The sequence below is a fragment of the Paraglaciecola sp. 25GB23A genome, from assembly GCF_040012495.1.
GTDB lineage: Bacteria > Pseudomonadota > Gammaproteobacteria > Enterobacterales > Alteromonadaceae > Paraglaciecola.
Map to the genome: position 1 here is coordinate 57,672 of NZ_JBDYKM010000013.1, position 56,332 is coordinate 114,003.

Sequence of the window (56,332 nt, forward strand, 5' to 3'; positions counted from 1 at the left end):
GTTCACAAAAATACCAACTGCGCAGTGTTACGGGTTTATGGAACGTAATGGCAGCAATAGCATTTAATAAAATCTGGGTCATCTCGGCAGCCCCCACATTTAAATGACTGGCCTCTAATTGCTCTGCCAACTGCATATAACGCTCTGAGTCGAGCATAGAAAAAAATTGTTTGTCGGCAGGCACATTTAACAAACGGCCAATATTGTAAGCCGTTTGAAACTGCAAGTTATGCTTGAGGGATAACATTAAATACTGCTTGTCGCAGTACCAATGCCAATCTGTCGTAGGCTGTAACATAGGCTGAGCGCTCTCTAATTAACCTTCCAATACTGAGCAAGCTACCATAGCTGTGAGCGTAAAATAACATCCATGTTAATAATAATTTGATCTATTTTACTTTGATCATGCCCTGATCATTATAAGCCATTGACGATCTGTTTGATCACTTTAGGGCCTTGATAGATCAGTGAAGTGTAGAGTTGGATCAGTGAGGATCCAGCGTCGAGCCTAGCCTTCGCAGATACTGCATCATGAATCCCACCCACGCCAATCATCGGTATTGCGCCATCTAATGCGGCTGCAAGTTTAGTGGCGACGTATTGACTTTTTTCACACAGAACCTCTCCACTTAAGCCCCCTGCCTGCTCAGCATTTAATTGACCAATAACCGCTTGGCGATCTAGGGTCGTATTGGTGGCAATTACCCCATCGATCCCATTGGCGATCAATGCACTTGCCATTTTTTCAATTTCTGACTCACTAAGATCTGGCGCGATCTTAACTAGAATTGGCGTATACTTTTTATGCTTATCTGCCAGTTTAGCTTGTTCGGTTTTTAAGCCCGTCAACAGACTATTTAAAGCATTGCCGTGCTGCAAATTACGTAAACCAGGGGTATTTGGCGACGAAATATTAATCGTCACATAACTAGCCAGTTCATAGACTTTTTGCAAGCAATATACATAATCACTCAAGGCCGCTTCTTCTGGGGTATCTTTGTTTTTGCCGATATTAATGCCCAAGACACCTTTATAGCGTGCTCGTTTTACATTCGCGACCAAGTTATCAACGCCTTTATTGTTAAAACCCATGCGATTAATAATGGCCTGCCCTTGCGGCAGACGAAACATCCGAGGTTTATCGTTACCCGACTGCGCTCTGGGTGTCACCGTACCAATCTCAATATAACCAAAACCCATTGCGGCAAACGCATCAATACATTCGCCATTTTTATCTAGCCCGGCAGCAAGTCCAAGTGGATTTTTAAAATGTAAGCCAAATAACTTGACAGGTTTATCGTTAACTTTTTGACGATAGGCCATGTCTAACAGGGTGTTTTGCGTACATCTCAACGATTTTATAGTGAAATCATGACTCCACTCCGGATCTTGACTAAATAAGGCTTTTTGAAATATTGAATACATCGTTTTCTCTTTATATAAAAAAGCCCCGGTATGACCAGGGCTTTAGCTTGCTATGTTTACGTTAACTATTGGCGTTAATACTGAGTAACATCAGTTCACGCAATGCCACCGAAAATTTCGCAAATTCATGGGTGCTACTGGTTTTAAATTCAGACATCATATGATACCAACGATCTAACAATGTTTGATTATTTTCCATCCATTTTTCTAGAATTTCTTCGGCATTAACACTTTTTGGTGAAGAATTAAGCAATACCGTCGTTAAGGCTCGTTGTTGCCAATCAAGTTCTTCACGATATGAGGCTCTAGCTAAGGCTTGCCAATGGTTATTCACGGGTTGATTATTAATTTGCTCCAAGAACCAATGTACTTCTAGTTTAGAGCCCAATTTGAAATACAAGTTAGCGACTAGTTTAATATCGCGTTTCTCAACCTCAGCAACCTGCGCAAGGTCTAAGCTAGGGAACATATTACTTAGACTAGCGACACGATAAGCAATTTTATCTGGTACGCCTGCATTGATATAATTTTGTAAAGTAGTTTCCAGTTGCTTGTATTCATCCACAACCAGATAGTTTTGAATATTTACAAACAAATCTTGGTAGGTCGTTTTATAACAATTAATCGCCTCTTGGATGCTGAGCGATTTATTGCCATGACGCAAATACCAGCGTGCCGCGCGTCTTAGAGTGCGTCGCATGCCCTCTAACATAGACAGTTGTACTTGAGCGCTGATACTAGCGTCGAGCGTTTCAATCTGCTCCCACAAACTCTCTAAGCCAAATATGCCTTTGACTATCACATAAGCATTGGCAATTTCATCTACGCCAGCGCCTGTCTCTTCTTGAATTCTAAAAACGAAATTCATGCCCATGTCATTGATAATGTTATTGGTCAATTTAGTAGCAATGATTTCACTGCGTAATGGATGCTGCTCCATTTGAGCGGCAAACTTTTCCTGTAATACTTTAGGAAATGCCTCAATCAATAGCTTACCGTGATAAGGGTTTTGAGTAATTGAAGGAATATTGAATTTTTCTTTCAATACCATTTTGCCATAAGCTAACATAACCGAGAGTTCAGGACGGGTTAAGCCCATGGATTTTGCCAAGCGGTCGGAAATTTCATCATCAGAAGGGATGAACTCAAGCTCTCTGTTTAAATACCCTTCTCTTTCTAAGCCATGGATAAAACGTAACTGCTCTTTGAGTTGAGTTACGCCGCCAAGATGCGAAATAGAGATAGATTGTGTTTGACGATAGCAATCTTGGATAACCAGTTCGCCCACATCATCCGTCATCGAATACAGCAGGTTATTACGTTGCTTTTGGGTCAAATCACCCGCATTAACTAAGGCGTTTAATAAGATTTTGATGTTAACTTCATTGTCAGAGCAATCCACTCCACCCACGTTGTCAATAAAGTCAGTATTAACTCGGCCACCATGCATGGCGTATTCAATACGACCCAACTGAGTCATACCTAAGTTACCACCTTCACCAATTATTTTAGCTTTTACATCTTTACCATTAACCCGAGTATCGTCGTTAGCGCGATCGCCTACGTCTGAATTCGTTTCTTTGGTACTCTTCACATACGTACCGATTCCGCCGTTCCAGATAAGGTCAACTGGCATTTTTAAGACGTTGTGGATCAATTCGTTAGGTGTCATGGTGAGTTGCTTAGTCCCCAACCATTTACGCATTTCTGCGGTCAATTTAATTGACTTCGCTGAGCGGTAAAATATATCGCCACCTTTTGAAATCAAAGAACGATCATAATCGTCCCAACTCAACGATGGATTTTCAAATAAACGTTGACGCTCTTGATAGGTAGCAGCCGCATCTGGCTCTGGATCAAAGAAAATATGTAAGTGGTTAAAGGCACAAATAAGTTTTGTATGTTTGGATAACAACATACCATTACCAAATACATCACCAGCCATATCACCAATACCCACTACCGAGAATTCAGTGGTTTGACAATCAATTCCTGTTTCTCGGAAATGGCGCTTAACAGATTCCCATGCGCCTTTGGCAGTGATACCCATTTTTTTATGGTCGTAGCCAATACTGCCACCTGAGGCAAAGGCATCACCTAACCAAAAACCAAACTCTTGTGAAATACCATTAGCAATATCAGAGAAGGTAGCCGTTCCTTTATCGGCAGCCACAACTAAATATGGGTCATCTTCGTCTAAGCGCACCACATCTTTTGGATGTATTACTTTGCCATCAATGATGTTGTCGGTAATATCCAATAAACTGCGAATAAATATTTTATAACAGGCTTGTCCTTCAGCAATATAGGCCGCTCTGCCTTGATTAACGGGTAAACTTTTACAAACAAATCCACCCTTTGCTCCCACTGGAACAATAACCGTATTTTTAACCTGTTGGGCCTTAACTAAACCGAGGATCTCAGTACGGAAATCTTCTTGTCGGTCTGACCAACGTAAACCGCCTCTAGCTACTTTGCCACCACGTAAATGCACACCTTCTACTCGCGGCGAATAAACAAAAATCTCAAATTTGGGTTTAGGCAGCGGCATTTCTGGAATTAAATCTGGCAGCATCTTGATAGAAACATAAGACTTTTCTTTACCTTCCTCATCCAGCTGATAAAAATTGGTTCTTAAGGTTGCCATTATCAAGTCTAAATAACGGCGTATTATTCTGTCGTCATCTAGATTGGAAACGGTATCCATTTGTTCTTTGATCACCAGCAAAAGTGCTTCGACTTTTTTAGCCGCCTGCTTAATTTTGGGGTTATAACGTAAATCAAATAATTTCACTAATTGCTTAGCGATTTCAGGGTAATTAGCCAAAGTATTGGCGATATAATCCCGACTGAAAGAACTACCAATCTGCCGCATATACTTTGCGTAAGCTCGTAAGATAGTGACTTTTCTACCGGTCAAACCTGCACCCAAAACAAGACGGTTAAAAGGATCATCTTCTAATTTTGCATACCATACTTGAGAAAAGGCATCTTGGAATAAGCTTTGCGCTTGTTCAAGTTCCATATCATTACTGGTGTTGTGCAACATGGAGAAATCCATGATCCAATTAATTTCACCATTACCGCAATCAACTTTAAATGGACTCTCATCTATGACCCGTAGACCAAAGTTTTCCAACATGGGCAACACCGCTGAAAGGTGAATGGGTTCATTTTTATGGAATAATTTTAACTTAACAATTTTACTATCGGGCCCTTCTTCTTGTGGGCGATAAAACAACATATCCAAGGTTTGCTCAGCATTTAACTGCTCTAACTTATCCATATCAACCAATGCAGCACTGGGTAAGTTATATTCTTTGTAACTTCTGGAGAAGGCATTGACGTACTTTTTCTCCAGCGCCTTACCAACCGCTTCACCGTGTTTATTGCGGATCGTTGTTAGCAGGCGGTCTTCCCAGCTTTTGGTAAGTTCAATGATATTTTTTTCAATCTCTCTCACATTAAACTCCGAGTTATTGTTTTTAACACGCGCAATATAGTGGGTCCGAGCATAAACTGATTCTGAGAAGTAAGTGGTAAACTCCACCTCTTCATGGCTACCAAAAGATTTTTTTAGCAGCTCTTGAGTATCTTTACGCAATTGTGTGTTGTAACGTTCTCGAGGCACATAAACCATGCAAGAAACAAAACGTCCGAACTGATCTTTGCGCACAAATAAACGGGATATACCACGCTCCTGCATTTGAAAAATGCCTAAAGCAATTTGTGCTAACTCTTCAACCGTACCTTGCACTAACTCATCTCTTGGATAAGTTTCAATAATATTCAAAAACGCTTTTTGCCCGTGTGAACCCAATTCAAAACCTGACAGAGTACAAATGGCATCAATCTTTTCCTGTAATACTGGTAGTTGTGTTGCGCTGCTATTATAAAATGCGGCCGAGTACAGCCCAATAAAACGATCTTCGCCAACCACATTTCCCTGTTCATCAAATTGCTTAATTCCCACATAATCCATATAGGCAGGTCTATGCACTCTTGAACGAGAGTTAGTTTTGGTTAGCATTAATGGGTTTTTACTTAATGCTTCGGTCCGCGCAGAATCTGGGATATTAGATAATACTCTGTCCCGCTCACTTTTGGAGTTTTTCATTAAACCTAAGCTAGAGTCGTTATCGGCCACCCAACGGTGGTCACCTCTAATAGGTTTTGCATTGTAATGACGGTAGCCCATCAAGGTAAAATTATGATCGTATAACCAATTTAAGAACTTAATTGTTTGATTTTTTTCTTTACCATCTTGCGGAAATGGGCGACTCGGAAATTCTTTAATTATCACGGCTAGGCGGTCACGCATAGCTTGCCAATCATTAACGGCTAGAGACACTTCACTGACTACTGACAGCAACTCAGAGCTTAATGCTTCAAGTTCTTTTTTACTGGTTTGACGATCAACTTCAATTAAAAAGACCGTTTGTTTAACCACCCCTTCTTTATCACTATCTGCGCTATCAAAAGCGACAAATTTGTGCAGCTTGTCACGTTTAACTTTAATAGGACTGTGCAGCAGTAAATGGGCGGTGATACCCATACGATTTAAAGCCATGCGCACTGAGTCAACTAAAAATGGACTATCAGGAACAATTATTTCAATGATGGTATGAGTCGACTGCCAACCATGTTTGGCTATTTCAGGATTAAAAACGCGAATAAAGGGTTTATTGCCTGAATAATCGTAAAATTCATTCCACAAACTCAAGGTTGCACCATACATATCGCTATCACTGCGATTCTCAAGATCGTCTTTGGATATATTCTTAAACAGTATTTTGGAAAACTGGACTACGCGATCAACTTGAGACTCATCAAGTTTCTTTTGAATAAGTTTGTAAACATTTTCGAGTAAAACGGAATGCTGGTTATTAGTAACCGTCATGTGCTTACCTTTTAATTAGCTGGCTATTCATGTTGTAGGGTAAATGTGTCACATTTGTTAAAATAATAAAAACATATTTGACCCATTCAGATTAGTCAAAAGACTGAGAAATATACAGTTTTTTGATTTAATGAATCTATTTTCGCTAAATTACTCGAGTATTAAAAGCATTAAATTTACGCAAAATTAACATTCATCATAAGCATGCAAATAACACTCATAAAAAAAGGCCTAAAGGCCTTTTTTAAATCAATATATTTAATAACTATGCAAAAATATTTTTAGTGCTGTTTACGCCAGAACAAGGCAGCCAACGCAGGAAGTACAATTATTGCCCCCATCATGTTTACGATAAACATAAATGTCAGCAGAATACCCATATCCATTTGAAACTTCAGTGACGAAAATACCCAAGTACTTACGCCAACTGCCAAGGTCGCTCCAGTAAATAACACTGCACTGCCGCGCTCTTTTAATGCTTCAAAATAAGCCTGTCTAACCGCCATTCCAGCTTTGAGTTTAGCACTCATTATCGACAAGATATAAATGCCATAATCAACCCCAATACCTACCCCTAGCGCAATGACCGGCAAGGTAGAAACAGTAAGTCCAATTTGCAAATATGTCATCAAAGCCTGCGCTAATACTGATACAACATAAAGCGGTATTACCACCGCTAGCGTCGCACGCAGTGACTTAAAGCTGAGTAAACACAATATAATAACCGCACCAAATACGTAGGCCATCATCGGATTCTGTGCCGCACTTACAGCTTCATTTTGCGCAGCCATAACACCTACAGGTCCAGAAGCCAGTTGAAATTTTAACGTATCCGTTTCGTATTCTTGCCGTACTTCTTTTATTGCGTCAACCACAGCCGTGATCGTTTCAGCTTTGTGATCCTGCATAAACAGGATAATCGGCATCACTGAGCAATCACCATTTAATAGGCCAGAAGAGGTCGGTACTAAAGATATATCTTGTACCAGTGTAGCTTGATTTCTAGGTAAGACTCGCCATTTAGGATTACCTTCGTTGTATCCTGCATTTACGATTTTAGCGACTGAAGCCAAACTAACCGCTGATTGCACACCTGGCACATTAGAAATCTTCCACTGTAACGTGTCAATGGCAGTCATAACTTCGTAAGACGAACAGGAATTAGGGTCGGTTTCAACCAGAATGGATAGATAATCCACACTAATAGCAAATTTGTCGGTGATCAAAAATGTATCTTGGTTGTAACGAGAATTTTCATGCAGTGCAGGCGCACCAGCATGCAAATCACCAATCTTCATTTTAAGTGACTGAACCCAACCAAAGCCAAATAGTGCCAAGGTAACCACTAAAATAACCACGGCCACTTTGGGACTTGAGCATGCAGCTATAGTGTCCCAAAATTTATCTGAACGTGATTCTTTACCAGCAAATTTTTGCTTATATTTATCATCCAACTTTAAATAAGACATTAAAACGGGCAATAAAACTAAGTTGGTCAAAATAATAACAGCAACACCCATACTAGCAGTGATGGCAAGTTCTCGAATAATACCGATATCAATGACTAACAAAGTCATAAATCCGATAGTATCAGACAACAAGGCAACGCCACCGGGGATCAATAATGTCCTAAAGGCACTTTGTGCAGCCATTTTTACGCTGGAACCCGCGATGACTTCTTTACCTAAGGAGTTGATCATCTGCACACCGTGACTAATACCAATAGCAAAAACTAAAAATGGCACTAATATCGACATCGGATCTAAACCAAAACCTAGTAAGGTTAATAATCCAAGTTGCCAGATAACCGCAATCACTGAACATAGCAACGGTATAAACGTCAGCATCAATGATTTACAAAAGAAAAAGACTAATATCCCAGTGATGGCCATGGCGATTGCAAAAAAGATAACGACATCTTTGGCACCATCAGCCACATCACCGATCATCTTAGCGAAACCAATGATATGAATAGTGACTTGCTCATTTTCGAATGGCTTACGGATTTGTTCCTCTAAGTCTTCCGCAAAGGCTAAGGTACTTAACTTTTCACCGGTGTTAGGATCTAAATCAAGCAATTGCCCTGAGACCATGGCGCACTTAAAATCGTCAGACACTAATCGGCCAACAATGCCGGCTTTTTCTATGTTACTGGCAACTTTGTCTAATGCATCAGGGTGAGAAGAATTAAAATCGGCTGGAATCACCGGCCCACCGGCAAAGCCGCCTTCTACAATTTCGGTAAAGCGGGTTGACGAAGAATAGATTGATTTGACCAGTGAACGATCGATACCATTTATAAAAAAGAATTGGTCATGGACATTTTTTAAAGTATCAAAAAAGCTTTTATTGTAGATAGTTTGCTGTGTATCACAAACAGCAACCAATACACTGTTCGCCCCACCAAAATCTTTACTATGCTTCATATAGTTTTGCATATATTCATGATTAAGGGGGATGTTTTTAGTAAAGCCAGCGTCTAATTTAAGCTGTGACGCCTGAAAACCGAGAAATAAGGTGGTTAATAAAAAAACCAGAATAACCGCTAAACGGTAGCGAAAAACAAAAGCTTCAATGGATTTAATAATATTATTCATGTGCACTTGTCCCTATTACCACATTTTTAATACCTACTTCAGACACTGCGAGTAATTTGTCACCCAGCATTTCAGCATTAATAAGGGACTTGCCTTCGTCAGTTTGTACAAATTTAACTTTATCGTCTGTAATCTTCACTATCGCCCCGTTATTGCCAAGGACTATCGATGTATTTAAATCAACTGAAACGATGGAATTTAAAGTGAAAGTAGAGCCTGACTCTAGTGCTTGCCATTTATCTAGTTGCCACTCATACAAGTTACCTCTTAGTCCAGCAGCAAAAAGACGACCTGACTTAGTTCGTTGAATATCAAAAAATGACCCAGAATAATCAATATCCATACGTTGCCAGCTAACTCCTGAGTCGATACTCGTTGCCAACAAGCCGGATTCACCCGCCATATATAAGGTATCTCCGTCAGCACTAACACGATTAATGTTAGGCAGAATAGACAGTAACTCTTGTTGATAGAAGGCTTCATCTTCTTGTTTGAGTTCATCCATATATTCTTTATCGTCAGGATTCAACAATTCTGCATGCAATTCTGACTGCCAACTCTCACCCCCATCTTGGGTACGTAAAAAGAGTCCGTAAGCACCAACAGCAATTCCATGATTGTTGTCGAAAAACAGGACGTCTAACAGCGGCTTCTCTAACTCAATATTGCGATTTTGTAAACGCCACGTTGCGCCACTATCAGTGCTTTTTAGTATGGTCGCATCATGACCAACAACCCACACATTCTGCCCCAAAGTGGTAACCGCAGTTAAAGTTGACAAAGTAGGCACATCAATTTGCTGCCAGTCGATACCATTAACTGAACGCAATACGTGACCTCTTTCGCCCACCACAATAAAATTGTCTGTATTGCGGGTGATATCTAACAATAGGGATTCTGAGGCTAATGGCGCCATATAGGAATGGTCATTGGATTGGCCAAAAACCAAAAGAGGTAACAGACACAGCAGGGATAAACTTTTTATTTTAAACAACATAGAGTACTCATTGTTAAGTTAAAAAAATGGCTGGCAACGCCAACCATTTTTCTTCCTAATTTAGCGTTTTCCTTTCCGACGCAGGGCGTTGGGCGTAAAATCACCATCATCCATCTCTTTATCAAACTCGTACATATATTCTTGGTTATCTAAGCCCAAAGCTAAATAACGTCGAGAGTTTAGATCATAGTACACTTCAAGAGTGGACCATTGGGTAGGTACTTCATAATAGTTTAAGCCATGCGCAACAGCAACCCGATATAGCTCGTTACGATTGTCGTACATATCGGCTACTTGAACTTGCCAGCTGTCTTCATCAATAAAAAATACGCGTTTTTGATAAACGTGACGATATTCTGGTTTTAGATTAGCTTCAACCACCCAAACCCTATGTTTTTCAAAACGGGTTAAGTCAGGATTTATGTGACCCGGTTTGAGTATATCTTCATATTTGACTTTATCACTGTGTAATTTGTAGCTGTTATAAGCAACATACATTTCTTTACGTCCCTTGAGCTCCCAGTTATACCGATCTGGAGCACCATTAAACATATCGAAGTCATCTGTTGTACGCAAACCATCTGCTGCTGTACCAGGCGCATCATAAGCAATGTTTGGAGCAGCAAGTACTTTTCTTTGACCTGTATTGTAAGTCCAGGCTTTGCGCGGCTCTCTTACTTGATCCATGGTTTCGTGCACTAACAATACAGTTCCGGCTAAACGCGCTGGTGACGTAACTTCTTGCATAAATTTAGAAATAACGTTTTCTTCAAGTAGCTTTTCACGGGTAGCATCTTTAGCTGAATATTTTTGCAATAACAAATCATCAAAACCGATAATGGTATAATCACCAGATGCGGTCGGCGCCGCCTGACCACCAAAACGATGCACTGATTGACCGCGATAACGCAGTATGTGATTCCAGATTGCCTCAACACCAGATTGTGGGATCGGGAAAGGAATACCGATAGCGGCATTCTTAACACCATTACCACCTTGAATTAACTCAGCCATTTGTGCGTTCTTTTTCGTTTCATCATAGACAAACTGAGGAGACGATGCCGAACGATGCGTCTGATAAACTGGCATACGGAAAGTAGTAGGATAGGTTTCAAACATCTTTTGCTGACCATCACTTAAGAATTCAGCGTACTGCTTGTAATTTGACGCCGTAATTTCAAACAAAACTTTATCGTCTTTAAAGGGGTCTGGATGAAAGTCACCTTGCTTGTAACCAGAAGGTGGAGCCGTTATTCCACCCGTCCATTCAGGAATACTGCCGTCTTTATTACCGGCTTTCAGGCCACCTAGTGGCGTTAGTTCGTTGCCTAGCTTATTCGCTTCGGCATCTGAAACCTTAGCATTGACCATGCTAGTCGCTAGCGTCAATGAGATTACAGAACTAATTAATACGAGTTTTTTAAACATAATTGGACTCTCTAAATTGAATACTTAACATTAAAAGACACGAAATCGCGATCAGACAAGGCATTCGTCGTGCCTACCCCGCCCCAGAAACTGTTATAACCTAAAGAAGCTGACAATTTACTTAAATAATCAAAGGTTAAAGTAGCACTAGCTGATTTTCGTTCTTCGATAAATAGGAACATAGGATCAGGGGTTATACCATTAACATCGTGTGCAAAGGTGAATCTAGCCTGTAGGTTTACCCCAGCAAATACGTCGTTATAAGAAGCATTAGCCAATAATCGATAACCCCATGCGGTTTTAGTTGGGAATGGATTTAACTCAGGCCCATCTGACAAACCAATATGCAAACCTGTTCTTGGATTACCATCTGCAGTCGGCTCTAACGACGGTGTTCTAACCGAGCCAGGACCATTCAAACGAATGACATTGGGATCAGGAAAGTCCATGATATTGACAAAACCCACTTCGCCCAAAACCACAAGATTGTCGGTACCTAACATCGGCCCAAAAATATGGGTTGCGGTTGCTTGAATCTGCATAGTATCTGAATTCAAATAACCCTGTGCAGTCTCGCCCGGTCCAATAGCCCCTCCTAGATAACCATCTAGTTGTGAGATGCCAGCAAAATCTGGTCTGATACCTGCAATTGCTAATTGTTGTGGCATGGCAGCATAAAGCAACTCAACATCATCAATTTGCAGTGGCTCATCCACACGGTAAGATATCTCACCAGCCAATGCAGTTTCACCCACATTGGTATTGAAACTAAAACCATAAAGTTTCAGATCTTCTGGGTATTCAAATTCTATTTTAGTAAACGCTTGCAGGTCTGTAATATTGTCTCGAGTCATGACATTTTGGGCTAAATAAGCTAAATCAGCTCCAATAGCGCCTTGAGTGAAATTCGAGGTCACCCCAGTAATCAAAGGAAGTTTGCTGTGGTAATTTATCAAATAGAAACTCAATTCAGAGTAATTCAATTCAGAAGCAAAATAGGTCGCTTTAATCCCGTATTGACCACTATCACTGGCATCATGATGCGCAGCATCACCGAAGCCTCTGATAGCCACTTTAGTTGGGTATGCCAAATAAGCACTACCAATTTGGCTAGAACTAGCACCTGCTTGCAGAGCACCACCAAGTTGATTTAGACCTGCTAACAAAAATTCTAAATCTATATCTGGGTTACCACTGAAACCAAGTTGAATATTTTGTGCCTGACCACCTTCACCAGCAAAGTCATTAGTCGCAAAATAACTGCCTGCTTGTGGCAAGCGGCTGCGTTGCCATTCGTATTGATAGTACATAGAAAGACTGAATGATTCGGTTAAATCTATTGAACCAAAAAGCGTTCCAACCGGGATAAATACTTCTTTTAGCTCGGCACCGGGTGCCTGCGCACGGGTGACATCAACAGGACTGATAGTATTAATACCATGCTGAATAAATGTACCCTCACCCCAAGTGATAACTTGTTGACCCACACGCAAGCTGACAGGTTTGTCAGCAATGCTAAAATCAGCATAAACAAAAGCATCTAATAAACGAATGTCTGAACAAAGCTCTTCACTTGCGGTGCTTGAAGCACAAGGATCCTGTTTATTGCCAGTAATGGGATTAGTCCAAGCACGAGAGCGGTCTTTCATTTCAAAGTCATAGAAATACATACCACGCATAAAGAGACCAACATCTTTATAGTTGACTTCTAATTCATGCACACCTTTAAACAAGGTTGAAAATGATTTATTTTTATCAAAATTTAAATCACCCAAATCACCGTTGGTCGAATAAGCTGCATCAGTCAAACCCCATACATCGGCCGAACTATAAATAGGATTGGTTGCAGGGTTATAACCCGACCAGTCTAAATTTAACTGGTTACTGTTTCCGACTCTTGAAAAATCAATGTCTTCGACTCGCACGCTAGTGCCTATGGAAAAATTGGAGTAGAAACTAGCCGACCAATCACCACTATTCCACTCTGCTGCATTTGCATTAATTGAACAAACACCGAATACGCTGGCAATACCTAACGCGATTGTTGTTTTCTTGAATATGGAAGTCCCATAAATCATCTTTTATACTCCCCAATAAACCGTGTAAAAAACACGAGCAATTGCCATAGTTTAACGAACTTAATATTAACAAAATGATTACATCATTTTGCATTGATAGCAAGAACTAATCGTACCAGTTGAAAATCTATGATGTACTTACATATCAATCACTTGTGTTCATTATTTAACCGAGCACGTGAAATAACTAACTCATCTTTTCGAAACTAAGCAGCTGATTCGTATTATCAACTTGCAATCTAAACCTGCCCCTAATGCCATTCTGGCCAACAAAGGGACGTAAATTTTTCGTGGGTATCTGAACTTTCTTACCTTTTTCGTCAATTATAACGACAGCATATATGCCTGGTTCGTATAGTCTCAGGCAATATTCATAGCTGGCTGACAAGGTAAAAAAATACGTTTGCATCGTTAATATTATTTAAAATTTGAACTCTTGCTTATTTTTTCAAACAAATCTTTACTTAAGTTCGGAATGCCGCTTATACGCATTAACTGATGTTGCATTAATGCTTGGCGTTTTTTATCTACTTTCTGCCATTGTGTTAAAGGCGTAATTAACCTCGCAGCAATTTGTGGATTTACGGTATTCAATTTAATCAGATAATCTGCTAAAAAAGCGTAACCACTGCCGTCAATAGCATGAAACCCGGGAACATTATAATAAGCAAAACTACCCACTAGAGAACGCACCCTGTTGGGATTAGAAATACTGTATTGAGCATGGCCCGCGAGTATCTCAAGTCGCGCAAGGATATCAGGACGCGGTGTGTTGGCATGCAAGGAAAACCACTTATCCAAAACCAGCGGTTCAGCTTGCCAACGTTGCTCAAATTGAGACATCAAGTCGTCAAATAAACTCAGCTCACCTAACTGAGCAGCCGCTAAGGCACCCAGAGTATCAGTCATATTATTCGATTCAGCAAATTGTTGACGGATAAGTCCTTCCGCATCTTGTTCGCCACTTAATTGTAAGTATTCTAAACTGAGGTTATTTAGCTTACGCTGCTCAACTTGGCCTTGTTCATATTGATAAGGCTGACGCGTTGTTGTTTGATACATAGCACGCCACTGAGGTAAAAATGCCTTTGCCATTATAAGCATCAAAGATTTTCTAGCGTTGTATAGTTTATCGATATTAACCTTTCCACGTTGCTGAAGCAGCGTTTCAAAAGAAGGCAAACTTAACATTTCAGCTTTAAAGGCCAAGGGTAAATCTGGATTTTCAGCAATAGGCTTCAGTGCCAGCAATAAATTGTCTACTAGGGTATTGGCCACTACCTGATCATTATTGCTTAACTGATGAATACAATCACTGTAGATCTTTTGACTCGCATCCCAACGAGCAAAATCATCAGGACTGTGCAGCAACACATGTGCAAGTTGTTCGTTGCTATAGTCAAATTCTAAACGCACAGGAGCGCTAAAATTATGCAGCAAAGATGGCGTTGGTTTTTCTGTATAACCAAAAAAGTTAAATTGTTGATTGTCTTCTTTTAACTCAGCTACTAGTTCGGTACTGCCCTTATCGTCAAGGCTAAGTGTTTTTCCTTGTTTGTCTAACAAACTAAAGGTTAAGGGAATGTGCAGTGACATTTTATCTTTCTGGCCAGCGGTGGCCTTTGTATTCTGGCTAATATTTAACCTATAGGTACCCGTTTGACGATCGTAAAAATCTGTGACATTTACACTGGGTGTGCCGGATTGACTATACCAACGTTTAAATATGGTCAAATCCTTGCCCGTTGCATCTTGTAGGGCTTGCACAAAATCATCACAGGTTACCGCTTGTCCATCAAAGCGTTCAAAATACAAATCCATGCCCTGCCTGAAACCCTGCGCCCCTAACAAAGTGTGCATCATACGGATCACCTCTGCCCCTTTGTCATACACAGTAACCGTATAGAAATTATTCATTTCTATGACTTCATCTGGACGGATCGGATGCGACATGGCACTGGCATCTTCGGCAAACTGATTTTCGCGTATCACTTTTACGTTTTTAATACGATTAACTAAAGGCGAAGCCATATCAGCACTAAACTGCTGATCGCGAAAAACAGTCAAACCTTCTTTTAAACTAAGCTGAAACCAATCTCTGCACGTGACTCGGTTACCAGTCCAATTGTGGAAATATTCGTGGGCAATAACGGCTTCAATATTAAAAAAATCGTCGTCTGTGGCTGATTCAGGGTCAGCCAAGACAAACTTGCTATTAAATACATTTAAACCTTTATTTTCCATCGCGCCCATGTTGAAAAAATCGACGGCAACGATCATGTAGATATCTAAGTCGTACTCTAAACCAAATACTTCTTCATCCCACTGCATAGCTTTTTTAAGTGAATCCAGTGCATGCTGCCCTTTAGACAACTTACCTTTGTCAACAAATAACTCCAACGCGACTTCACGCCCAGTCATGGTGGTATAACTATCGACTAATAAATCGAAATCGCCCGCCACCAAGGCAAATAAATAACAGGGTTTTTTGAACGGGTCAGACCAACTCACCCAATGACGTCCATCGTCTAGTGAGCCACTGTCGATTTTATTGCCATTTGATAATAAAAAAGGAAAAGCCGCTTGTTCCGCTCGTATCGTTACATCATAGGTTGCCAATACATCAGGCCTATCTAAAAAGTAGGTGATCTTACGAAAGCCTTCCGCTTCACACTGAGTACAGTAAGCACCTGCTGCAAAATACAAACCTTCCAGGCTAGTATTTAAATGTGGATAAACAGTCGTGGTGATATCTAATTCAAACTCTGCCAAGGCAATGTTCAAAGTCATTGAACTTGCTTCGACTTGATAGTCAGTCCATGCCTGCCCGTTGACAGCTATAGATTTTAATTCTAACTCTTCACCGTCAAGCACTAAGGGAAGCTGATGTTGGCCATTACGTATTACGCGGGAAACACAACGAACAGTGCTTGATTCAGATGTAAGATCGAAAGTCAAAGAAACGTGTTCAATCAAAAATGCTGAAGGCAAATAATCTGACCTTTTTTTTATATTAGGCTCAGTCACTTGTATCGAATTTGTCGTCATATCACTCTCTAAAAATTTACAAAATTAAGGGTGAGTATTGCTTTCAATACTCACTTCGTTAGAACTAGCTTTGGGTTGTTGCAGTCGTTTTGGGGATAGGAATACGCAGGATTTTTATACCCAAATAAGCATAAATTATTGATAAGACCGGATTAATCAAATTAAAGAAGGCATAGAAAATATAATCAAGAGGACTTACTGCCAATACCCCTTGCATATAAACTCCACAAGTATTCCAAGGAATAAGTGGGGAGGTCAATGTTCCACCATCTTCTAAACTACGGGACAAGTTTAATTGGTTTAAACCACGTTTTTCAAATTCTTCTTTATACATTCTACCGGGCATGACGATGGCCATATATTGATCCGCGGTGATAATATTAGTACCAATACAGGTTAATATTGTGCGTGTTACCATATCACCCGCTGACGTAGCCCCTTTAAGAAAAGCACTAACTGCACGTTTGAGCAAGCCAACTTTCTCAAGTACGGCGCCAAAGGTCATCGCACACATGATCAACCAAATCGTATTAAGCATGCTAGACATACCGCCTCGACTTAACAAATCATTTAAGGTCTCGCTACTTGTAGCAAATTTTACTCCATCAAAAAGAGCAGTCCAAATAACAACTGCAGTTGCTTCTATGCCTGACGTTCCCTCTTGTGCAAGCTTAACAATGACATCAGGTTGAAAAATAGCCGCCCACACGCCACCTAATATTGCGCCCAAAGCAACAGCAGGAAAAGCTGGGACTTTGCGAATTGCCATGGCCAATAATACAAATAGCGGAATCAACATATGAAAACCAAGGTTAAATTCTTGATTTAGTAATTGTTGCATTTCTTCGATACGGCTTGTTGACTCGGGTACTTCTGCTCCAAAACCAATCACGGTGAATAGAATAAGGGCAATGATAAAACTAGGCACAGTCGTCCATAACATATATTGAATATGTTCGAATAAATTGGTCCCTGCTATCGCTGGTGCTAAATTAGTTGTTTCAGATAACGGCGATATTTTATCGCCAAAGTAAGCACCAGAGATAATTGCTCCGGCTGTAATGGGCGCTGACATTTCCATGCCAATCGAGACCCCCATTAAAGCAACCCCGACAGTCGCCGCGGTTGTCCAAGAACTGCCAATACTCAGAGCAACAATGCCACAAATCAAACACGAGGCAGCATAAAACATTGAAGGGTTTAATAAATCTAAACCATAATATATTAATGTCGGTACGGTGCCGGATAGCATCCAAGTACCTATTAAAGAACCCACTGCCAACAGAATAAGAATTGCACCCAATGAGCGAGAGATCCCTTTAACAATACCCTTTTCAATATCATCCCATTTATAACCATTCTTAATACCAACAATGGCAGCAATACCCATGGCGAGAAGAAGCGCTATCTGATTCGGACCAAAAGATGAGTTATCGCCAAAAAGGTAAACTGATGAACCCAGCAGACAAACTAATATCAGAATGGGGACTAATGCATCAAGTAAGGAAGCCTCTTTAACCTGTTTATTATTATTATTTTCCATGGAAACTAATTACCTTTTTATTAACCTAAAACTGAGCGATAAAACATCACGACAATGACCACCGGACAAACAAAACGGATGTACCAAGGCCAGATTTTCCAAAACAAGCCTTGTTCAACAAATTCATCACCTTGTTTTAACTCTTTCAGTATTAGATCTCGCTTCCATACCCAACCAACGAAGATACATAAAACTAAGCCTAACAAAGGTTGGCTATATTCGGTTGTCACTGCAATGACAAGTCCAAATAAAGCATTAAAATTAGTTGCTATAACAGTGCTTAATATGAAGATAACTGAGGCTATTATCCAAACTGAACGTTTACGACCTAGGCCCTTACTCTCTACAACATAAGCCACAGGGACTTCTAACATCGAAATAGATGAGGTCACAGCAGCAATAACCATAAGCGCAAAAAAAGCAAAAGCAACTACATTACCAATCATGCCCATGGTGTCAAAAAATGCGGGTAAGACAGCAAAAATAAGCCCAGGACCGGCAATGTATTCACCATTTTCACCAAAAATCTGCACACCATTATGCAAGGCTACGTACATTGCGGGGATAATAAGTAAACCCGCAAGTACCGCTACACCAATATCAACCAAAGCAACAGCGGCACCTAAATTAGGTAATTTTTCATTTTTAGAAATATATGAACCGTATACCAACATGGTACCTACACCTAATGACATAGAGAAAAAAGCTTGTCCCATGGCACTAATGAGTAGATCAGGGTTTAAAATTTTGGAGAAATCAGGCAATACATAATGACGTAAACCTTCCATTGCACCGTCTAAAGACAATACATAAAAAATTAACAGGGAAATAATAACAAAAAGTGCAGGCATTAAACGAACTGACCAACGTTCAATACCATCTTTGACTCCCCCAGATACGATACTGGCAGTCAAGATCATAAACAAACCGCAAAAAATAATATTACGGCTAACTGCTTGTTCCGACGACAAATCCGCCGTTAACCAAGCACTTGCGCTGGTAAAGCCCAATAATTCTGCAAGAGGAGCTGCACAGAAAGAAATCATGACACCTGCAACCAAGGCATAAAAAGCTAAAATAAGCGAAACGGTTATAAAGCCCCAAATACCTGTGGCTCGACCAATATTACTGCCGGTAATTTGGCCTAGCGCATCAACCATATTAGCTCGTGTTGCACGACCAATTATAAGCTCAGCCATTAATACCGGATAAGCTAAAGCGAAGGCCAAAATAATATAAACCAAAACAAAAGCAGCACCGCCATTGCTGGCAACTTGCGTGGGGAAGCCCCAGATGTTACCTAAACCTACTGCAGAACCCGCCGCAGCCAAAATAAATCCAATCCTGGATGAAAATTCACCTCGTGCACTCATTCGTCACCTATTTTTATTATTTTTAGTTGTGTTAAATAAAGTAAAAAAGGGCTATTGGAAATAGCCCTTTTGTTGCTTGGTATAATTATTTTTGATTAATAGCGTACTTCCCAGTTGAGAGAAGGTCGTAAGTAATGCTGGCAGCTTCATCAAGGAAGGGATCAATTTCAGGAAGATCTTCAGGTAAATCTTCAATTGACTTTACTACTTCCAAACCTTGACGTTTTAAACGTTCATTGGCTCGAGTCAAATTGCGCTCTTCAGCCTCATTCTTCTCTTTAAGCCTTTCAGTCTCAACCAAGGAGATCGTTTTGTCTGCTTTTTTGATTTTATAACGCTCAATATCCTCAAAGATGTAGGCAAACTCAGGATCTTGACTAACGCGTTTGTTATGCTCTAAGACTAACTGTTGCGCTACGGGTTTTGTTTCAGCAAAAGTGGTATAATTAGCTCGAGCTATACTATCCCAAGGTAAGGCCGTTTCTTCTTGGCTTTCGCCCCACTCTTTAGGATCTATAGGCGATGGAAATAATACATCAGGAATAACGCCCATATGCTGCGTACTGCCACCGTCAATACGATAGAATTTTGCAATAGTAAACTGCACACTACCTAAAGGGTTTTCGTACAAATCATAGATACGGCCTAAACCACGATGTTGCTGCACAGTACCTTTACCATAGGTTTGTTCACCAAGAATGAGTGCGCGTTTATAATCTTGTAAGGCTGCAGCAAATATTTCAGAAGCTGAAGCACTGTACCTGTCGACCAATACGGTTAATGGGCCGTCATAAAACACCTTACCATCTACATCTTGTTCAACTCTGATGCGCCCTGCGCCATCACGGATCTGCACAACAGGTCCTTTGTCGATAAACAAGCCAGTCAATAGAGTTGCTTCAGTTAACGAACCCCCACCATTACCACGTAAATCAACAATTATTCCTTGCACCTGTTCTTTATTTAATTTCTCAATTTCTACTTCAACATCAGCATGCAAATTATTATAAAAAGAAGGAATGGTGATTACGCCTAATTTTTCATCTTTATGTGGCCCAGTTTTAGGCACATACACCTCAGATTTAGCGGCTTTGTCTTCTAATTTAATTTTATCGCGTGTCAAAGCAACTATCTCAGGCGTATTGTTTTCGCCGGAGCCTTTTACTACTTGTAAGCGCACAACACTGCCCTTAGGCCCTTTAATTAATTCAACCACTTCGTCTAAGCGCCAGCCAATAACATCCACAAACTCGTCATCGTCTTGGGCAACACCCACAATTTTATCTTCGGGTTTGATTTTTTGCGATTTATCCGCAGGACCGCCAGGAACGACACTGCGAATCACGGTGTAATCATCTTCACTCAATAAAACCGCACCAATTCCTTCAAAAGAAAGGTTCATTTCCATTTGGAACCGTTCAGCATTTCTTGGCGACAAATAACTAGTATGCGCTTCAATAGCGCGAGCAAAAGAATTCATTACCACTTGGAAAACGTCTTCACTACTAGTTTGCGTTAATCGTTTGATTGCTCTTTCATAACGCTTGGTCAGTAATTCTTGTATTTTTGGCCAATCTTTACCGGCTAATTTTAAATTTAAGGCGTCATACTTAACCCGTTGACGCCATAGTTCATCTAATTCGGCCTCGTCTTTTGGCCAAGGTGCATCTTCACGATCAAAAACAAATTCATCATTTGCCACTGTGAAATCGAATTCTTTACTCAGTAAGGTCAGGGCATATTCAAAACGTTTCTCACGTTTTTCCATATTGCTCTGATAGATTTCATAGGCGATAGCCAAGTCACCTACTTCTATCGCATCATCAAATTGAGTTGCATATTTCTCAAATTTTTTGATATCAGCCTGAGTAAAAACATTCCGATTAAAATCGATAGAACGAAGAAAACGGGCATAGATAACTTTCGACAAGTCATCATCTAATTCGATCTGTTTGTAATGCGCTCTTAAAAACTGCGAGGAAATGCGCTTAGCAGAAACAGAATGCTGAGATTCTTGCTCTAAATGCGGCAAACCTTTAACACTTTCACTGTTTTCTATAGCAACTGCATTTGTCCCCATTAGTACTAATGCGGAAATTACAGACAAACGAATCGACTTCATCATACTTACTACCTCTTGGCGCGAGCCAACCTAAGATTATCAACTTGGACTTTGACCACCATTCCGGAATCAAGTTGCACATGCACACCATCTTTATTAACGTCAGTGATCGATGCTGGCATGGGGGTTTTTCCAATTTTTACCGTTACTTGCGTTCCAACAACCAAGTTCTCAGCCGTTAGTTTCTCAGCAGGCGGCAACTTAACCGCAGCTTCAGGCTTTTTAACGGGTTTATCTACTGGTTTGGGTTTTGTTTGTTCTTTATTTTTGTAACTTTTCTTTACAGCTGGTTTTTTAGCTTGCAATTCTTTGCGCTTTTCAGCAACCAAAGCCCGACTTTCATCTAATTGCTTTTTAGCATGTTCAGCATGGTCTTTTTCAATTAGAGCCACGTCGTTGCCATCTAAGTCAACCCGCTGTTGCCCTTCTTTTATAGACTGCAAATAACGCCAGCTATTTGTGTAATGGCGTAGGGAAGAACGGAGTAAGGTTTTACTTACCTTTTCTTCATTTTCTAGTCTTTCGGCTAAATCTTGAAAAATACCAATTTTTAGGGGTTTCGCCGCACCTTGAATAGTAAAACAGGCAGGGAATGATTCAGCTAAAAATGCCAGCACTTCTTTGCTATTTGAAAATTTCTGTGGAGTATCCATTTATTCTTCTAGTGTGTAAGTTATCGAGGTTCTTGAAGCTCATCATCCCAAGTTGCCAATAGTTGGTCAACCCAGTCATGCAAATCATCTTCATCTATGTCGAGTAAATGGCTATCTCTTCGCCAATTTTCCCAAATATATTGGATCATATTCTCTAAAGACTCTACATCTATGTCCTCATCGGCATGATCATACAGCAAATGTAACATAGAATTAAGTTTGTCTGCTGCTTCTTCAGCTTGCTCATCCCAAAAGTCCATGTCATCAATCGTTGCTAATGCGACATGAATATCAATCAGGTGCTTCATGCAAAGCTCGCTTGCAAACTATCAACAATGACTTGCAAACCATCAACATCAGTTTGATCAAAGCGATCGACCAAAGGACTATCTAAATCTAATACAGCAATAATATGACCTGATTTGAACACAGGTAGCACGACTTCTGAGTTTGAAGCGGCATCACAAGCAATGTGCCCAGCAAATTCATGTACATCGCTAACTAATTGCACTGTTTTTTGAGAAACGGCGGTACCACATACCCCTTTACCAAGAGGTATGCGAATACAAGCTGGTTTACCATGAAAGGGACCTAACACTAATTGCTCGTCTTTTAATAAATAAAAGCCTGCCCAATTAACATCCTTCAAGGCCCAATAAAGCAACGAACTAATATTGGCCATATTGGCAATCATATCTGGCTCATCTGCGACTAAAGATGCTGCTTGCTGGGCAAGTTCAGCATAGTGTTGTTGTTTACTTTGACTCATTTATGTTCTCTGTCGATCTAAAAAGACTTAATCAATTAATTCAAATACCACTGATACCTGAGCGCTAGTACTCATTTCTCCTGGCATTGAACCACTTTCACCTCTGGATCTCAATGCCATAAATTTACCTTCTGGCACAACTTGTCCTTGAGACAATTCAGACACCGATAGGGCTTTACCTAATTCCAAGTCTAATACGTCTGCCATATGGTCAGCCCTGCGTTTTGCATCCAACAAGGCTTGTTTTACCGCACTTTGATAGTGTTCATGAGAATGGCTATTTGCATAGCTAAAGCCTTCAATTCGATTGATTTTTAACTTCAATACTCCATCAATCGATTTATCATACATATCTAAGTCGTCCAAGGTAATGTCTATTCTTCGACTTAAAACAAAGCCTTTTTGCTCTGGGGTTTGACCATTATATTCAACCCAAGGGCTAAACTGAACTTGCAGACTCCGAATATTTTTATCCTTTACTTTGAGTTTTTGTAACTGCTCAATTACTTGTGCGGTTTTCTCTGCAACCAATGCATTGAGTTCACTGGCCGAGGGGCCTCGCTCTTCTATTATGACAGTAAAGCTAAATCTATCGGGCACACTGACAACACTTCCTAGACCAGTTACAGTAATTTGACGCTGTTGCCCCTGTTGAATCGGCGGTTTTGGACCGCAGGCACTGAGCAATAATAAGCTTAATATTATTAACTTTTTCATTTATACCTCTTCTGAGCTTCTTATTAGCCTTCATAAAAATAAAAGGCCTGTTTCTATTGTCAGGATTTTACTAGATAACTACGCTAGAGGCTAAACCTAAGTCGTATCAATTTGACTTTAAATAACCAAGTTTCATTTTAAAGGCAATAAATCCACCTCTATTTAAAAAAGCACATAACAAAAAGGACGTTTGCTTAAATACGCAACCGTCCTCATGGTAATTATGTCTGCCGAATTAAATAATAGGTTGGCATCAACAGCGGCTAATCTTCTCCTACAAATTATCAGGTACTCGAACACAACCTTCCATCAATACTCTTGCACTGCGGCTCATAATGGCTTTTGTCACTTGCCATTGCCCATTAATAAGTTCAGCTGCTGCACCTACAGTTAAGGTACCGGATGGATGACCAAAACAGACTGTGCTGCGCTGCCCTCCTCCAGCGGCTAAATTAACCAATGTACCCGGTATGGCGCCAGCCGTTCCAATTGCTACAGCGGCGGTGCCCATCATAGCATGATGGAGTTTACCCATTGACATTGCGCGGACTAATACATCAACATTTTTAGCTAAAATGACCTTACCACTTGATGCTAGATAATCCTGTGGAGCCGCGACGATAGCTATCTTTGGAGTATGTTGACGATTAAGCGCTTCGCTTACATCTTTGATTAAACCCATCTTTACTGCCCCGAACGCTCTTAACGCTTCGAAACGCGCTAAAGCCTTTTCATCTGAGTTAATCGCGTCTTGCAATTCCGTGCCTTGATATCCCAGACTTTGTGCATTAATAAAAATAGTTGGAATACCTGCGTTGATTAGCGTCGCTTGTAGTTTGCCCCCTGGCACTAACTCTTCAGGAACCGTTAAAGTGTCAACCACATTGCCGGTTGGGAAAAGACCGCTGTTATCATCACCTGCATCATCCGCCGGATCGATAAATTCAAGTTGTATTTCAGCCGCAGGAAAAGTCACACCATCGAGTTCAAAATCACCCATTTCTTGCACTTGGCCATCAACAATAGGGACATGGGCAATGATGGTTTTTTGAATATTAGCCTGCCAAATTTTAATACTAACTAGGCCATTTTTTGGTATTTTGTCTACTTCAATAAATCCATTACTAATAGCAAAAGGCCCTACTGCTGCAGATAAATTGCCACAATTACCGCTCCAATCAACAAAATCTTTATCAATAGCAATTTGCCCAAACAAATAGTCAACATCATGATCCGTTTTACTACTCTTGGAAATGATCACCACTTTACTGGTGCTCGATGTTGCCCCGCCCATGCCGTCTGTATGCTTAGAATATGGATCTGGGCTACCAATAATGCGCTGCAATAAACGGTCTCTAAATACACCTGCATGTTGCGCCGCTGCTGGCAAATCTTGCAGCTTAAAAAACACACCCTTGCTAGTACCGCCACGTAAATAGGTTGCGGGGATTTTTATCTGTGGTTTAAAACTCATCATTTTTTCTCGGTTAATAGAAATGGGGTTTCGAGCAAGGCAATTAAACAAACGCTCTCATGCTTTTGCCCGAAACTCATAGCTCGAGGAAACCCGCTCTATAATGTCGCTTCTAAAAAATCTTGCGCAAAACGCTGTAATACGCCCCCTGCTTGATAAATAGACAACTCTTCAGCAGTATCTAAGCGACACTTAACCAACAACTCAAGTACCTCGCCTGTACTGCGCGTCATCATTACCTTTAAGAGTGAACCAGGTGCGATATCACCCACCACATCGAAAGTTTCAGAACCATCAATGGCGAAGGAATGACGATTTTCACCTAGCATAAATTCAAGAGGTAATACCCCCATGCCAACTAAATTAGTGCGGTGAATACGTTCAAAGCCCTCGGCCACAATTACCTCAACACCAGCCAAACGAACCCCTTTAGCAGCCCAATCACGTGACGAGCCCTGACCATAATCAGCCCCAGCAATAATAATCAATGGCTGTTTACGCTGCATATAGGTTTCAATTGCTTCCCACATGCGCATCACCTTACCTTCAGGTTCTACCCGCGTTAAAGAGCCTTGTATTACCTTACCTCCCTCATCTCGTGCCATTTCATTCAATAGTTTGGGGTTAGCAAAGGTGGCGCGTTGCGCCGTTAAGTGATCGCCTCTATGTGTGGCATAAGAGTTAAAGTCGACTTCCGGCAAGCCCATTTTGTGCAAATATTCACCCGCCGCACTGTCTAAGGAAATAGCATTCGATGGTGATAAATGGTCGGTAGTAATGTTGTCACCTAATACGGCCAGTGCGCGCATGTTTTGCATACTGCGTTCACCCGCTAAGGCACCTTCCCAATAGGGAGGACGACGTATATAAGTGCTCTGTTCCCGCCATGCGTACTGCGGATCAATATGCTCGCCATATTCCACTTTTAAATCGAACATAGGTTCATATACTTTACGAAATTGCTCCGGTTTTACACTGCTTTTTACTACCGCATCAATTTCTTCATCACTGGGCCATAAATCAATTAAACGTATCGCCTTACCTTGAGCATCGTAACCAAGAATATCTTTTTCAATATCAAAGCGTATGGTCCCGGCAATCGCATAGGCAACAACGAGCGGAGGCGAAGCCAAAAATGCTTGATCTGCATTGGGATGAATACGACCATCAAAATTACGGTTACCCGATAACACCGCCGTGGCATACAATTTTCTTGCCGTGATTTCTTCAGCAATTTTTGGATCGAGGGCCCCACTCATGCCATTACATGAGGTACAAGCAAAAGCCACAATACCAAAACCCAGTTGCTCTAGTTCGGGTAATAACTGCGCTTCTTCAAGATACAATTGTACTGCTTTAGATCCTGGGGCGAGTGAGGTTTTGACCCAAGGTTTGCGCTGTAAACCAAGTTTGTTGGCATTACGCGCCAACAGTCCAGCAGCAATCATATTGCGAGGATTACTGGTATTGGTACAACTGGTAATAGCCGCAATAATTACTGCGCCGTCTGGCATCAAATCTTTATCATGCTCAACGACGCCACTAATTTTACGCTGGGCCAATTCACTCACGGGCACACAAGCATGTGGATTCGAAGGACCAGCTATATTTCGCACCACTGCTGAAAGATCAAAGTGCAATACTCGCTCGTATTTGGCCTGCGTCATTTCATCAGCCCACAAACCAGTGTGTTTTGCATAAGTTTCAACTAGCTTGACTTGCGCATCTTCACGCCCAGTTAGCGTGAGATAGTCAATAGTTTGCTGATCGATATAGAACATGGCAGCTGTGGCGCCGTATTCTGGGGTCATATTAGAAATCGTTGCCCTATCACCTAAGGTCAGGTGTTTACTGCCCTCACCATAGAATTCTAAATAAGACGATACTACTTTTTGTTCACGTAAAAATTGCGTTAAGGCCAAGACGATATCGGTAGCCGTAATGCCTTCTTTGGGTTTGCCACTTAGCTCAACGCCAATGATATCCGGTAAACGCATGTAAGAAGCCCGGCCTAACATGACACTTTCAGCTTCAAGACCACCAACACCAATGGCGATAACACCCAGAGCATCTACCATGGGTGTATGACTATCCGTCCCGACTAAAGTATCAGGAAAGGCCACCCCATTGCGGCTTTGAATCACTGGCGACATGCGCTCAAGATTAATTTGATGCAATATGCCATTGCCCTGCGGGATCACATCCACATTTTTAAAGGCAGTTTTAGTCCAGTTAATAAAGTGAAAACGGTCTTCGTTGCGTCTGTCTTCAATGGCTCTATTTTTAGCAAAGGCATCTTTATCGAAACCACCAAATTCAACGGCCAAAGAATGGTCAACTACCAATTGAGTCGGCACCACAGGATTAACTTTCGCAGGATCGCCACCTTTGGCCGCAATTGCATCCCGCAGTCCAGCTAAGTCCACTAAAGCGGTCTGACCCAATATATCGTGACATACCACTCGGGCCGGAAACCACGGAAAGTCGAGATCCCGTTTGCGTTCAATCAGTTGTTTTAGCGCATCAACTAATTGAGCGGGTTCACATCTACGGACCAAATTTTCAGCCAGTACTTTTGAGGTATAAGGCAGACCTGCGTAAGCGCCAGGTTGAATGGCATCAACCGCCGCTTGTGTATCGAAATAATCGACAGTAGTGCCGGGTAAGGCACGTCTATATTGGGTATTCATAATGTCCTTTCTTTTAACGAATTAGTGAGTTTCACAGCTTCAATTAACGTTGGGCAATCGGCACCACTTTACGTGGTTGTTCACCAATATAATCGGCGCTGGGTCGAATAATGCGGTTATTTGAGCGTTGCTCCATAACATGAGCAGCCCACCCCGTTAAACGCGAACAAACAAAAATAGGGGTAAACAACTTAGTGGGTATACCCATAAAGTGATAAGCCGATGCATGGAAGAAGTCAGCATTACAAAATAACTTTTTGCTATCCCACATAAATTCTTCACAAGCCACTGAAATGTCATAAAGTGAAGTATCACCAAATTCGTCAGCAAGCTTCTCTGACCAGGCCTTGATAATCACATTACGTGGATCAGTCTCGCGGTAGATGGCGTGTCCAAACCCCATAATTTTCTCTTTACGCTCTAACATACCAGCCATTTGTACTTTTGCATCTTGTGGTGAGGCAAACTTTTGGATCATATCCATGGCCGCCTCGTTAGCGCCGCCGTGCAATGGTCCACGCAATGAGCCAATTGCACCGGTGATACAGGAATACATATCAGACAGGGTTGAGGCACACACCCGAGCGGTAAAAGTCGAGGCATTAAATTCATGCTCAGCGTAGAGGATAAGCGATACATCCATGACCTTTCTATGCAAAGTTGAGGGTGTTTTGCCGAGTAACAAAGCTAAAAAGTGTCCAGAAGTAGAATCTTCTTCAGTAGTGCAGTCAATTTCTACCCCATCGTGACTGTAACGATACCAATAACACATGATGGCAGGGAAAGCGGCTAACAAGCGATTGGCCGCTTGATGTTGCTGGCTAAAATCATTCTCTGGCTCTAAATTGCCCAAGAATGAACAACCGGTGCGCATAACATCCATCGGGTGAGCACTAGCCGGAATAAGTTTTAATACTTCTTTAAGTGCTTGAGGTAAGTCCCTTAGGGATTTAAGTTCTTGTTTGTAACTGTCTAATTGAGTTTGTGTGGGTAAGGCTCCCTCAAACAATAAATAAGCGACTTCTTCAAACGTGGCATTATCAGCTAAATCAGATACATCATATCCACGATAAGTTAAACCAGAGCCTGATTTACCTACGGTACATAAGGCGGTTTGACCGGCACTTTGGCCACGTAAACCGGCACCACTTAATTTTTTATCAACCATTGTATTGTCCTTCTTATCTTGTTTTATTCGGTAATTAATGTCTTTTTGACTGCACTTAGTTATCTTTGTTCGCAGAAAACAAACTATCTAGTTTTTGTTCAAAGTCGTGATAACCCAAATAGTCGTAGAGCTCCATACGTGTTTGCATCAGCTCAATGACCTGCTTTTGGTCACCTTGTTGTAAGATATTTTGGTATACAGTTTCAGCCGCTTTATTCATTGCTCTAAAGGCGCTTAAGGGATAAAGCACCATCGCCGCCCCCCATTCACCTAATTGATCTTTGTTCCACAATTCTGTTTGGCCAAATTCAGTTATGTTAGCCAAAATAGGTACCTTGATAGCTTTTGAAAACGCGCGATAATGTGCTTCTGTTTTAATTGCTTCAGCAAAAATACCATCGGCTCCTGCTTCAACGCAGGCCTGGGCGCGCTCAATGGCTGCTTCTAAGCCTTCTTGGGCGAAGGCATCAGTGCGAGCCATAATAAAAAAGTTATCATCGGTACGCGCATCCACTGCAGCTTTTATGCGGTCAACCATTTCTTCCTTAGAAACAATCGCTTTATTAGGTCTGTGTCCACAGCGCTTTTGGGCCACTTGATCTTCAATATGAACCGCTGCAGCACCCGCCTTGATCATTTCTTTAACGGTGCGTGCAATATTAAATGCTCCGCCCCACCCTGTATCTATGTCCACCAGCAAAGGTAAGTCACTGGCGCTGGTAATACGATTAACATCGATAAGTACATCATTCAGCGAGGTCATGCCTAAGTCCGGTAAACCGTAAGAGGCATTGGCCACCCCAGCTCCTGATAAATAAATGGCTTGATGTCCTGCTTGCTGGGCCATCATGGCGCAATACGCATTAACAGCACCAACAATTTGCAAAGGTTTATTGTCGCTCAAGGCCTGACGGAAACGTGCGCCTGGACTGGATATTTTCGAACTATTCATAGGGTATTCATCCGTTTTTCTACATTAAGGCGAGAAGCTGAAATATGCCTACGCATAAGTATTTCAGCGAGTTCACCATCTTTATCTTCGATGGCTTGAATTATGTTGTGATGTTCTCTAAACGCTTTTTTGGCGCGTGGACTAGCCATTCCAAATTGATAACGATACATGCGTACTAAATAATATAGTTCTTCACATAAAAGCCGGATCAATAATTGATTACCACTGCCAAAAACAATTTTGAAATGAAAGTCTAAATCACCTTCTTTTTGAAAATACGCTTCACCTTGTTGCAAGGCTTCGTGTTGCTCGTGTTCAATAAGAAGTAATTTGAGCTCTGCAATTTGCTCACTACTCATATTTTGCGCCGCAAGATGACAGGCCATGCCTTCTAACGATTCGCGTACACGAAAAATCTCTAATAGCTTTTCTGTCGACAATGTAACCACGCGATAGCCGATATTGGCTTTGCGTTCTAACAGACCACAACCTTCTAAACGGGATAAGGCATCCCGCAAGGTGCTGCGACTAATATCATAATAACGGGCGAGTTCAGGTTCACTGATTTTACTGCCCATAGGCACCAAGCCTTCAACAATGCGCTGACGTAGGTCGCCGAACACCGACTCAGCCCTAGTCGTGACTGTTTTAGTTGTGCTTGAGCTTAATAGGGTTTCTTGCATTATGATTGTCGACAATTTAATTAATGTTAAGCAGTTTAGTCATTTAAAACTAAAGATCAAGATAAATTGTCGACAATATATGAATACTGAAATAATTTGTTTACATTAATACCTGACGTAATGAGTTAACACAGTAATCCACATTCTTTTGTGACGCCCCATAACCCATCAAGCCAATACGCCATACTTTACCAGCCAAGGCTCCCAACCCAGCGCCAATTTCCAAGTTAAACTCATTAAGTAAACGCCCACGAATTGCAGCATCATCAATACCACTGGGGATACGCACCATATTTAATTGTGGCAGGCGGTCTTGTTCTTTCACTACAAATTCCAAGCCTAAGTGTTCAAGGCCTGCACGCAATTTTAGATGCATCGCAGCATGCCTATCCCATGCCCCTTGCAAACCTTCTTCATGTAAAATAAGTAAGGACTCATGCAGAGCATAGATACTATTGACCGGAGCCGTATGATGATAAGCCCGCTTGGTACCCTGCCCCCAATAACCCATCACAAGATCCATATCAAGAAACCAACTTTGCACTGGACTGCGCCGTTGTTTAATCACATCAATTGCCTGTTGACTAAACGAAACGGGTGACAAACCTGGGACACACGATAAACATTTCTGAGTACCTGAATAAATAGCATCTATTTGCCAATCATCTACGGCCAGTTCAATCCCGCCCAAAGAAGTAACGGCATCGACTATGGTTAAACATTCGTACTGCTTAGCTAGGGCACACAGGGCTTTGGCATCATTGCGCACACCGGTAGATGTTTCAGCATGCACAAAGGCCACTGCTTTGGCATCTGGATGCATTTTCAAGGTTTGTTCTAATTTATTAATATCTGTTGCTGTGCCCCATTCATCTTGCACCATAACGGCTTGTCCACCACAACGCTGCACATTTTGCTGCATACGGCCCCCGAATACACCGTTTTGACAAACAATAACCTTATCGCCAGGCTCTACCAAATTAACAAATACAGCTTCCATACCCGCCGAACCTGGGGCTGATACGGGCATAGTTAAGGCATTTTGGGTTTGAAAAGCAAATTGTAATAACTGTTTGGTCTGATCCATTAGATCAACAAATAAGGGATCAAGATGACCTATTGTAGGACGTGATAAAGCATCTAATATGCGAGGATTTACATCTGAAGGACCCGGTCCCATTAAGGTTCTATGGGGTGGAAAAAAACTTTGAAATTTCTGATTCATATTAACAACATCATCTAGCTTAACTTGTCACGATGATTGCAGTTCAACACCAAGTTAACAAGAGGCCATAGTGGTCATAAATAAGATGAATATTATAAGCAATCATCTTGGTTCAATCATTATGGTTTTTATTGATTTTTATTGATTTTTATGTGGAGTAACTATTGAAAAGCTGTGCACAAACTGTGAATAAACATAAAACCCCTTAGTAAAGAGACTAATAAATTATGATATCTATCTGATAATTATAAGAAATAAAAAAACGATCAACAATTGTTTATTTTTTAAGCAGGTATGTTCTACAATTTAAGGCCGGACTGTGATCCAATGCCTTTAATTAAACGTTACTAGATGTATGAAATCCCAGTTAGCGCACGGCTCTGTAAAAGAGTCATTCCCTAAGCCCGAACTATTAATAGTTTCGGGCCTTTTTTTGTGCCGTCGTTTTTGCATTGCTAAACCACAACAAAGGCTAAATAAGCCCTTGAATACTATACCGTTGATGAGGAAGTCATTAAATCCGTAGCGAAACGTTTCGCATTATTCACGTAATACTCTGCTGATTTCTCTAACATTGCTTTTTGATTGTCAGAAATAATTTTAACAATTTTACCCGGTGAGCCCATGACCACTGAACCATCTGGGATGTGCATATTTTCGGTAATCAATGCGTTGGCACCAATCACGCAATGTTTACCTATTTTAGCCCCATTCAAAATAACGCTATTGATGCCAATTAAACTGTAATCGCCTATTTCACAGCCATGTAACATCACTTTATGCCCAACAGTGACTCCTTTGCCAATGACTAATGGCACGCCATGATCAGTATGCAATACCGAGCCATCCTGCACATTGCTGCACTCGCCAACAGTTATCAAGTCGCAATCACCGCGAATAACCACATTAAACCAAACACTACTGTCTTTTTCCAAACAGACTTGGCCGATGATATGGCTACCAGGTGCTATAAAGGCCGGTTGATTAAGCTTAACTTTGTGCTCACCTATAGAATAAATCATATGCTCTCCTCGATATTGCGCATTAAACCTTCTTGCATGGTTGAGGCGACCAACTTACCTTGGCGATTAAAAAATTGGCCCCTAACCAAACCCCTTGCCCCACCGGTAAATGGGCTTTCAGCGCAATATAATAACCAGTCATCAAAATCAAAGGGGTGATGAAACCACATTGCATGATCGATAGTCGCCATGCGTAAGGTTTTATTTCTAGCTGAAATGCCATGAGGTTGCAGACAAGTGCCTAAAAAATGATAGTCAGACGCATAGGCCAACATCGTCTGATTAATATTGATATTACCACCCAGTACTTCTTGCGCTTTCATCCAAATATAACGCTTTGGCTCTTGCACTTGGGGTTTGTAAGGATCAATGGCTTGCACCGTACGAGTATCAATCGGTTTGTGATAACTCAAGGTTTCACGCACACGCAGGGACATATCACTCAGTGATTTTTCATAAAACTTAATGTCTGGTTCAATATCTTCTGGCGCAGGTACATCTGGCATTTCGGCATATTGATGTTCTAAACCCACCTCTGGCAATTGAAAAGACGCCGTCATATAAAAGATATTTCGCCCATTTTGCACAGCTTTAACCCGTCTGGTGGAAAAACTACGCCCATCTCGCACGTTCTCTACGTCAAAGACCACTGGCTGATTAGCATCTCCGGGCAGTAAAAAATAACTATGAAAAGAATGCGTAACTCGGCCCTCAGGCATAGTGAGTTGGGCTGCCGCTAGTGCTTGGCCCATAACTTGACCACCAAATAAGGCGCGAAAACCTAAATCCCAACTTTGCCCACGAAATAAGCCCTGCTCAATTTTTTCAAGGGTCAGTAATTCGACTAATTTAATGTCTGGCATGACTATCTACTCTTCATAATAATGGACTACACTCGTTCTGCTTGTCGAGGATCACGTGGATAAAACTTATCAGGTAATTGCGCTTGAGTCTGGAAAAATCGTGTATCTTTATAGGGTAGTTTCATAAACCCAGAAATTCCTAAGCCCTTAATTTGCGGGATTAAGTCGATAATATCTCGCAATAAACTGCTAAATTCCAGCTCTAGCTTGTGATTAAGCAAAGTATAATAACTGTGAATTTTTAAATGGGTAGGCAAAGCTTCAAAAATAATACAGCCGGTATGATGAATGCTGTTGAGCTGGCGGATAATAGTCAATAACTCGGCAGGCAAGGCTAATAGTTCGTCGGGATCATCCCCATCTTCAAAATAGGAATGCATACGACTCTCATCTTCTGGTAATGAAATACGACTTAATTCATAAGGAATGCGCATCCCCACTTCAGGCATAAAATTCGAATTTTCGTCCACACGTTCTAAATGTAAAGTGTCTCGAGCATTAAACAAACAACACTTAAAAATACCCACTCTTTTAATGGCTCTGGCTAAATAAACCACATTGTTGATGGAGGCCTCGAACGAACATTGCATACTTTGATCGTAAAGATTCAAGCTCGAATCGATATATACCCCTTCATCCTGCCAACGAACGGCTAAGCCACCCACTACCGGATACTTGCCCAAACGACTAACGGCAGAGACAAAGGCTTTTTCTGTTTCACCCATACCTTGCAAATAGTTTTTATAGTAGCGCTCAAATTGCGCATCATTCATATATTGCAGTTCGTGATGCTCGGTAAAAGCCTCTGCGCGCAAAAAAGATTTTCTTGAGCTGTAGACCACGGTATCGATGTCTTTTTCTTTACGCACGACCCAACTGGGTATAAGGGGCTTTGCTTGTTCAAGATGACTATCAATCAGTAAGAGGTTTTTCATAAACTTCATATTCTGCAAGAAATAATCACCACCACGCTGACGCTCTATGGGGTCGTCACTGAGCATAGCACTTAAAGTGCGGGCCAGCTCTCGGGGTAATCCTAATGAATCAGGAGTAATAACTCGCCAGCCAAAACGGCAGGACTGCCCAGAAGCCAAGGCATACAAAGTACTCGCTAAGCCCTGCTCATCAAAACGGGGAGAAGACAAACCACCATTAAGTTGTTCTTCACCAATAAAATAAATATCACCCAAACGCGCATTAGTTTGCTGTAATTCACTGGACATTAAATCCATGATGTTTTGACTAACAAAATGCCCCTGTTCATCAATTTGAGCAAAAACCGATGAACCCCAATCAATCAGTCCAATAGACTCTGATTGTTGATCGAAAACAATGTTAGAAGGTTTAATATCACCATGCACAATAGGCTTTTTGTTACCTTCAGCCTTAAAGTTGCGCAAATAACTCAATACATCGGCTAATTGCACCGCTATTTTAACGATAAGCCGAGGCGATAACGGCCCTTGCTGTAGAGATACTTTTTCTAGATCTTCACCAGGTGCACGCTCCATCACCAGTATGGCTTGCTTTTTGACCCGTTGGAATTCAATCAATGCTGGAACATTGGCATGTTCTACATGGCTTAACATGTAGGCTTCTTCTTCTAATCGGTCTTGAATATGTTGTGGTAAATTAATCCGAGAAAATTTAAAAACAAAACGCTGAGCAGCTTGATCTGAGCTAAGTTCATTTACCCCACGGGAAAGTTGTCCTGCAAAAGCAAAACCAAAGGCGCCCTTACCGATTAATTCAATATTTTTATAACCCAATAATTCAAGTTGTTCGGTACATAACTTAAACCAATCTTTGAGTTTTTTTGCGTCTTTATGGGACAGCAAATAAATAGATTGCTCATCGGGTATATAAAAATGTTTGATCCCTGCTGGCGCTAACATCGTTCAATTTACCCTGTGATTAACCACGTTACTTTACTGCTGGCACTCGGCGATTGGGCTAACAATGGCGTTAATTCTTGCAAAGCGGCCTGCATTCTCTGATCAAACTGCCACGGCGCGTTAATCACCGCTAGCCCAGAGCCATACATGCCTGCACCTTGCTCTTTAGAAGTTACGCATAACTCTATTTGCAGTAAATTCTTAAAGGGCTGAGCTTTAAGTGCATTTAACAGTGCCTCACTTTTGCCCATTTTACTTTGTGCATAGTGAACGTCACTCTCGTTGTCATGGCGATTAGCAATCAGCGGGTACCAAACAACAAACATTCCGGTACTCCAGCGTTTCACTGCCTTGATGACCATATCGGCAACCTGTTGATATTCGCTCGCCACCTCATAAGACGGATCGATTAATACCAGCCCTCTAGGCAGTGCTGGAGGCGTCATCGCTAGCAAGCCTTCAAACCCATCGCGATGATGAATACTCACATTTTTGCCACTTATATTTTCGCGTAAATTATCAATCTCTTGATTATGCCATTCCATTAACACCAGTTTGTCTTGGTCGCGCATTAAGCAGCGGGCGATTTCTGGTGAGCCTGGATAATTTCCATGACGATGATATTGCGCGATTAAATCGATATAAGTTTTAATATCAGAATTAGCCCCTTGATATTGCATCAGGCGCTCAATACCTTGTTGAAATTCCATCGTTTTTTGTGCGTTATCAGAACCCAGATCATATAAACCCGCCCCACTATGGGTATCGAAGTACATAAAACCCTTTTCTTTTTCTTTGAGTTTTTCAATTAATAGCAACTGACCTAAGTGCTTTAATACATCGGCGTGGTTGCCAGCATGAAAACTATGACGATAACTAAACAATGATCGAACTCCAACTAAGTGACTAGACTGTAAAAACAAACCCGCAATTAAGCGGGTTTATTTAAAATCAAACGGCGTTATTTTAATTCTACCAACATTGTAAGCGGATTTTCCAAATAAGACTTCCATAAATTATTAAATCTCACCATGGTGGCCCCATCGATTATGCGATGATCCCCCGACCAACTTACTTGCATGATATTAACCGCCACCACATTATCGTTGGCATCAAAGCGCGGTAGTCGCTGTATTTTGCCTAAAGCAACGATGGCTGACTCCGGTGCATTGATAACAGGCGTCGCAACGGTACCGCCCAAGACGCCAATGTTGGAAATACTAATAGTACCGCCTTTCAAATCTGCGGTTTTCAACTTCCCTTGGCGACCCAATTCCACTAAGTCATTGGTCTTTTGGGCAATTTCGAATAAGGAAAGATGTTGTACCCCTTTTAAATTAGGCACCAACAACCCGATTTTTGAATCAATGGCTAAACCAATATTATGCTCGTCAAAGTAGGTAATTTCAGTGCAATCTGAATTTACCTGACTATTAATAATCGGGAACTGTTTTAAAGCCAGCGACAATGCCTTCATAAAAAACGGCATAAAGCTCAACTTAACGCCCTGATTAGCAAATTGCTCCTTTAATCGATTACGGACCGCAATCAAATTATCCAGTTCGATTTCATCGCTCACCGTAAAATGCGGCACTGTTGTCACAGCGTGCAACATTTGTTTGGCCATAACCGCTTTTATGCCACGAATTTGTTCTTTACGGATCCCGCCAACACTCTCAACCGTTGCGGCTTTAACAGGCGCAAGCTTAGTCTCGTTTGATGCTGGAGCGCTCAAATCACATTTAAGCACTCTGCCCTTATCACCACTGCCTTTGACAGAAGCTAAATCCACATCGAGTTCACGAGCCATACGACGCACTGCAGGACTGGCCAAGGCCTTTCCTTTGCCCATAGCGGGTAAGTCATTTGCTGCAGCACTGTGTGAAGGCTCAGAACTTACTTGTGCAGGTTGTTGGGCATTTTGCACTTTTTGTGCTGCAGGGGCATTACCCGAATCTTTGACTTGCATGGCAAACAAAGGAGTGTGGACCCGGGCAATATCGCCTTGAGCATAGTATAACTTGCTTACTTTGCCCGAGTATTTAGCGGGTATTTCGACCAAGGCTTTGTCTGTCATGACTTCAACCACGGCTTGGTCTTCAAGGATTTCATCACCTTCATTGACCAACCACTTGACTAATTCACACTCAACTATGCCCTCTCCAATATCCGGTAGAATAAAGTCAATTGAATCTCCGTCAACTTTGCTGGTTTGTGCCGTTTGAGTACTCTCTGGCGTTGCTGGTGCTGATGCAACCTCGGGTGCGACCTGCCGAGGTGCGACCTGCCGAGGTGCGGCCTGCTGAGGTGCAGCCTGCTGGTCAGCGCCATCAATTTGCATCGCAAACAAAGGTGCATGAACTTTGGCAATCTCGCCGGTTTTATAATAAAGCTTCAACACTTTACCTGAATACATGGCAGGAATTTGTACGGTAGCCTTGTCAGTCATGACCTCTGCCACCGGCTGATCTTCAACAATAACATCGCCCTCGGCCACTAACCATTCAAGCAATTCACATTCAACAATGCCTTCACCAATATCTGGCAAAATAAAATCAGTCACTTATCTGTGCTCCTATTTGGCTAGAAATTAACGCAGCGAACAATCGCTTCGTAAATTTTGAGGTGGTCAGGCATATACTCTTTCTCATGGGCTAAGGGATAAGGAGTATCCAAACCACATACGCGAGTAATCGGTGATTCAAGATATAAAAAGCACTTCTCTTGAATACTGGCGGCGATTTCACTAGCGAACCCTCCGGTTTGCGGGGCTTCGTGACTAATCAACAAACGACCAGTTTTTTGTACTGATATGGCAACGGTTTCACGATCCCAGGGTAAAATACTGCGTAAATCTAATACCTCGCAGGATATACCGTCTTTTTCTGCCATTTGGGCCGCTTTTTCCATAACCTCCATTTGCGCCCCCCAAGCTAACAGCGTGATATCAGTACCTTGCGAAACAACCTCCGCTTTACCTAAGGGTAAAGTATAGTCATGTTCAGGTACCTCCCCAACTGATGCGCGATACAGGCGTTTGGGCTCCATAAATAACACTGGGTTGTCATCGCGAATTGACGCTAACAACAAACCTTTGGCTTGGTACGGATTGCGTGGCACAACTATTTTTAAGCCCGGTACATGGGCAAAAAAGGCTTCGGGTGACTGCGAATGATACAAACCACCGGCAATACCACCGCCGTATGGAGTCCGAATCGTTAATGTTCCACAGCTAAATTGACCACCTGAACGATAACGCCATTTCGCGGTTTCATTCACAATTTGATCAAAAGCCGGAAAAATATAATCGGCGAATTGAATTTCTGCCACCGGTACTGAGCCCTGTGAGGCCAAACCATTGGCAAATCCAATAATACCTTGTTCGGTTAAAGGGGTATTAAAACAACGGCCCTTGCCAAATTTTTCTTGTAGATTACTGGTGGCTCTAAATACTCCACCAAAGTGTCCAACGTCTTCGCCAAAAACCATGACCTTTTCATTTTCAGTCATTGCAGTAATCAACGCGCTATTGACCGCTTGCAACATATTCATTTTAGCCATTACAGTCTCCCCGCCGTTTTTGGATAGGCTTCAGGATATTTGGCAATATGGGCCTTTAATTCAGCCAGTTGTTCTTTGAGATGCCAAGGTGGTGTGTCATAAACGTCAGTAATAATGTCATCAATTTTACACACCGGTACTTTTTCCACGCGCTTTAACTCACTCAATACGTCTTGACGACTTTGCTCCAAGAAGGCTTTGTTTTGCTCTTCGTTATACCAACCCTGACTTTGCATCCAAGCAGCAAATCGCAATACGGGATCTTTGGCTCGCCAGCGTTCTTCTTCGTCTTTAGAACGATAACCAGTGGGGTCATCAGAGGTGGAGTGTGCAGCCAAACGATAAGTCATGGCTTCAATTAATACCGGACAATTTTCCGCCAAGGCTAATTCACGTGCTTTCTGGGTTGCAGCAAATACCGCCAATACGTCATTACCGTCAACACGAATGGTTTTAATACCATAACCGATGCCGCGTGAAGCTATACCATCACCCGCAAACTGCTCTTCAGAGGGGGTAGAAATGGCGTAACCATTATTCCGACAGAAAAAGATCACCGGGCAATGCAGCACAGCGGCCATATTTAAACCGGCATGAAAATCACCTTCAGACGCAGCACCCTCTCCAAAGTAACAAATGGTTACTGCAGGCTGCCCTGCCATTTTTTGCCCATAAGCATAACCACTAGCTTGCGGAATTTGGGTACCTAGAGGCGACGAGATGGTCATAAAATTAAGTTCTTTTACCCCATAATGAATAGGCATTTGACGCCCTTTATTCGGGTCTTTTTCATTGCTGAACATCTGATCCATAAATTGTTCGGTGCTATAACCACGAAACGCCAAGGTACCTTGCTCGCGGTATTGCGACATAATCATGTCTTGCGGTTCAAGCGCAGCAGCACTGCCCACAGTAGACGCCTCTTCACCTGTACAGGCCAAATAAAAACTGATCCGCCCTTGCCGCTGAGCCGCCACCATACGCTCGTCTAGGATCCGGATATATTGCATTGTAGTTAGAATTTTTTCTGCAAGTTCCTTTTCCATGTCCGGTAATGTCGCCTCTTTGTGAGGTACACCATCGGCTTGTAAAATTTGTAACATCGGAATATCGACCAGGCCGTTGCTTATCACATTTACCTGATGACTAAGACCGATATTGGATAAATGATTTCTGTCTTTCATTTACTTACCTTGTGAAGGATATAAACCATAGTGTAGGTTTATCGTTTATAGCTTGTTATAAGTTTGTAAAGAATAGTGGAGTATTTGGAATAAGGCCTTGCGATTTAAGCGAGCGGAATAAAAACTAAACAAATAACTGACTAATAAACCTCACTAAAGATGATGTTTATCCTACAAATCATAAAAGACCAAAGGTAAAGTGTTAATCAAATTGAAATAGTCATCCTAATGAAAAATCTGGATTGGGTTTTATAGATATTTTAGCCACAGTCATGCATGAGGGTTTAAGTAGGTAAAACGCTAACTAGGGACTACCCCGATTGTTTTTGGAATTTAATTTAATAAATAAGTTTGACTAAATAATTAGCTTTTTCCGACATAGAAAACTTAAGCGTCGGCGGCAGCAGAACTCTAAAAGGCAGTATATAAGGATATTTAAGGCCTGAGTTAATTGGGAGAGTTTATAGTAATTAGTAGAGTGTCTTTCTCAACACTCAATCAAGTAAAATAAATAACTGAGATTAACTAACATAAACAATGTCCCAAACAAGACAGCCATAACAATGACTTTAAAAATCGAGTGTCTAAATGCGATTAATTCGGCATTTTTATTCAGAGCCACAGTGGTAAAAAGACATAGAAATAAATAGGAAATAAATAGGACAGCCATAATAGAAATAAACTGTCCCAAACAAGACAGCCATAATAGAAATAAACAGAATAAACAGAATAAACAGAATGAAATAAACAGGACAGCCATAATAGAAATAAACAGAATAAACAGGACAGCCATAACAATGACTTTACAAATCGAGTGTCTAAATGCGATTAATTCGGCATTTTTATTCAGAGCCACAGTGGTAAAAAGACATAAAATAAAACCATCCATGGGGTCCAAAGCGCAAGTTTTGGTCAACTAGCGTTAGGTTATAAGCCTTATTGGAATTTGCGGAGCCGGTGTATGTTAGACAGAGAAAATACAGGTCTTATTGTGGTCGATATTCAGGGGAAACTTGCTCGTTTAGTCCATGACAGTAATACGTTGATTACTAATTGCGAAAAGCTTATCAAAGGCGCCCAATTTCTAGGACTACCGATCATCTGTCTAGAACAAAATCCAGACAAACTAGGCGCTTCGGTTGATGAAATTCGTTTACTGATAAACCGAGCTGATACATTAGCTAAATTTACCTTCAACGCCTGCCAAGAACCCACATTTGTCGATGCTGTCAGAGCGACCAACATAGATACATGGCTTGTTTGTGGGATCGAAACCCATATTTGTGTCTATCAAACGGCAATAGGCTTGGCAGAGCTGGGCTATAAAATAAAGTTAGTCAGTGATTGTACTTCTTCTCGCACATTTACAAACAAACAACTTGGAGTCAGTCAGCTCATGAATAAAGGTGTTGATATTACCGGATTGGAAATGTGTTTGTATGAGCTTGTTAAGGATTGTAGATCACCTGAGTTTAGACAAATTCTTGCTTTAGTTCGGTAAACAAAACGCTGTTAAGGGCTTGCTCACACAGAGGTTTAAAAGCTAGCTAGCGCTGTTACCACACGGCCAGTTTTGGAAAGTGTAAAAAAAGCCTCACAAGGAGGCTTTCAAAAGGGCATAAATAATATTATTGAAAATGCCGTTCGCGTTTTGTTTCAATCGTATCAATATAACCATGCCAAGTGGCGTAACCAATGATCGGCATTAAAATAACAAACCCTACAAACCAAGTAGCAAAACCAATAAGCACTGCCAACATGATAATACCTGCCCACAATAACATTGGGCCTTTATTGGTCCATACGCTATTCATGCTGGTTAAGACCGCGGTGGCTAAGTCGACTTTGCGCTCCATTAAAATAGGTTGAGTAAATGCGCTTAAGAAGAATACCAATAAAGTAAAGCCTGCACCGACTACCGTACCCACGGCTAAAAATGGAATGAGATTGTCCCAGTTTGGGTCAAGGTAAGGGGGATATAAGGCGTGGATAATGGATGCGATGCGCAACCAAAAAATCATCAGTACCATTAGCATAATACCCAAACCCCATTCATTGACGGCGTTGCGTTTTATGGCTTTTATACTGTGCCACAAGCTTGGAACATGATTTTTTTCTAATTCCCAACTTACGTCATATAAGCCAGCGGCTAAAAAAGGACCAATTAACATAAAACAAACTATGGCCGGCATAATGACTAAGTGCCAACCGGTTAACTGCACTAAATAAGTAATGAACCATGGAATTGCAGCAAAGATGATACCAAAAAACAGTGTCAGAATCGGGGCTCGCTGGGCATCACGTATACCCAATACTAACCACTTAAAAGGGTCACTAAATTCGAGCTTTTTACATGGAATAACGCGGGCAATGTGACTATCCACTATTGCGTTGTGTTGTTCTTCTTTAAAATGTTCTGACATAATTTAACTCCGCTGAAGTAATAATTATTGCTTTCCCTTATTAAGTTTTAAACTACCGCGACGTTAAGATCAAGCAAGTTAATTAATCTTTACGAAGGCAGTACAAGAAAGATCCTTGTTTGTTCAGCTATCACTGAGTATCTGTTTTTTGCCAGCTAATTTCACAGCCAAAATAATTGGCCATTAAACGGTTGAGTTCAGAAAACCGGGTTAATTGATGTCTATCACCTGTCACGCAGTTCCAAACAAATTTGTGACAATTATTTTTGATTAGATCATATTCTGAGTATTGAAATAGTTGTGCACAGGCTCTTTCAATCGCAGCAGATTCGATAAGTACTTCGTTATATTGATTACAGGCAATATAAATCTGGCTGCCACTGCGACCTTGTAAAAAACGTTGAGGTGAAATCCCCCTAATGAGGCCATTACCTCTGAGTTCAATAATATTGCCATCTAGCCAAATACCCGTATGGTCAAATACCCCAAAAACACCACAACTGACTATCGCGCCGTTTTCCGGTTTTATCTTTTTATGCCGGTCAGTTCGCAAATTCTCTAGAGATTTTTGATTACGCTGGTCTCTAGCATATTCATTGCTAGCCAATATTGCTAAAGCACTGGCACCGAAAAGTAAAAGTGGTAAAGCCATAGTGGCTCCTAAATTACAATTATTTGTATGCTATTCATACAATTAATCGCTACGTTTGCCAATTTCACATTGTAAGCGAGTGTAAATTCCTCTCATAACAAAAAAGCTTCAATAGAAATGAAATTAACACTTAACAGTGATATCACTAGTGTATTAATCTGTTGTTATCTAAATGAAGCGCTTACTACAATGAAAATCATTAATAAATCCAACAAATTAGAAAATGTTTGTTATGACATCCGTGGTCCTATTCTCGATTATGCAAAAAAGATGGAGGATGAAGGCCACCGTATACTCAAACTTAACATTGGCAATCCCGCCCCTTTTGGCTTCGATGCCCCTGATGACATTCTCAAGGATGTGATCCACAATCTACCTAAATCACAAGGCTATTCAGATGCCAAGGGCATCTATGCGGCGCGTGTAGCGGTGTTACAGTACTATCAGCAAAAAAACATCCGCAATATCACCGTTGAAGACATCATCATTGGTAACGGTGTGAGTGAACTGATTGTGATGGCCATGCAAGGTTTGCTGAACAATAATGATGAAGTGTTGATCCCAAGCCCTGATTATCCACTTTGGACGGCGGCGGTGAGTTTATCGTCAGGTAAACCTATTCATTATATTTGTGATGAAAGTAATGAGTGGCAGCCAGACATTGAAGACATCCGCAGCAAAATCAGTGATAAAACTAAAGCGATTGTATTGATCAATCCCAATAACCCCACTGGTGCCGTGTATAGCAAAGAATTGTTGTTACAAATTATTGAACTAGCTCGTGAATTTGGTTTTGCCATATTCAGTGACGAAATTTATGACAAAATTTTATATGACGATGCCCAGCACCATTGTATTGCGGCCTTAGCCACCGATGTGTTTTTCATCACCCTAAGTGGTTTATCTAAAAATTATCGTGTTGCCGGGTTTCGCGCCGGTTGGCTCATGGTGAGTGGCAATAAGCTTCCAGCCCAGAACTATATCGAAGGCTTAAACATCCTCGCGTCGATGCGCATGTGTGCTAACGTGCCTAGCCAACATGCTATACAAACTGCCTTAGGCGGCTATCAAAGTATCAATGAGTTGATCTCAGAAGGCGGCAGATTGAAGGTACAACGAGATTTAGCCTGTGAACTGATTAATCAAATTGACGGTTTGTCTTGTGTGGTACCCAAAGGGGCACTGTATTGTTTTGTCAAAGTCGATGCCGAAAAATTTAATATCAGCAAAGATGAACTGATGGTGCTGGATCTATTACGTCAAGAAAAAGTACTTGTAGTGCATGGTAGTGGTTTTAACTTAAAAACAGGTTGTTACTTTAGACTTGTGTTTTTACCCCATGTAGATGTGCTGCGTCCTGCCATTGAACGTATTGGCAATTTTTTCAAACATTACCAACAAGTTGTTTAAATATTAATGAGTCATAACCCACTAAAAAGTCATTTTTTTGCACATTTATCGCGCATGAAGTTAATCACCCGCTGGCCTTTAATGCGCAATGTACGTTCTGAAAACGTGCAAGAACATAGCCTACAGGTAGCGATGGTGGCGCATTCATTAGCGCTAATCCGCAATAAATACTTTGCCGGCACTTTAGATCCATACAAAGTGGCAACTATCGCTTTGTTTCATGATGTCTCTGAAGTGCTGACTGGTGACTTACCTACTCCAGTCAAATATTCAAATCCGGTGATCAGAGATGAATATAAAAAGATTGAAAAACTGGCCGAACAAAAACTAATCAATATGGCTCCGGCCGACTTTAAAGATGACTATGCAGCTTTAATTGATCACCATTATCATTCTGAAGATGAAGCGTTTATTGTCAAAGCAGCAGATGTCATTTGTGCCTATTTAAAAACCCTTGAAGAGTTATCTGCTGGAAATAAGGAATTTGGCTTAGCCAAAAAACGACTCGATAAGATACTCAAAGATTATCGCTCTGATGAAGTAAATTATTTTATGAAGGCTTATGTACCGAGTTTTAGTCTGAGTTTGGACGAGATCACGCAAGAAGATATGTAATAAAGGAAAGGTAATAAAGGCTAAGTTAGACAACTACAGGAAGCAACATTTTGGGTAATGAGCAAACGTGGCTAGACAGGTTTCAACAGCAAAGTTCGCAACGCGAAGGGGATCACCGCACACCGTTTCAACGCGATAAAGCCCGTATACTGCACTCTGCTGCCTTTCGTCGCCTGCAAGCAAAAACTCAGGTTTTAGGTGTCGGTATGAGTGATTTTTATCGCACCCGTCTAACTCATTCATTAGAAGCATCGCAAATAGGCCAAGGTATCGCAGCCCAGCTTCGCAGTAAATTCCCTCAGCTGACGTCCGATCTGGGTTTAAACGACACGCTTATCGAAGCACTATGCCTATCCCATGATATTGGCCATCCCCCTTTTGGTCATGGTGGAGAAGTAGCACTACATTATAAAATGCGTCATCACGGCGGGTTTGAAGGTAATGGCCAAACCTTCAGAATTGTCACTAAACTTGAGCCCTATACTGCTGATGCCGGCATGAACCTGAGCCGTCGTACCCTGTTAGGCTTAGTGAAATATCCAAATTACATCGATGCTTTAGAAAATCAGTCACTGCTTGATAAAAACTCAAACTTAACTCATCGTCAAATTCAAGCAGGCAAATGGCATCCACCCAAGGGTTTATATCTGTGTGATTCGCCGCTGTTTGATTGGGTAACAGAGCCTCTAAGTATTGCTGATAAAACCCTCTTTATGAGCTTCAACACGGCTGCCAAACACCATAGCAAAACCAGTTATAAATCATTTGATTGCTCTATTATGGAGTTAGCAGATGACATCGCCTACGGTATTCATGACCTCGAAGATGCCATTGTGATGGGTATTGTTAGTCAGTCTGAATTTTTGCACGAAGTGGCAGAACCCATCAGCAAAATTGGCAAGATTTGGTTATCTACTAATATGTTGGCGATAGCGGATAAACTCTTTAGCCATCAACACCATGAACGCAAAGATGCTATCGGAGCGCTGGTTAATAGTTTTATTACCGGCATTGAAATACTTGATGTTGAACCGGCATTTAACGAAGACTTGCTTAAATACAATGCGGTTTTTCCTGAGCAGTATCATCAAGCATTAAGCTTATTTAAAAAGTATGTATTTAATCGCGTCATATTGAAACCAGATATTCAATTATTAGAATACAAAGGCCAACAAATCGTTATGGAGTTATTTGAAGCGTTTTCTTCTGATCCCCTGCGATTATTACCCGATAATACCCGCCAACGTTATATCAAAGCCTGTGAACAAAACAATGGTCAGCGGGTTATTGCTGATTATATATCTGGTATGACAGACGGTTTTGCCTCGCGTTTATACAGTAATTTGTTTTTACCCGCATCACAAACAGGCATAGATAAAAGTGTCATTTAGACAGCTGCAAAATAATTTTAGTACCAAGATAAAAAAAGGAAATTTTTAGTCCTATTTGACTGTCTATCGTAACAAGCAGTATAAAAAATTAATAAGGCAGCCAGTAATGTTGATCAAAACTCCCAGTAAAAGTGCTTGTACAGAAAACCAAGTCACCGACGAGTCGGTTTATCAACAACGACGACAATTACTCAAGTCCTTGGGCTTTTTAGGCGCTGCGAGTTTATTACACACTTCGCAAGCCAGTGCATTTAGTTTATTTGGTGATGACGAGCCAAAAAAATTTCTGACTAAAGCGCTTAATTATTCTCCTGCCAGTCAATACCAAACAACTGAACTATTTACCCCTGAAGAAAAAGTCATTACTTACAATAACTTCTATGAGTTTGGTGCAAATAAATCTGATCCAGCCCAAAATGGCCAAGCGTTTAAGGTTGATCCTTGGAAATTAAGCATCAATGGAATGGTCGAGAAACCCATTACATTAGACTATGATGAGCTATATAAAACCGTCGAACTCGAAGAGCGTATTTATCGTCTGCGGTGCGTTGAAGCCTGGTCAATGGTGATCCCTTGGGTCGGATTTTCATTAGCTGATTTGATTAAACAAGCTCAACCTTTAAGCAGTGCCAAGTACCTCGTTTTTGAAACCCTTTACGATCCAAAACAAATGCCCGGCCAGCGCAGTCGTTTTGCCGGTGGTGGTATTGATTATCCTTATGTTGAAGGATTACGCATCGATGAAGCCATGCATCCTTTGGCATTTTTAGCGGTAGGTTTATACGGCAAAACCTTACCACCACAAAATGGCGCTCCAATTCGCTTGGTTGTGCCTTGGAAATACGGTTTTAAAAGTATTAAGTCAATAACCAACATTCGTTTAACCGACAAAAAACCGCCAACTACTTGGAATCTGCTCGCCTCAAATGAATACGGCTTTTACGCCAACGTTAATCCACAAGTTGACCATCCGAGATGGAGTCAAGCCACTGAAAAACGCATTACCAGCGGTGGTTTATTCAATACCAGCCGCATCCCGACTCAAATGTTTAATGGTTACGACGAGGTTGCGCCACTTTACGCTAACTTAGATCTGAAGAAAAACTATTAAGTCATGGGTAAATTCACATTTTTATCAACTAGCGGGCCATACTGTGGCGTTTAGATTATCTGTTAAACAAATAACCCTATTAAAAGTGTTTATCCATTTAGGTGCGTTAATTCCACTGGTTTACACTTTTTATCTGGCGACAATCGATCAGCTAGGAGCCGAGCCGGTGATGGCATTAATCCATTTCACTGGTATCGGTGCCTTTAACTTGTTGCTTTTGTCCTTAACGGTAAGCCCCACGGCCAAATGGCTTAAACAAGGGCTGTTATTACGAGTAAGACGTTTAGTCGGGCTTTACGCCTTTACCTACGCACTGAGTCATTTTCTCACGTATATCGTATTTGAATTGCAGCTCGATTGGGCTTTAGTGATTAGTGAGATTATTAAGCGCCCCTACATCACCGTAGGTTTTTCAGCCTTTTTAATATTAGCAACACTGACAGTCACCTCTACCCAAGCGATGCAACGCAAACTGAAAACAAAGTGGCAAAAATTACATAATTGGGTTTATGTTGCCCTACTCCTAATCGCCTTACATTTTATCTGGTCAGTAAAGTCAGATATTGTTGAACCCCTTATCTACTGGGCGATGGCCCTGACTTTACTCGCGCTTCGAAAAGACAAATTCCTGCTCGCAATCAAACGAATAAAAAATAAGCGTAAAAAAACACTTGCATGATTATTTGTACAGTACTACTGTATACAAAACCACTGTATATATAATCACTAGTAGGTGTTGTAATGGCAAATTTACACGCATTATCGTTTCAATCACAACGTAACACCGTTGTTCAGCAAATTGTTGCACCAGAGTTTAGTTTACAAAGTCAGGGCGTAAACCAACAAAAATGGACGTATTTGCTGGCCAATAATATTCAGTTCAATGAAAAAGCAGATTTTGTGATTAAGTTACCTAAACCACAAGTTGCGATGCTTAAAGATTGGTTAGAAAAAATAATCGTCAGCGAACAATGTAATTTATTGTTTGTAGAACAACTGAGTATGGATGAAATAAGCTATCGCCGTATCCAACAACTGTGTTCCTTGCATCATGTCACCTTGATCAACCTACTCCCCAATAAAAAACACAGTGCTCAAATTGTACAAGGTCCTTGGTGATTAAACCTGGGCCTAGGCATTAACAAAGTTTGATAAAGTTACTCTGTTGTTCTCGCCTTGGCTTAGTTAACATGCATGGCAAATGTAGTCATCAAACAAAGTCAGTATGCAATGTTATTGTAATAAACCCTTAGCTTTTGAATCGTGCTGTGAACCTCTAATACTCGGTAAACAGACGGCAAATAGTCCAGAAGAATTAATGCGCTCTAGATTTAGTGCTTATGTAATTCAAAATTATGATTATATTTTGGCGACTTATGCCCCAGTGCAACGCAGTAAGCTTAGCTTGAATGAGCTTACCGATAGTGCGGCATCAACCAAGTGGTTACGTTTATTTGTGCATAAAAGCGAGCAAAAAAACACATCCGGTAAAGTAGAGTTCAGCGCCTATTATCAGCTAGATGGGCAGGTCTACCTTATGCACGAAACCTCTGATTTTATTTTCGAAAACAAACAGTGGTATTACACTACAGGGCTTATACATAAAGACTCCGGCACCTACATTCAACAACGGAACGACCTGTGTTTATGCGCTAGTGGTAAAAAATTCAAAAAATGTTGTGGAGCTTAAATTAACTTCTTTTGATAAGCAGAACTGAGTACATAAACAGAATAGTCGGACTTAATTGGGCACCTCTATTTGACTGACTACAATGTCCTGGCATCCATTCTTCACGGGCATTACGCTTTCAGTTACCTTAACTTACGATATCAAATATTAATGTTACAGCTCGGGTTCATTTGTCTGAAATTTTTTATTTTTTCGCAGCTAATAACATCCGTTACGGAGCAGCTCCTACAAATGAATAAATCATTTACCTAATAGGCCTTTCTATTAATTGGTGGTTTAGAAACAGACACTGTTCAGGAACAAATAAATCAACGGCAGCTGTTAATTAAACACCAAGGCCAAATTATTCACAAGGATGGTCGTTCGTCGTTAGCGCAGCGTTTAAAAAATAAATCTAGTACATTTAAATTTGACGGATACACCAAGAATCATCCGCTTTCCAGTTTATTACCCATTCTGGAATATCTTCAGCAGGCATGGGACGAGCAATACCATAACCTTGCGCCAACTCACATCCCAATCTCAATAACGCGACTCCATGCGCGATAGTTTCAACACCTTCAGCGATAACTTCGCGCTGGAATGCTTTAGCTAAACCAACTACGCCTTCAACAATAGCCAAATCGTCGGTATCGACTAACATATCACGTACAAAGCTTTGGTCGATTTTAATTAGGTAAGCTGGCAGACCTTTCAAATAAGTAAGGGATGAATAACCTGTACCAAAGTCATCTAACGCAAAATGTACGCCTAATTCTTTACAGGCTTTCATCGTTGTGGACACTTGGCTGATGTCATGTAATGAGCTGGTTTCGAGAATTTCCAGCTCTAAAAAGCCAGGTGAAACATCGGGATGGTCTGCTAACAATCCAGCTAGGCGGGTGGTAAAGTTATCTTGTTGTAATTGATAGGCACTAATGTTCACGCTGATAGGCAGATTGACTCCCCTGCTTCGCCATTGGCTTATCTGGCTCAGAGCTGTGTTAATGACCCATTCGCCCAATCTTAGACTAACGATATTTCCCTCTATAACGGGCAAAAACTCCAAAGGTGGGATTAAGCCACTGCTAGGATGCTGCCAGCGGATCAGCGCTTCAACGCCTTTCACTTCGCCAGTTCTCATATTCACTTTAGGTTGATAGTGCAGTACAAACTCATTTCGTTCCAAGGCAGTGCAAACATTGTCGATACTTTTACGCTGCGTATTTATCGCATTATCTTGCGCGGTATCAAATAGATGATAACGATTTTTACCTGCCTGCTTGGCTACATACATAGCTTGGTCTGCGTGACGCATTAGTTGCTCCGCGTCGACACCGTCTTGTGGAAAAAGCGTGACACCTATACTGGCTGAGACTTGCATAACCACATTACCCACAGTAACAGGGTTAGACGCCGCTTCTAATAGGCGTTTTAATACAGGCTTACTATCCTCACTGTTTTCCAAATCAACCATTACCGCAATAAACTCATCACCGCCTATTCGAGCCAGGGTATCACCTTCGCGCAAAGCCTCTTTCATATGATGTGATACAGTAATGAGCAGTTCATCCCCTACATTATGACCATAATTATCATTGACGGCTTTAAAGCCATCTAGGTCCATAAACGCCACTGCTAATGACTGGTTGCGACGTTGGCACTGGACCATGGCTTGGCTTAAACGGTCAGCTAGTAATACACGATTGGGCAGATTAGTCAGTGCGTCGTAATGAGCAATTCGCTCCAATTGCCCCTGATAAGCCTTCATTGGTGTAATGTCAGTGGACAATGAAACGTAATGTTGCACAAGACCCGCTGCATCTTTAACAACGCTGATAGTGAGCATTTCAGGATAGATTTCACCATCTTTGCGGCGATTCCATATTTCACCCCGCCAATGACCTTGTGCTGTTATCGTTGCCCACATTTCGCTATAAAATTCTACAGTGTGGCGGCCAGATTTAAGGAAGTTTGGATTTTTTCCTAGGACTTCTTCAGAAGGGTAACCCGTAATGCGACTAAACGTATCGTTGACTTCAATAATAGTCGCATTAGCGTCGGTTATAATGATGCCCTCATTGGCGTGGGTCAATACACTGGCTGCGCGTTTCAGTCTTACTTCGGCTTGTTTTTTTTCAATAGCGATACTGGCTAAACCCGCGGTTCGTTCGATCACGGCAAGGTCTGCTGTTGTTGGATAATTTACGTTTCGATGATAAATAGCGAAGGTGCCGAGGACCTTTCCTTTTGCACAACGTATGGGTTCCGACCAACATGCGCCTAGTCCGGCTCTATTCGCCAACTCTTTATAAGATACCCAGTAGGGATGAGTCTGAATATCATCGACAATAACACGCTTGTTCAAAAAAGCGGCTGTACCACAGGAACCCACCCCAACCCCGATCTCTACGCCATCAATAGCTTCGTTATAAAAATCAGGAAGACTGGATACAGTGCAACCTAGTAGGTGTTTGCCCGCATCGTCTAACAATAAAACGCTACAAAGCATCTCTGGGTTTTCTTGTTCGACACCACTAACAATGGCTTGTAGAATTACAGACAAGGCTTCGCCACGTGTAATTAGTTCCAGTACCTGAGTGCGCGATTTTTCTCGTGATTCGTTTTGTTTCCTACTAGTAATATCATGCGTTATTCCAACCAAAAAATAGTTTCCTTTACTGTCTGAGAAACGATTCTTCTTAGTTAAAATGGTTCTAGTATGTCCGCCATTTGTAGTGAGGGTTTCTTCACATAAAATTTCTTTCCCTTCCCTAATTACTTGTTTATCTATCGATAAAAAATGTTCCCTTTCGCTCGGTGGTACTTTTTCGGCAAGAGTTTTACCTATTATTTCATCTCGATGTAAGCCAAACATGGTACAAAAGGCGTCATTGACCAAAAGTAAGCGACATTCTTCATCCTTAACAAATACTGGGCTTCCAATGTTATTGAAAACGGATTTGAGGTACATCTCAATATCATGTGACTTTTCTTCAAATTGGCTTAACCGCTTAGTGTCTTTGTTTTGCTCAGAAGTCATCTTACAACGTTCCTGTTAGATAAATAATGCCAGAGATACACAGTAGTATGATTATTACTTGTAATGGTATATGTTCTTGAGAATGCGCTTCATCCATGTGACAGCCTCGACTTGGTCTTAACTAAAAAAATAAAATATCTCATTAACATTGTCTGACAATCAGCATACTTACATAAAAGTATCTTTGTCATCGCAAATTAATGGCTCCTTAGCATAACTTAACTTCTCTAAAATAAACCATAACATTGAGAACTTTTAAAAATACGTTAAAAAATTTCAACTTATACTTAGATCGAGAAGTTCTATTTATGTTTACGTCATCAGTTATACCTAGATTAACTTTAAGTCTAAAGTTAGAATAACTAATTGATTTATATTTAATTTTAGTTATTTTAAATACTCTAAATGGAAAACCCAATGACTCAATTTACTCAAGAATTAACGGAACTATTGAAACCATTTGAGCCATATTTAGAGCTTCGAGGTGTAAAGAAAATAAAGCTAATTATCCATGCCGGCACACCAAAAACGGGCACAACAAGCTTACAAACTTACTTAGATAAAAAACAACGTAAGCTCAGGGGCTTGGGGATCCTTTACCCACACAATCTTCAGAAATCGCATAACCCTGCAGCCCCAAAACACCAATGGTTTGAGAAAAATTTAGTCACAAACCACGTGGAAAACTTTTTGGAAAACCTGAAGAATATAGTCTCCCAAGTTAAAAACAATACACACACCATTATTTTGTCATCTGAAGGTATCTATAATTACTGGTGGAATTTTCCGCTTGAATCAAAAGCCCTTTTAAGTGAATTAAATTTACTCTTTGATATAGAAGTCTGGGTCTGGTTTCGTGAGCCTCTGGCCTTTATTGAAAGCTATTACAAACAATGTATTCGCAACCCACAAGTGCAAAGCAATCCTTGTTATGGTAAAGACTTATCCTTTGCTGACATGCTTGATATTAAGTGGTTTGCTCAGCATTTAAACTATCAAGGCTTCGTTAGTGAATGCCAAAGCATATTTGGTAAAAATAATATTTTGGTATTCCAATACGAAGGTGATGTGGTTCAACAATTCGCAAAAATGTTAGGGCTGGCAAGCCCTCACGATAATCCGACGCCAAGACAAAATAAGAGCTTAAACAGTGCTTCGATAAAGATACTAAGAACAATAAATCACTATAATATTAAAGCTAAAGAGAAAGAGCTTTTGATACCACATCTAAAGCAAATCAATGAAATCATTGAGCCGTATGTAGTTGATACTTTGATTGATGAAAAATCTAAAAAAAGGGTGTTGGCGTTAGCAAAACCTGTAATTTTTTAGTCTATGTGTTGCGTAATTAAAGTCGATATGGCGTTATCTTATTGCGGTCTATAGTACGATTGACTCATTGTTAAATGCGTCATTAATCCAAGATCAGTAGGGGCCAGTTTATTTTGTATTGTCGTCATCACCACCCCGCTTGGTCGGACATTACCCCCTTTAAAATAATTAAAACCGTCATTAGTACCACTAATCCACCGTGATAAATCAGATAAATGTCTGCTCTCGTATGGTTCAGTTATAGTGTTTAATATTATTTTTCACTTTCAGTTATTTAAGGTCTATATGAATTTTGCAGAATTTGCGGCATCACGAAAAAGCGTTCGAGGATTTAGTAAAAAAGCCGTTTCTAAAGAGCTTGTAGATGCCGTAATAAACGCTGCAAAATGGGCTCCCTCCTCTTATAACACTCAGACATGGCGTATTCACGCTGTGACGGGCGATGTCCTAGACAAAATCCGTAAGGGCAATACTGAAAATACTCTTGCTGGTAAGCCAAATGTCCGTGATTTCCCATATAAAGAGGATTATCAAGGGGTGCACAGACAACGACAAATCGACGTTGCCATTCAGTTGTTCGAAGTAATGGGTATTACCAGAGAAGATAAAGAAAAACGTATGGATTGGATGATGAGGGGGTTTCGCCAATTTGACGCGCCAGTATCACTTGTTCTTACCTATGATAAAAGCTTAGAACCCGCTGGTATTACTCAGTTTGGTTTAGGTTCTTTGGCTTATGGCATTGTGCTTGCGGCATGGGATCTTGGTTTAGGTTGCGTGATCAATGGGCAAGGAATAATGCAATCAGATGTCGTTCACTTACATGCAAAAATCCCAGATAATGAAGCCATTATGATTTGTATTGCGATGGGCTATCCCGATGAAGATTTTGCCGCAAACAATGTACGATCGGTACGCGCCGACAATAAAGATTTTGTCAGCTATCACGGATTTTAGATGCCCAACTAACTGAAAATTTTCATGGTTATAAGGGTCTTTGTCCAATATTTCTGTTTAACCTAAAGGACTACATATGTATTTCGAAGATTATCAACCGGGTCAAACATCAAAGTTCGGCGCTTATCAGGTAACTGAAAGTGAAATCAAAGAATTTGCCAGTAAATATGATCCTCAGTTCTTCCATTTAGATAATGAGGCAGCCAAGCAATCACTGTTTAAAGGTTTATGTGCTAGTGGTTGGCATACAGCGGCAATGTTCATGCGCATGTTGATTGACAATTTACCAGAAGAACACGGTTCACTTGGCTCGCCCGGTATCAATAATCTCAAGTGGTTAAAACCTGTATACCCTGGGTATATTCTCAGTGTGAAAAGTTGTGTAAGCCAATGTCGGTTGACTGAGAGTAAACCGGGTGTTGGTTTAATTTGCGTTAATTATGAGATTGTAAATCAAAATGATGTGACGGTAATGACACTAGAATCAAATGCATTCTTTAAATGCAGGATAAACTGAGCACCTAAATTACCAATTAAAAGTTTAGGCACTCTTTAACATATCCAAATCACGTCCCGTTAAATATCCACCAAATTCCGTTATCAACATATTGATATAATGACGCGGAACTTGGTCACATGACTGAAGTTTTTTTATGGAAGATAAATGACATCCTAAACGCTGAGCAAAACAGCTGGCGGGAATACCCCTGTGGGTAAGGAAATTCAAGAAACGTTTACCGGTCATATTCACTACCTCTACAACTAACCGTAATTCATGTACTTTAAGATGTCTTTATAACACATTAGTTCCATCGCTTTAGTATGTATTTACATTACATTAACCTATTAATAACATCTAAATGATTTTACAAGATAAAATAACCCAAATAGAAGTGACTTTTTAAGACAACTTAACCGCCTCTAAGGCATTTTTATGCGTGTTAGTGCAGTGTAATCTAAGAGTTATTAGACGATTAACAAACATTACTTAACTAGACATCCAAGTTAATTAATAGTACTTAACTAGACATCCAAGTTAATTAATAGGACAAACGACTAGAGAATATAATGCTTGTCAGCCACGATATTTACTAAAAAACAAATACAACATAATTTTAAGCTTATCCAAGGCCTTTTTACGCTTTGAAAATGCAGATGTTGCAAATTTTATCGCCTAAGTCTAAATGTCGGACAGCCTTGTTGAACAACTGGATGTTGTTACGTATTTTTTATAGGAGGTTATTCAGCTTAGGCGCGTTTTAATAAGGCCTTAGCCTGACTCATTCCTCGTATGCGTTGATGGTGGGTATTATTTTTATATTGTTGCAGCATCTGCTCGCTACCCACTGCCCTGCTGAAGTG

The 56,332-nt window shown here is 40.9% G+C and carries 43 protein-coding genes and 1 pseudogene (1 of these 44 running past the window's edge); 11 read left to right on the forward strand and 33 right to left on the reverse strand.

The annotated features are described in order from the left end of the window. The 29 genes from ABKW31_RS15655 to ABKW31_RS15795 form a co-directional block, all read right to left on the reverse strand. On the reverse strand, positions 1 to 298 hold the 5' portion of the coding sequence (locus ABKW31_RS15655; RefSeq protein ID WP_348617503.1) for a cell division protein ZapC domain-containing protein. Its footprint begins 230 nt before the window's first position; 298 of the gene's 528 nt are visible here — the first part of the coding sequence; its start codon is at positions 296 to 298; its stop codon lies off the left edge, out of view. A 119-nt stretch (positions 299 to 417) separates the two neighbouring features. Next, positions 418 to 1,425 carry a quinone-dependent dihydroorotate dehydrogenase gene (pyrD, locus tag ABKW31_RS15660; protein WP_348617504.1) on the reverse strand — a complete coding sequence of 336 codons (1,008 nt, stop codon included), beginning with the start codon at positions 1,423 to 1,425 and terminating at the stop codon, positions 418 to 420. Between the two features lie 61 nt (positions 1,426 to 1,486). Continuing rightward, positions 1,487 to 6,325, reverse strand: a complete 4,839-nt coding sequence (locus ABKW31_RS15665) for an NAD-glutamate dehydrogenase (protein ID WP_348617505.1) — start codon at positions 6,323 to 6,325, stop codon at positions 1,487 to 1,489. A gap of 281 nt (positions 6,326 to 6,606) precedes the next feature. Further along, the gene (locus ABKW31_RS15670) at positions 6,607 to 8,922 is read right to left on the reverse strand and encodes an MMPL family transporter (protein ID WP_348617506.1); all 2,316 of its coding nucleotides are present in this window, start codon (positions 8,920 to 8,922) and stop codon (positions 6,607 to 6,609) included. Further along, entirely contained in the window at positions 8,915 to 9,919 is a 1,005-nt protein-coding gene (locus ABKW31_RS15675; RefSeq protein ID WP_348617507.1) for a YCF48-related protein, read from the reverse strand. Before ABKW31_RS15675 ends, ABKW31_RS15670 begins: the two co-directional genes overlap by 8 nt. A 60-nt stretch (positions 9,920 to 9,979) precedes the next feature. After that, complete coding sequence (locus tag ABKW31_RS15680; RefSeq protein WP_348617508.1) at positions 9,980 to 11,347, reverse strand: DUF1329 domain-containing protein; 1,368 nt, start codon at positions 11,345 to 11,347, stop codon at positions 9,980 to 9,982. An 11-nt stretch (positions 11,348 to 11,358) separates the two neighbouring features. Next, positions 11,359 to 13,425 (reverse strand): DUF1302 domain-containing protein, encoded by a 2,067-nt coding sequence (locus tag ABKW31_RS15685; RefSeq protein WP_348617509.1) that lies wholly within the window; start codon positions 13,423 to 13,425, stop codon positions 11,359 to 11,361. Positions 13,426 to 13,612: 187 nt separating this feature from the next. Further along, the gene (locus tag ABKW31_RS15690; protein WP_348617510.1) at positions 13,613 to 13,834 is read right to left on the reverse strand and encodes a DUF2835 family protein; all 222 of its coding nucleotides are present in this window, start codon (positions 13,832 to 13,834) and stop codon (positions 13,613 to 13,615) included. Between the two features lie 8 nt (positions 13,835 to 13,842). Next, the gene (pepN, locus tag ABKW31_RS15695; protein ID WP_348617511.1) at positions 13,843 to 16,473 is read right to left on the reverse strand and encodes an aminopeptidase N; all 2,631 of its coding nucleotides are present in this window, start codon (positions 16,471 to 16,473) and stop codon (positions 13,843 to 13,845) included. Positions 16,474 to 16,537: 64 nt separating this feature from the next. Further along, positions 16,538 to 18,016 carry a Na+/H+ antiporter NhaC gene (nhaC, locus tag ABKW31_RS15700; protein ID WP_348617512.1) on the reverse strand — a complete coding sequence of 493 codons (1,479 nt, stop codon included), beginning with the start codon at positions 18,014 to 18,016 and terminating at the stop codon, positions 16,538 to 16,540. A gap of 20 nt (positions 18,017 to 18,036) precedes the next feature. Then, a complete protein-coding gene (locus ABKW31_RS15705) occupies positions 18,037 to 19,389 on the reverse strand; it encodes a sodium-dependent transporter (RefSeq protein WP_348617513.1) in 1,353 nt (450 codons plus the stop codon). An 85-nt stretch (positions 19,390 to 19,474) separates the two neighbouring features. Then, positions 19,475 to 21,514: a carboxy terminal-processing peptidase gene (gene prc / locus ABKW31_RS15710; RefSeq protein WP_348617514.1), complete on the reverse strand. Its 2,040-nt coding sequence runs from the start codon at positions 21,512 to 21,514 to the stop codon at positions 19,475 to 19,477. Between the two features lie 5 nt (positions 21,515 to 21,519). Next, on the reverse strand, positions 21,520 to 22,164 hold the full coding sequence (gene proQ, locus ABKW31_RS15715; RefSeq protein WP_348617515.1) for an RNA chaperone ProQ: 645 nt from the start codon (positions 22,162 to 22,164) through the stop codon (positions 21,520 to 21,522). Positions 22,165 to 22,184: 20 nt separating this feature from the next. Beyond that, complete coding sequence (locus tag ABKW31_RS15720) at positions 22,185 to 22,472, reverse strand: hypothetical protein (protein WP_348617516.1); 288 nt, start codon at positions 22,470 to 22,472, stop codon at positions 22,185 to 22,187. Beyond that, positions 22,469 to 22,933, reverse strand: coding sequence for a GAF domain-containing protein (locus ABKW31_RS15725; protein ID WP_348617517.1), 465 nt, complete (start codon positions 22,931 to 22,933; stop codon positions 22,469 to 22,471). The genes ABKW31_RS15720 and ABKW31_RS15725 overlap by 4 nt, the downstream gene beginning before the upstream one ends. A gap of 27 nt (positions 22,934 to 22,960) precedes the next feature. After that, a complete protein-coding gene (locus ABKW31_RS15730) occupies positions 22,961 to 23,650 on the reverse strand; it encodes an SIMPL domain-containing protein (protein ID WP_348617518.1) in 690 nt (229 codons plus the stop codon). A gap of 274 nt (positions 23,651 to 23,924) precedes the next feature. Continuing rightward, positions 23,925 to 25,124, reverse strand: coding sequence for a 2-methylaconitate cis-trans isomerase PrpF (gene prpF, locus ABKW31_RS15735; RefSeq protein WP_348617546.1), 1,200 nt, complete (start codon positions 25,122 to 25,124; stop codon positions 23,925 to 23,927). 98 nt (positions 25,125 to 25,222) lie between these two features. Then, positions 25,223 to 27,814 carry a Fe/S-dependent 2-methylisocitrate dehydratase AcnD gene (gene acnD, locus ABKW31_RS15740; RefSeq protein ID WP_348617519.1) on the reverse strand — a complete coding sequence of 864 codons (2,592 nt, stop codon included), beginning with the start codon at positions 27,812 to 27,814 and terminating at the stop codon, positions 25,223 to 25,225. A 43-nt stretch (positions 27,815 to 27,857) separates the two neighbouring features. Then, positions 27,858 to 28,982 carry a 2-methylcitrate synthase gene (prpC, locus tag ABKW31_RS15745; RefSeq protein ID WP_348617520.1) on the reverse strand — a complete coding sequence of 375 codons (1,125 nt, stop codon included), beginning with the start codon at positions 28,980 to 28,982 and terminating at the stop codon, positions 27,858 to 27,860. A 55-nt stretch (positions 28,983 to 29,037) separates the two neighbouring features. Beyond that, positions 29,038 to 29,934, reverse strand: coding sequence for a methylisocitrate lyase (prpB, locus tag ABKW31_RS15750; protein WP_348617521.1), 897 nt, complete (start codon positions 29,932 to 29,934; stop codon positions 29,038 to 29,040). After that, positions 29,931 to 30,617: a GntR family transcriptional regulator gene (locus ABKW31_RS15755; protein ID WP_348617522.1), complete on the reverse strand. Its 687-nt coding sequence runs from the start codon at positions 30,615 to 30,617 to the stop codon at positions 29,931 to 29,933. Before ABKW31_RS15755 ends, prpB begins: the two co-directional genes overlap by 4 nt. A 100-nt stretch (positions 30,618 to 30,717) precedes the next feature. Continuing rightward, positions 30,718 to 31,842 carry an alanine--glyoxylate aminotransferase family protein gene (locus ABKW31_RS15760; RefSeq protein WP_348617523.1) on the reverse strand — a complete coding sequence of 375 codons (1,125 nt, stop codon included), beginning with the start codon at positions 31,840 to 31,842 and terminating at the stop codon, positions 30,718 to 30,720. Positions 31,843 to 32,333: 491 nt separating this feature from the next. Then, entirely contained in the window at positions 32,334 to 32,864 is a 531-nt protein-coding gene (locus tag ABKW31_RS15765) for a gamma carbonic anhydrase family protein (protein ID WP_348617524.1), read from the reverse strand. Then, on the reverse strand, positions 32,861 to 33,727 hold the full coding sequence (locus ABKW31_RS15770) for an acyl-CoA thioesterase domain-containing protein (RefSeq protein ID WP_348617525.1): 867 nt from the start codon (positions 33,725 to 33,727) through the stop codon (positions 32,861 to 32,863). The genes ABKW31_RS15765 and ABKW31_RS15770 overlap by 4 nt, the downstream gene beginning before the upstream one ends. A 26-nt stretch (positions 33,728 to 33,753) precedes the next feature. Further along, positions 33,754 to 35,622 (reverse strand): protein kinase, encoded by a 1,869-nt coding sequence (locus tag ABKW31_RS15775; protein WP_348617526.1) that lies wholly within the window; start codon positions 35,620 to 35,622, stop codon positions 33,754 to 33,756. Positions 35,623 to 35,630: 8 nt separating this feature from the next. Further along, a complete protein-coding gene (gene rlmJ / locus ABKW31_RS15780; protein ID WP_348617527.1) occupies positions 35,631 to 36,506 on the reverse strand; it encodes a 23S rRNA (adenine(2030)-N(6))-methyltransferase RlmJ in 876 nt (291 codons plus the stop codon). 77 nt (positions 36,507 to 36,583) lie between these two features. Further along, on the reverse strand, positions 36,584 to 38,185 hold the full coding sequence (locus tag ABKW31_RS15785) for a dihydrolipoyllysine-residue acetyltransferase (protein ID WP_348617528.1): 1,602 nt from the start codon (positions 38,183 to 38,185) through the stop codon (positions 36,584 to 36,586). Positions 38,186 to 38,205: 20 nt separating this feature from the next. Further along, positions 38,206 to 39,183, reverse strand: a complete 978-nt coding sequence (locus tag ABKW31_RS15790; RefSeq protein WP_348617529.1) for an alpha-ketoacid dehydrogenase subunit beta — start codon at positions 39,181 to 39,183, stop codon at positions 38,206 to 38,208. After that, complete coding sequence (locus ABKW31_RS15795) at positions 39,183 to 40,367, reverse strand: thiamine pyrophosphate-dependent dehydrogenase E1 component subunit alpha (RefSeq protein ID WP_348617530.1); 1,185 nt, start codon at positions 40,365 to 40,367, stop codon at positions 39,183 to 39,185. Before ABKW31_RS15795 ends, ABKW31_RS15790 begins: the two co-directional genes overlap by 1 nt. Positions 40,368 to 41,328: 961 nt before the next feature. Between ABKW31_RS15795 and ABKW31_RS15800 the strand changes: the two genes are divergently transcribed. Continuing rightward, complete coding sequence (locus ABKW31_RS15800) at positions 41,329 to 41,868, forward strand: isochorismatase family protein (RefSeq protein ID WP_348617531.1); 540 nt, start codon at positions 41,329 to 41,331, stop codon at positions 41,866 to 41,868. 127 nt (positions 41,869 to 41,995) lie between these two features. Here ABKW31_RS15800 and ABKW31_RS15805 read toward each other — a convergent pair whose 3' ends face one another. After that, a complete protein-coding gene (locus ABKW31_RS15805; protein ID WP_348617532.1) occupies positions 41,996 to 42,790 on the reverse strand; it encodes a DUF2189 domain-containing protein in 795 nt (264 codons plus the stop codon). A 130-nt stretch (positions 42,791 to 42,920) separates the two neighbouring features. Next, a complete protein-coding gene (locus ABKW31_RS15810) occupies positions 42,921 to 43,442 on the reverse strand; it encodes a lecithin retinol acyltransferase family protein (RefSeq protein ID WP_348617533.1) in 522 nt (173 codons plus the stop codon). A 189-nt stretch (positions 43,443 to 43,631) separates the two neighbouring features. Here ABKW31_RS15810 and ABKW31_RS15815 point away from each other — a divergent pair, with 189 nt between their 5' ends. From ABKW31_RS15815 to ABKW31_RS15845, 7 genes are all read left to right on the forward strand, one after another. Beyond that, the gene (locus ABKW31_RS15815) at positions 43,632 to 44,852 is read left to right on the forward strand and encodes a pyridoxal phosphate-dependent aminotransferase (RefSeq protein WP_348617534.1); all 1,221 of its coding nucleotides are present in this window, start codon (positions 43,632 to 43,634) and stop codon (positions 44,850 to 44,852) included. 6 nt (positions 44,853 to 44,858) lie between these two features. Beyond that, positions 44,859 to 45,467, forward strand: a complete 609-nt coding sequence (gene yfbR / locus ABKW31_RS15820) for a 5'-deoxynucleotidase (protein ID WP_348617535.1) — start codon at positions 44,859 to 44,861, stop codon at positions 45,465 to 45,467. A 50-nt stretch (positions 45,468 to 45,517) separates the two neighbouring features. Next, a complete protein-coding gene (locus tag ABKW31_RS15825) occupies positions 45,518 to 46,858 on the forward strand; it encodes an anti-phage deoxyguanosine triphosphatase (RefSeq protein ID WP_348617536.1) in 1,341 nt (446 codons plus the stop codon). A gap of 106 nt (positions 46,859 to 46,964) precedes the next feature. Continuing rightward, complete coding sequence (msrP, locus tag ABKW31_RS15830) at positions 46,965 to 47,969, forward strand: protein-methionine-sulfoxide reductase catalytic subunit MsrP (RefSeq protein WP_348617538.1); 1,005 nt, start codon at positions 46,965 to 46,967, stop codon at positions 47,967 to 47,969. Between the two features lie 43 nt (positions 47,970 to 48,012). Continuing rightward, positions 48,013 to 48,648: a protein-methionine-sulfoxide reductase heme-binding subunit MsrQ gene (gene msrQ / locus ABKW31_RS15835; protein WP_348617539.1), complete on the forward strand. Its 636-nt coding sequence runs from the start codon at positions 48,013 to 48,015 to the stop codon at positions 48,646 to 48,648. Positions 48,649 to 48,710: 62 nt separating this feature from the next. Next, complete coding sequence (locus ABKW31_RS15840) at positions 48,711 to 49,088, forward strand: hypothetical protein (protein WP_348617541.1); 378 nt, start codon at positions 48,711 to 48,713, stop codon at positions 49,086 to 49,088. A gap of 106 nt (positions 49,089 to 49,194) precedes the next feature. After that, a complete protein-coding gene (locus ABKW31_RS15845; protein ID WP_348617542.1) occupies positions 49,195 to 49,659 on the forward strand; it encodes a YchJ family protein in 465 nt (154 codons plus the stop codon). Positions 49,660 to 50,062: 403 nt separating this feature from the next. Here the strand turns inward: ABKW31_RS15845 and ABKW31_RS15850 are convergent, their stop codons facing one another. Next, on the reverse strand, positions 50,063 to 52,681 hold the full coding sequence (locus ABKW31_RS15850; protein ID WP_348617543.1) for an EAL domain-containing protein: 2,619 nt from the start codon (positions 52,679 to 52,681) through the stop codon (positions 50,063 to 50,065). Between the two features lie 405 nt (positions 52,682 to 53,086). Between ABKW31_RS15850 and ABKW31_RS15855 the strand changes: the two genes are divergently transcribed. The 3 genes from ABKW31_RS15855 (at position 53,087) to ABKW31_RS15865 (ending at position 55,487) form a co-directional block, all read left to right on the forward strand. Continuing rightward, a complete protein-coding gene (locus ABKW31_RS15855; protein ID WP_348617544.1) occupies positions 53,087 to 54,013 on the forward strand; it encodes a sulfotransferase family protein in 927 nt (308 codons plus the stop codon). Positions 54,014 to 54,298: 285 nt separating this feature from the next. Further along, the gene (locus ABKW31_RS15860; protein WP_348617547.1) at positions 54,299 to 54,970 is read left to right on the forward strand and encodes a nitroreductase; all 672 of its coding nucleotides are present in this window, start codon (positions 54,299 to 54,301) and stop codon (positions 54,968 to 54,970) included. Positions 54,971 to 55,046: 76 nt separating this feature from the next. Next, positions 55,047 to 55,487 (forward strand): MaoC family dehydratase, encoded by a 441-nt coding sequence (locus ABKW31_RS15865; protein WP_348617545.1) that lies wholly within the window; start codon positions 55,047 to 55,049, stop codon positions 55,485 to 55,487. Between the two features lie 731 nt (positions 55,488 to 56,218). Here the strand turns inward: ABKW31_RS15865 and ABKW31_RS15870 are convergent. Beyond that, a pseudogene (locus ABKW31_RS15870) lies at positions 56,219 to 56,332 on the reverse strand (transposase); the annotation flags it as partial.

Coding starts and splice junctions, on each gene's coding strand:
- prpB (WP_348617521.1), bottom strand. CDS start 29,934: ATGAATAGTTCGAAAATATCCAGTCCAGGCGCACGTTTCCGTCAGGCC.
- ABKW31_RS15720 (WP_348617516.1), bottom strand. CDS start 22,472: ATGAAGCACCTGATTGATATTCATGTCGCATTAGCAACGATTGATGAC.
- ABKW31_RS15730 (WP_348617518.1), bottom strand. CDS start 23,650: ATGAAAAAGTTAATAATATTAAGCTTATTATTGCTCAGTGCCTGCGGT.
- prpF (WP_348617546.1), bottom strand. CDS start 25,124: ATGAGTTTTAAACCACAGATAAAAATCCCCGCAACCTATTTACGTGGC.
- ABKW31_RS15765 (WP_348617524.1), bottom strand. CDS start 32,864: ATGATTTATTCTATAGGTGAGCACAAAGTTAAGCTTAATCAACCGGCC.
- ABKW31_RS15680 (WP_348617508.1), bottom strand. CDS start 11,347: ATGTTTAAAAAACTCGTATTAATTAGTTCTGTAATCTCATTGACGCTA.
- yfbR (WP_348617535.1), top strand. CDS start 44,859: ATGAGTCATAACCCACTAAAAAGTCATTTTTTTGCACATTTATCGCGC.
- pyrD (WP_348617504.1), bottom strand. CDS start 1,425: ATGTATTCAATATTTCAAAAAGCCTTATTTAGTCAAGATCCGGAGTGG.
- ABKW31_RS15770 (WP_348617525.1), bottom strand. CDS start 33,727: ATGCCAGACATTAAATTAGTCGAATTACTGACCCTTGAAAAAATTGAG.
- acnD (WP_348617519.1), bottom strand. CDS start 27,814: ATGAATACCCAATATAGACGTGCCTTACCCGGCACTACTGTCGATTAT.
- ABKW31_RS15705 (WP_348617513.1), bottom strand. CDS start 19,389: ATGAGTGCACGAGGTGAATTTTCATCCAGGATTGGATTTATTTTGGCT.
- prpC (WP_348617520.1), bottom strand. CDS start 28,982: ATGGTTGATAAAAAATTAAGTGGTGCCGGTTTACGTGGCCAAAGTGCC.
- ABKW31_RS15665 (WP_348617505.1), bottom strand. CDS start 6,325: ATGACGGTTACTAATAACCAGCATTCCGTTTTACTCGAAAATGTTTAC.
- msrP (WP_348617538.1), top strand. CDS start 46,965: ATGTTGATCAAAACTCCCAGTAAAAGTGCTTGTACAGAAAACCAAGTC.
- ABKW31_RS15675 (WP_348617507.1), bottom strand. CDS start 9,919: ATGTTGTTTAAAATAAAAAGTTTATCCCTGCTGTGTCTGTTACCTCTT.
- ABKW31_RS15815 (WP_348617534.1), top strand. CDS start 43,632: ATGAAAATCATTAATAAATCCAACAAATTAGAAAATGTTTGTTATGAC.
- prc (WP_348617514.1), bottom strand. CDS start 21,514: ATGATGAAGTCGATTCGTTTGTCTGTAATTTCCGCATTAGTACTAATG.
- ABKW31_RS15725 (WP_348617517.1), bottom strand. CDS start 22,933: ATGAGTCAAAGTAAACAACAACACTATGCTGAACTTGCCCAGCAAGCA.
- ABKW31_RS15845 (WP_348617542.1), top strand. CDS start 49,195: ATGCAATGTTATTGTAATAAACCCTTAGCTTTTGAATCGTGCTGTGAA.
- ABKW31_RS15790 (WP_348617529.1), bottom strand. CDS start 39,183: ATGGCTAAAATGAATATGTTGCAAGCGGTCAATAGCGCGTTGATTACT.
- ABKW31_RS15805 (WP_348617532.1), bottom strand. CDS start 42,790: ATGTCAGAACATTTTAAAGAAGAACAACACAACGCAATAGTGGATAGT.
- ABKW31_RS15855 (WP_348617544.1), top strand. CDS start 53,087: ATGGAAAACCCAATGACTCAATTTACTCAAGAATTAACGGAACTATTG.
- ABKW31_RS15690 (WP_348617510.1), bottom strand. CDS start 13,834: ATGCAAACGTATTTTTTTACCTTGTCAGCCAGCTATGAATATTGCCTG.
- nhaC (WP_348617512.1), bottom strand. CDS start 18,016: ATGGAAAATAATAATAATAAACAGGTTAAAGAGGCTTCCTTACTTGAT.
- ABKW31_RS15775 (WP_348617526.1), bottom strand. CDS start 35,622: ATGTTAGCGCCAGCAGGGATCAAACATTTTTATATACCCGATGAGCAA.
- ABKW31_RS15850 (WP_348617543.1), bottom strand. CDS start 52,681: ATGACTTCTGAGCAAAACAAAGACACTAAGCGGTTAAGCCAATTTGAA.
- ABKW31_RS15865 (WP_348617545.1), top strand. CDS start 55,047: ATGTATTTCGAAGATTATCAACCGGGTCAAACATCAAAGTTCGGCGCT.
- ABKW31_RS15840 (WP_348617541.1), top strand. CDS start 48,711: ATGGCAAATTTACACGCATTATCGTTTCAATCACAACGTAACACCGTT.
- ABKW31_RS15760 (WP_348617523.1), bottom strand. CDS start 31,842: ATGAATCAGAAATTTCAAAGTTTTTTTCCACCCCATAGAACCTTAATG.
- ABKW31_RS15800 (WP_348617531.1), top strand. CDS start 41,329: ATGTTAGACAGAGAAAATACAGGTCTTATTGTGGTCGATATTCAGGGG.
- pepN (WP_348617511.1), bottom strand. CDS start 16,473: ATGACGACAAATTCGATACAAGTGACTGAGCCTAATATAAAAAAAAGG.
- proQ (WP_348617515.1), bottom strand. CDS start 22,164: ATGGATACTCCACAGAAATTTTCAAATAGCAAAGAAGTGCTGGCATTT.
- ABKW31_RS15795 (WP_348617530.1), bottom strand. CDS start 40,367: ATGAAAGACAGAAATCATTTATCCAATATCGGTCTTAGTCATCAGGTA.
- ABKW31_RS15860 (WP_348617547.1), top strand. CDS start 54,299: ATGAATTTTGCAGAATTTGCGGCATCACGAAAAAGCGTTCGAGGATTT.
- ABKW31_RS15755 (WP_348617522.1), bottom strand. CDS start 30,617: ATGCAAGAAACCCTATTAAGCTCAAGCACAACTAAAACAGTCACGACT.
- ABKW31_RS15810 (WP_348617533.1), bottom strand. CDS start 43,442: ATGGCTTTACCACTTTTACTTTTCGGTGCCAGTGCTTTAGCAATATTG.
- ABKW31_RS15685 (WP_348617509.1), bottom strand. CDS start 13,425: ATGATTTATGGGACTTCCATATTCAAGAAAACAACAATCGCGTTAGGT.
- ABKW31_RS15670 (WP_348617506.1), bottom strand. CDS start 8,922: ATGAATAATATTATTAAATCCATTGAAGCTTTTGTTTTTCGCTACCGT.